The 57,671-nt window shown below is 44.5% G+C and carries 59 protein-coding genes (1 of these 59 running past the window's edge); 13 read left to right on the plus strand and 46 right to left on the minus strand.

Annotation, left to right across the window (positions count from 1 at the left end):
* Positions 1–642: citrate/2-methylcitrate synthase (locus K8U60_RS16955; protein WP_317851937.1), on the plus strand; the 642-nt coding region annotated here is incomplete at its 5' end.
* Between the two features lie 116 nt (positions 643–758).
* On the opposite strand, the gene moaA is transcribed toward K8U60_RS16955, so the two are convergent.
* From moaA to K8U60_RS17000, 9 genes are all read right to left on the minus strand, one after another.
* Positions 759–1,775, minus strand: a complete 1,017-nt coding sequence (gene moaA / locus K8U60_RS16960) for a GTP 3',8-cyclase MoaA (protein ID WP_223642950.1) — start codon at positions 1,773–1,775, stop codon at positions 759–761.
* A gap of 16 nt (positions 1,776–1,791) precedes the next feature.
* On the minus strand, positions 1,792–2,355 hold the full coding sequence (locus K8U60_RS16965; RefSeq protein ID WP_223642952.1) for a molybdenum cofactor guanylyltransferase: 564 nt from the start codon (positions 2,353–2,355) through the stop codon (positions 1,792–1,794).
* Complete coding sequence (gene moaD, locus K8U60_RS16970; protein ID WP_223642954.1) at positions 2,352–2,585, minus strand: molybdopterin converting factor subunit 1; 234 nt, start codon at positions 2,583–2,585, stop codon at positions 2,352–2,354. Before moaD ends, K8U60_RS16965 begins: the two co-directional genes overlap by 4 nt.
* Positions 2,582–3,022 (minus strand): molybdenum cofactor biosynthesis protein MoaE, encoded by a 441-nt coding sequence (locus tag K8U60_RS16975; RefSeq protein WP_223642956.1) that lies wholly within the window; start codon positions 3,020–3,022, stop codon positions 2,582–2,584. Before K8U60_RS16975 ends, moaD begins: the two co-directional genes overlap by 4 nt.
* Complete coding sequence (mobB, locus tag K8U60_RS16980; protein ID WP_223642958.1) at positions 3,009–3,530, minus strand: molybdopterin-guanine dinucleotide biosynthesis protein B; 522 nt, start codon at positions 3,528–3,530, stop codon at positions 3,009–3,011. Before mobB ends, K8U60_RS16975 begins: the two co-directional genes overlap by 14 nt.
* Positions 3,518–4,762, minus strand: coding sequence for a molybdopterin molybdotransferase MoeA (locus tag K8U60_RS16985; protein ID WP_223642960.1), 1,245 nt, complete (start codon positions 4,760–4,762; stop codon positions 3,518–3,520). The genes mobB and K8U60_RS16985 overlap by 13 nt, the downstream gene beginning before the upstream one ends.
* A gap of 272 nt (positions 4,763–5,034) precedes the next feature.
* Positions 5,035–6,318: an L-lactate MFS transporter gene (locus K8U60_RS16990; RefSeq protein ID WP_223642962.1), complete on the minus strand. Its 1,284-nt coding sequence runs from the start codon at positions 6,316–6,318 to the stop codon at positions 5,035–5,037.
* Positions 6,319–6,564: 246 nt separating this feature from the next.
* Entirely contained in the window at positions 6,565–7,389 is an 825-nt protein-coding gene (fdhD, locus tag K8U60_RS16995) for a formate dehydrogenase accessory sulfurtransferase FdhD (RefSeq protein ID WP_223642964.1), read from the minus strand.
* Positions 7,376–7,759, minus strand: coding sequence for a Na-translocating system protein MpsC family protein (locus K8U60_RS17000; RefSeq protein WP_223642966.1), 384 nt, complete (start codon positions 7,757–7,759; stop codon positions 7,376–7,378). The genes fdhD and K8U60_RS17000 overlap by 14 nt, the downstream gene beginning before the upstream one ends.
* Before the next feature lie 258 nt (positions 7,760–8,017).
* Here K8U60_RS17000 and fdhF point away from each other — a divergent pair, with 258 nt between their 5' ends.
* The 4 genes from fdhF (at position 8,018) to K8U60_RS17020 (ending at position 13,414) form a co-directional block, all read left to right on the plus strand.
* Positions 8,018–10,945, plus strand: a complete 2,928-nt coding sequence (gene fdhF, locus K8U60_RS17005; protein ID WP_223642968.1) for a formate dehydrogenase subunit alpha — start codon at positions 8,018–8,020, stop codon at positions 10,943–10,945.
* Between the two features lie 14 nt (positions 10,946–10,959).
* Complete coding sequence (locus tag K8U60_RS17010) at positions 10,960–11,439, plus strand: helical membrane plugin domain-containing protein (protein ID WP_223642970.1); 480 nt, start codon at positions 10,960–10,962, stop codon at positions 11,437–11,439.
* Between the two features lie 475 nt (positions 11,440–11,914).
* A complete protein-coding gene (aceA, locus tag K8U60_RS17015) occupies positions 11,915–13,207 on the plus strand; it encodes an isocitrate lyase (protein WP_223642972.1) in 1,293 nt (430 codons plus the stop codon).
* A 78-nt stretch (positions 13,208–13,285) separates the two neighbouring features.
* The gene (locus K8U60_RS17020; protein WP_223642974.1) at positions 13,286–13,414 is read left to right on the plus strand and encodes a YhfH family protein; all 129 of its coding nucleotides are present in this window, start codon (positions 13,286–13,288) and stop codon (positions 13,412–13,414) included.
* A gap of 48 nt (positions 13,415–13,462) precedes the next feature.
* On the opposite strand, the gene K8U60_RS17025 is transcribed toward K8U60_RS17020, so the two are convergent.
* Positions 13,463–14,170 (minus strand): class I SAM-dependent methyltransferase, encoded by a 708-nt coding sequence (locus tag K8U60_RS17025; protein ID WP_223642976.1) that lies wholly within the window; start codon positions 14,168–14,170, stop codon positions 13,463–13,465.
* Positions 14,167–14,742 (minus strand): GNAT family N-acetyltransferase, encoded by a 576-nt coding sequence (locus K8U60_RS17030; protein WP_223642978.1) that lies wholly within the window; start codon positions 14,740–14,742, stop codon positions 14,167–14,169. The genes K8U60_RS17025 and K8U60_RS17030 overlap by 4 nt, the downstream gene beginning before the upstream one ends.
* 313 nt (positions 14,743–15,055) lie before the next feature.
* On the opposite strand from K8U60_RS17030, the gene K8U60_RS17035 reads away from it, so the two are divergent.
* On the plus strand, positions 15,056–16,030 hold the full coding sequence (locus tag K8U60_RS17035; RefSeq protein ID WP_223642980.1) for a proline dehydrogenase family protein: 975 nt from the start codon (positions 15,056–15,058) through the stop codon (positions 16,028–16,030).
* Between the two features lie 132 nt (positions 16,031–16,162).
* Here the strand turns inward: K8U60_RS17035 and K8U60_RS17040 are convergent, their stop codons facing one another.
* The 14 genes from K8U60_RS17040 to K8U60_RS17105 form a co-directional block, all read right to left on the minus strand.
* Positions 16,163–16,714: a DUF488 domain-containing protein gene (locus K8U60_RS17040; protein ID WP_223642982.1), complete on the minus strand. Its 552-nt coding sequence runs from the start codon at positions 16,712–16,714 to the stop codon at positions 16,163–16,165.
* An 85-nt stretch (positions 16,715–16,799) separates the two neighbouring features.
* Entirely contained in the window at positions 16,800–17,603 is an 804-nt protein-coding gene (locus tag K8U60_RS17045) for a metallophosphoesterase (protein ID WP_223642984.1), read from the minus strand.
* Positions 17,604–17,625: 22 nt separating this feature from the next.
* Positions 17,626–18,168: an NADPH-dependent FMN reductase gene (locus K8U60_RS17050; RefSeq protein WP_223642986.1), complete on the minus strand. Its 543-nt coding sequence runs from the start codon at positions 18,166–18,168 to the stop codon at positions 17,626–17,628.
* A 112-nt stretch (positions 18,169–18,280) separates the two neighbouring features.
* The gene (locus K8U60_RS17055) at positions 18,281–19,135 is read right to left on the minus strand and encodes an ABC transporter permease (RefSeq protein ID WP_223642988.1); all 855 of its coding nucleotides are present in this window, start codon (positions 19,133–19,135) and stop codon (positions 18,281–18,283) included.
* A complete protein-coding gene (locus tag K8U60_RS17060; protein ID WP_263298723.1) occupies positions 19,132–20,130 on the minus strand; it encodes an ATP-binding cassette domain-containing protein in 999 nt (332 codons plus the stop codon). Before K8U60_RS17060 ends, K8U60_RS17055 begins: the two co-directional genes overlap by 4 nt.
* 318 nt (positions 20,131–20,448) lie before the next feature.
* On the minus strand, positions 20,449–21,519 hold the full coding sequence (locus K8U60_RS17065; RefSeq protein WP_223642992.1) for an ABC transporter ATP-binding protein: 1,071 nt from the start codon (positions 21,517–21,519) through the stop codon (positions 20,449–20,451).
* Positions 21,516–23,258: an ABC transporter permease gene (locus K8U60_RS17070; protein WP_223642994.1), complete on the minus strand. Its 1,743-nt coding sequence runs from the start codon at positions 23,256–23,258 to the stop codon at positions 21,516–21,518. Before K8U60_RS17070 ends, K8U60_RS17065 begins: the two co-directional genes overlap by 4 nt.
* Before the next feature lie 34 nt (positions 23,259–23,292).
* Complete coding sequence (locus K8U60_RS17075) at positions 23,293–24,321, minus strand: ABC transporter substrate-binding protein (RefSeq protein WP_223642996.1); 1,029 nt, start codon at positions 24,319–24,321, stop codon at positions 23,293–23,295.
* 296 nt (positions 24,322–24,617) lie between these two features.
* A complete protein-coding gene (locus K8U60_RS17080) occupies positions 24,618–25,886 on the minus strand; it encodes a TRAP transporter large permease (RefSeq protein WP_223642998.1) in 1,269 nt (422 codons plus the stop codon).
* Entirely contained in the window at positions 25,883–26,383 is a 501-nt protein-coding gene (locus K8U60_RS17085; protein ID WP_223643000.1) for a TRAP transporter small permease, read from the minus strand. Before K8U60_RS17085 ends, K8U60_RS17080 begins: the two co-directional genes overlap by 4 nt.
* A gap of 37 nt (positions 26,384–26,420) precedes the next feature.
* Positions 26,421–27,434: a TRAP transporter substrate-binding protein gene (locus tag K8U60_RS17090; protein ID WP_223643002.1), complete on the minus strand. Its 1,014-nt coding sequence runs from the start codon at positions 27,432–27,434 to the stop codon at positions 26,421–26,423.
* Positions 27,435–27,508: 74 nt separating this feature from the next.
* Positions 27,509–28,270 (minus strand): SDR family NAD(P)-dependent oxidoreductase, encoded by a 762-nt coding sequence (locus K8U60_RS17095; protein ID WP_223643004.1) that lies wholly within the window; start codon positions 28,268–28,270, stop codon positions 27,509–27,511.
* A 90-nt stretch (positions 28,271–28,360) separates the two neighbouring features.
* Complete coding sequence (locus tag K8U60_RS17100; RefSeq protein WP_223643006.1) at positions 28,361–29,350, minus strand: transketolase family protein; 990 nt, start codon at positions 29,348–29,350, stop codon at positions 28,361–28,363.
* Position 29,351: 1 nt separating this feature from the next.
* Entirely contained in the window at positions 29,352–30,200 is an 849-nt protein-coding gene (locus K8U60_RS17105; RefSeq protein ID WP_223643008.1) for a transketolase, read from the minus strand.
* Positions 30,201–30,423: 223 nt separating this feature from the next.
* Between K8U60_RS17105 and K8U60_RS17110 the strand changes: the two genes are divergently transcribed.
* Positions 30,424–31,422, plus strand: coding sequence for a LacI family DNA-binding transcriptional regulator (locus tag K8U60_RS17110; RefSeq protein ID WP_223643010.1), 999 nt, complete (start codon positions 30,424–30,426; stop codon positions 31,420–31,422).
* Positions 31,423–31,730: 308 nt separating this feature from the next.
* Here K8U60_RS17110 and K8U60_RS17115 read toward each other — a convergent pair whose 3' ends face one another.
* Together K8U60_RS17115 and K8U60_RS17120 are read right to left on the minus strand one after the other, a co-directional pair.
* Positions 31,731–32,054, minus strand: coding sequence for an IDEAL domain-containing protein (locus tag K8U60_RS17115; protein ID WP_223643012.1), 324 nt, complete (start codon positions 32,052–32,054; stop codon positions 31,731–31,733).
* A 461-nt stretch (positions 32,055–32,515) separates the two neighbouring features.
* Positions 32,516–33,499: a ketoacyl-ACP synthase III gene (locus K8U60_RS17120; RefSeq protein ID WP_263298724.1), complete on the minus strand. Its 984-nt coding sequence runs from the start codon at positions 33,497–33,499 to the stop codon at positions 32,516–32,518.
* Positions 33,500–33,976: 477 nt separating this feature from the next.
* On the opposite strand from K8U60_RS17120, the gene K8U60_RS17125 reads away from it, so the two are divergent.
* A complete protein-coding gene (locus tag K8U60_RS17125) occupies positions 33,977–34,711 on the plus strand; it encodes a Bax inhibitor-1/YccA family protein (RefSeq protein WP_223643104.1) in 735 nt (244 codons plus the stop codon).
* Positions 34,712–34,807: 96 nt separating this feature from the next.
* Here the strand turns inward: K8U60_RS17125 and K8U60_RS17130 are convergent, their stop codons facing one another.
* From K8U60_RS17130 to K8U60_RS17145, 4 genes are all read right to left on the minus strand, one after another.
* Positions 34,808–34,960: a hypothetical protein gene (locus K8U60_RS17130; protein WP_223643014.1), complete on the minus strand. Its 153-nt coding sequence runs from the start codon at positions 34,958–34,960 to the stop codon at positions 34,808–34,810.
* A gap of 105 nt (positions 34,961–35,065) precedes the next feature.
* Positions 35,066–35,428: a hypothetical protein gene (locus K8U60_RS17135; protein ID WP_223643016.1), complete on the minus strand. Its 363-nt coding sequence runs from the start codon at positions 35,426–35,428 to the stop codon at positions 35,066–35,068.
* Between the two features lie 50 nt (positions 35,429–35,478).
* Entirely contained in the window at positions 35,479–35,886 is a 408-nt protein-coding gene (locus tag K8U60_RS17140) for a hypothetical protein (RefSeq protein ID WP_223643018.1), read from the minus strand.
* Positions 35,887–36,629: 743 nt separating this feature from the next.
* Positions 36,630–37,397 (minus strand): DUF4240 domain-containing protein, encoded by a 768-nt coding sequence (locus tag K8U60_RS17145; RefSeq protein WP_223643020.1) that lies wholly within the window; start codon positions 37,395–37,397, stop codon positions 36,630–36,632.
* Between the two features lie 306 nt (positions 37,398–37,703).
* Here K8U60_RS17145 and K8U60_RS17150 point away from each other — a divergent pair, with 306 nt between their 5' ends.
* The 3 genes from K8U60_RS17150 (at position 37,704) to K8U60_RS17160 (ending at position 40,855) form a co-directional block, all read left to right on the plus strand.
* On the plus strand, positions 37,704–39,299 hold the full coding sequence (locus K8U60_RS17150) for an ABC transporter substrate-binding protein (RefSeq protein ID WP_223643022.1): 1,596 nt from the start codon (positions 37,704–37,706) through the stop codon (positions 39,297–39,299).
* Positions 39,300–39,507: 208 nt separating this feature from the next.
* Complete coding sequence (locus K8U60_RS17155; protein WP_223643024.1) at positions 39,508–39,831, plus strand: PadR family transcriptional regulator; 324 nt, start codon at positions 39,508–39,510, stop codon at positions 39,829–39,831.
* Positions 39,824–40,855, plus strand: coding sequence for a DUF4097 family beta strand repeat-containing protein (locus K8U60_RS17160; RefSeq protein ID WP_223643025.1), 1,032 nt, complete (start codon positions 39,824–39,826; stop codon positions 40,853–40,855). Before K8U60_RS17155 ends, K8U60_RS17160 begins: the two co-directional genes overlap by 8 nt.
* Before the next feature lie 189 nt (positions 40,856–41,044).
* Here the strand turns inward: K8U60_RS17160 and K8U60_RS17165 are convergent, their stop codons facing one another.
* From K8U60_RS17165 to K8U60_RS17175, 3 genes are all read right to left on the minus strand, one after another.
* Entirely contained in the window at positions 41,045–41,521 is a 477-nt protein-coding gene (locus K8U60_RS17165; protein ID WP_223643027.1) for a cupin domain-containing protein, read from the minus strand.
* A gap of 83 nt (positions 41,522–41,604) precedes the next feature.
* Positions 41,605–42,081: a cupin domain-containing protein gene (locus tag K8U60_RS17170; protein ID WP_223643029.1), complete on the minus strand. Its 477-nt coding sequence runs from the start codon at positions 42,079–42,081 to the stop codon at positions 41,605–41,607.
* 504 nt (positions 42,082–42,585) lie between these two features.
* The gene (locus K8U60_RS17175; protein WP_223643031.1) at positions 42,586–43,470 is read right to left on the minus strand and encodes a proline iminopeptidase-family hydrolase; all 885 of its coding nucleotides are present in this window, start codon (positions 43,468–43,470) and stop codon (positions 42,586–42,588) included.
* 167 nt (positions 43,471–43,637) lie between these two features.
* On the opposite strand from K8U60_RS17175, the gene K8U60_RS17180 reads away from it, so the two are divergent.
* Entirely contained in the window at positions 43,638–44,330 is a 693-nt protein-coding gene (locus K8U60_RS17180; RefSeq protein WP_223643033.1) for an AIM24 family protein, read from the plus strand.
* A 107-nt stretch (positions 44,331–44,437) separates the two neighbouring features.
* Positions 44,438–44,854, plus strand: coding sequence for an ester cyclase (locus tag K8U60_RS17185; RefSeq protein ID WP_223643035.1), 417 nt, complete (start codon positions 44,438–44,440; stop codon positions 44,852–44,854).
* A 100-nt stretch (positions 44,855–44,954) separates the two neighbouring features.
* Here K8U60_RS17185 and K8U60_RS17190 read toward each other — a convergent pair whose 3' ends face one another.
* From K8U60_RS17190 to K8U60_RS17245, 12 genes are all read right to left on the minus strand, one after another.
* Positions 44,955–45,578 (minus strand): zinc dependent phospholipase C family protein, encoded by a 624-nt coding sequence (locus K8U60_RS17190; RefSeq protein ID WP_223643037.1) that lies wholly within the window; start codon positions 45,576–45,578, stop codon positions 44,955–44,957.
* 81 nt (positions 45,579–45,659) lie between these two features.
* Positions 45,660–46,217, minus strand: a complete 558-nt coding sequence (locus tag K8U60_RS17195; RefSeq protein ID WP_223643039.1) for a DEAD/DEAH box helicase family protein — start codon at positions 46,215–46,217, stop codon at positions 45,660–45,662.
* A gap of 51 nt (positions 46,218–46,268) precedes the next feature.
* Positions 46,269–47,114, minus strand: coding sequence for an aminoglycoside 6-adenylyltransferase (locus tag K8U60_RS17200; protein WP_223643041.1), 846 nt, complete (start codon positions 47,112–47,114; stop codon positions 46,269–46,271).
* A 384-nt stretch (positions 47,115–47,498) separates the two neighbouring features.
* Entirely contained in the window at positions 47,499–48,641 is a 1,143-nt protein-coding gene (locus tag K8U60_RS17205) for an endo-1,4-beta-xylanase (protein ID WP_223643043.1), read from the minus strand.
* A gap of 453 nt (positions 48,642–49,094) precedes the next feature.
* Positions 49,095–50,171 (minus strand): NAD(P)-dependent alcohol dehydrogenase, encoded by a 1,077-nt coding sequence (locus tag K8U60_RS17210; RefSeq protein WP_223643045.1) that lies wholly within the window; start codon positions 50,169–50,171, stop codon positions 49,095–49,097.
* A gap of 700 nt (positions 50,172–50,871) precedes the next feature.
* Positions 50,872–51,393: a GNAT family N-acetyltransferase gene (locus tag K8U60_RS17215; RefSeq protein WP_223643048.1), complete on the minus strand. Its 522-nt coding sequence runs from the start codon at positions 51,391–51,393 to the stop codon at positions 50,872–50,874.
* A gap of 163 nt (positions 51,394–51,556) precedes the next feature.
* Entirely contained in the window at positions 51,557–52,543 is a 987-nt protein-coding gene (locus K8U60_RS17220) for an aldo/keto reductase (RefSeq protein ID WP_223643050.1), read from the minus strand.
* Positions 52,544–52,729: 186 nt separating this feature from the next.
* A complete protein-coding gene (locus K8U60_RS17225; RefSeq protein WP_223643052.1) occupies positions 52,730–53,587 on the minus strand; it encodes an SRPBCC family protein in 858 nt (285 codons plus the stop codon).
* Between the two features lie 514 nt (positions 53,588–54,101).
* On the minus strand, positions 54,102–55,208 hold the full coding sequence (locus K8U60_RS17230) for a galactitol-1-phosphate 5-dehydrogenase (RefSeq protein ID WP_223643054.1): 1,107 nt from the start codon (positions 55,206–55,208) through the stop codon (positions 54,102–54,104).
* Positions 55,209–55,250: 42 nt separating this feature from the next.
* Positions 55,251–56,414 carry a family 43 glycosylhydrolase gene (locus K8U60_RS17235; protein WP_411730379.1) on the minus strand — a complete coding sequence of 388 codons (1,164 nt, stop codon included), beginning with the start codon at positions 56,412–56,414 and terminating at the stop codon, positions 55,251–55,253.
* A 49-nt stretch (positions 56,415–56,463) separates the two neighbouring features.
* On the minus strand, positions 56,464–57,081 hold the full coding sequence (locus K8U60_RS17240) for a YesL family protein (RefSeq protein ID WP_223643058.1): 618 nt from the start codon (positions 57,079–57,081) through the stop codon (positions 56,464–56,466).
* Positions 57,082–57,111: 30 nt separating this feature from the next.
* Positions 57,112–57,671 carry the 3' portion of a carbohydrate ABC transporter permease gene (locus K8U60_RS17245; RefSeq protein ID WP_223643060.1) on the minus strand. The gene runs 280 nt beyond the window's last position, so only the last 560 of its 840 coding nucleotides appear in the window; its start codon lies beyond the right edge, outside the window — the gene reads right to left on this strand; its stop codon occupies positions 57,112–57,114.

Below are 57,671 nucleotides of genomic sequence, written 5' to 3' on the forward strand. Positions count from 1 at the left end.
ATGCTGTCCGGCGAATTGCCGGAAGCGATCGAAGAGGAAGCATTCAACAAAGCCCTTGTGCTCCATGCCGACCATGAATTGAACGCCTCGACGTTCACGGCGCGTGTGGCAGTGGCAACGCTATCTGACGTCTATTCCGGCGTGACAGCGGCCATCGGCGCCTTGAAAGGCCCGCTTCACGGCGGCGCCAATGAACAAGTGATGAAGATGCTGACGGAAATCGGCTCGGTCGACAACGTAGAGAAGGTCATCACGGAAAAATTGGCGAACAAAGAGAAGATCATGGGCTTCGGCCACCGCGTCTACCGCAAGGGCGACCCGCGTGCGAAGCATCTGCGTGAAATGTCCCAGAAACTGACGAAGATCCGCGGCGAAGAAAAATGGTACGACATGTCGGTGAAAATCGACGACATCGTCACAGGCCAGAAAAACCTTCCGCCGAACGTGGATTTCTACTCGGCTTCGGTCTACCACAGCCTGAACATCGAACATGACCTGTTCACGCCGATCTTTGCGGTTTCCCGCACATCCGGCTGGCTGGCTCACATCCTTGAGCAGTATGCGAATAACCGCCTGATCCGCCCGCGCGCGGAATACATCGGGCCTGGCATGCAGACATATGTGCCGGTTGAAGAAAGATAAGACGTAATAGATCCGTTCCATTCTCTATCTGGACGATATAGACTTTTCAACTTAACTACAACCCAAAAAGGCGATTCCTGAGAATACAGGAATCGCCTTTTTCATGTTCGGATGGACTATCCGCCGATATAGGACATGCCGATTTTATTGCGGTTTTTCGCTGTCAACTCCGTGCGTTCATCTGAGTAGCGGTCATCCCTTCGCTCCCAAACAGCAGATATTCTCTCCAATAACTCCTCATCGCTCAAGCCACTCCGTATCAATTCACGAATATCGAAATGGCCGGTAGCGAACAAACATGTGTAGAATTTGCCGTCTGATGAAAGACGGGCACGTGTACAGGAGGAACAGAAGGATTCCGAAACGGAGGTGATGAATCCGATTTGAGCATCCCCTTCTTCAAAACGGTAGCGCTTGGCCACTTCGCCGTAATAATCCTTATCGACAGAATCCAGCTTGTAGACTGTCTGCAGCTTCTCAAGAATCTGTTTTTTCGTCACGACTTTCTTGAAGCTCCAGCCATTGTCATTACCGACATCCATGAATTCGATGAAGCGCAATGTAATACCCCGCTCTTTGAAATACGCTGTCATAGGAAGGATTTCCTGTTCATTGACATCCTTTTGGACGACCATATTCACTTTGATTTCAAAGCCGACCTGTTGGGCAAAGTCAATTTGCTTCAGGATATGTGATGGATCGACCCCTCTGCCGTTCAGTTTGCCGAAAAGCTCAGGATCAAGCGCATCCAGGCTGATGTTCAAGCGCCGCAGACCTGCATCGTAAAGTGCCTGCGCCTGATTTCCCAGCAGCAGGCCATTCGTCGTCAAGCCGATATCCTCCACACCTTCAACCGAAAGGATTTTCTCGACAAGTTCAGGCAATCCTCGGCGCATGAGTGGTTCACCGCCTGTAAGCCGGATCTTTTTGACACCCATCGCCACAAAAATCTTAGTCAAGCGATGGATTTCTTCAAATGACAGTAATTCCTGTTTTGGCAAAAATGCATAATCATCACCGAAAACTTCTTTTGGCATGCAATAGGAACAACGGAAATTGCAGCGATCGGTAACCGAAATCCGCAGATCCCGTATTGGACGTTGAAACTGGTCCTCTATTGGTTTAATGGCCATTACGCCACCCCCTCTTTTAGTCATCGGGCTGATTCAGGTTGCGAAAAACGAGCGGATCTTCATGAATCTGTGATGAATCGATCCACTCGGTAGTTACTTGTTCCATAAACTTCATGACGCGCAATTGGCCAGCTTCCAACTCCTGCTGCAACTGTTCTTTGACTCGAATATCCCAAATGCTGAACAATGGGATTTTTTCAGCTGAATTTCTTACTGCTGTAATGTCGGCCGAACTGTCGGCCAAGGCCATCAGTTTCGCCGTTTCATCTGGCCCTACAAAAGGCATATCACAAGGCAGCACCACGTACTTCCGGGCGCGTCTTGCAGACATTCCTGACAGGATTCCAGCTAAAGGCCCCTCTCCTGCAATCCAGTCGAGATCTGTGATGACGTCCACTTCAGGTGAAAAACGAGCGACCAGCTCCGGTCTGGAAATAATGACCACATGATCACAGGCACCAGCCAAAGCCTTGTATGCACGTTCATAAAACATCTCTCCATCAACGGATGCAAAGGCTTTAGGTGAACCATAACGGCGTGATAGTCCGCCAGCCAGAAGGATGCCTACTGTCGAATTCATCCCCCGCTTACCGGCGGGATAAAAGCCACGATATCTCCAGCTTCCAAAACATCCGTCGGCAATGCGTATTCTTCATTAACCGCAACGCGTGCAGCTCCTGAAAGGAAATCCGGGTATTTTTCGGTTGCCCATTCCCAAAGTTCCGCTACTGTCCGTCCGGCCATATCCACTTGTTCTTCGGTAACTCCGGTCTGTTCCCGGAGTCCAGCAAAATAACGCAAGCTGATCATGTCAATTCCCCTTCCGGTTTTTTCTTCTGGTCGCCGATCCATTCTTCGCCGTCTTCCCATATTTCCTTTTTCCAGATCGGCACAATTTCTTTTATGCGTTCAATGGCGTATTCATTCGCCTCGTAAGCTGTTTTCCGGTGCGGCGACGAAACGGCGATAACAACTGCGATATCGCTGATCTGCAACTCTCCAATGCGGTGGGCAATCGCCACTTTCGTCCCTTCCCAGCGCTCTTCGATTTCTTCGCCGATCTGAGCCAGTTTCTTCTCTGCCATCGGCACATAGGCTTCATACGATAAATGCAGCGTTCGTACTCCTTTTGTCCATTCACGGACATGTCCGGTAAATAAAGTTACTGCACCCGCTTCAGGCCGCAGCACTATATCTGCATACAGTTGAGGATTGATCGCTTCTGTCACTATTTCAAATGTTTTCATTTCTGTCACCATCCATCCAATTAATAAACCAAGATTGCATTCGCTTACTGTCATTCTGCAGAACCATTGGAATCTTGTCCAGTCCCAATATTTCCTGCGTGACCACTAATGCGATCTGTTTTAACTGTTGAAGCTCCACCCAATCTTCGGCTGAGCGCAGCAAAACGATTTTTTCATAATCAGCTTCTTTGAAGCCTTCCACTAAAATCAAGTCCGGATTCCCCATCGATGCAAGAGCAATCAGTTCATCCAGTGTCGCTTTTTGTTTTCGCTGATGCAGTTGAACGACTCCACCGCCAAAAGCAATGGAACAATCAGCCCCCGCTTCAAATGATCGCATGCTGTCAGTTTGTGCGGACGGCAGCTCAAGTGAACCTCCGTGGCCATGATGCTTAATGGTGGAAACAGTCTTTCCTCTATTTTTTGCCTGTTTGAGCAAATCTAAAGTAAGTGTAGTTTTACCGCTGTTCTTGAAGCCGACCACCTGCAGCACTTTTACAGTTTCCATTTGCCAGACCCTTCTTCCATGCCCAGAAGCAGCACATCAACTGCATCGCCCGCCTGGAAACCGCGTGTACCGCCTGGAAGGACGATCAACGCATTGCCTCGTGCGATAGATGATACAGCATTCGACTTATTGAATCCAGCCGGCGTTGCTGTTTCCCCATCATATGTGGCACGGATAAAGCGGGTGAACGGATTGGCTTTGGTGAAATCCTCTCCCAACACCGCTGTCGTGTGCGGCAAATAAAGTTTGCGGGCTACCATCATCTTCAAGAGCGCCGGGCGAACAAACAATTCAAAGCCCGTAAAACAAGCGGACGGATTGCCGGACAAACCGAACAGATAACGTCCGTTCGCCACCGCAACGGTCGTCACACTTCCAGGGCGCATCGCCACTTTATTGAACAACACCTCAGCTCCGAGCCGTTCGTAGATTGCGGGCAGAAAGTCAAAATCGCCGACGGAAACCCCACCTGTAGTGATCAGGCAATCGGTCTCTTCAGCTGCTTTTTTGACCACTTCATAACTTTCATCCAATCGGTCGATCGACATGCCGTACATTTTGCAGCGGAAGCCCATCCGCCTCAACTGCGCCACAATCATCGGTCCATTGCTGTTGCGTATTTTTCCAGGCACCAGTGCATCTCCAACCTCCAGTAATTCGGTTCCGGTGGACAGGATGCCCACAATCGGTTGTTTAGCCACTGATACCTGTGGATAGCCGAAAGTTGCAAGTAGCGCGATGGTTCCAGGATTGATCAAGCTGCCGCTGTCGATGACCATTTCGCCTTGCCGGAGATCCTCTCCCTGCAAAGAGACATTTTCCAAAGCTTCAAACGGCTTACGGATAGTGATGCTGTCCGTTGACTCCACCGTCTGTTCGAACATTACGACTGCATCAGCGCCTTCCGGCAGCTGCGCTCCGGTCATGATCCGGATTGCCTCACCCGCGCCCAACTTTTTGGCTGATACTTCACCCGCTCCGATATGATCGATCACGGTGAAGCCGATCCGGTTATCTCCTGACGCTCCACTGGAATCCATAGAACGGATTGCGTAGCCGTCATAAGGAGACCGGTTGAACGGCGGTACATCACTTGAAGCAACTATCGGTTCAGCCAAAATGCGGCCATAGCTTTCTTCCAATTCCACCGTTTCAGTGCCCAGCGGAAAAGCATGATCCAATACTTTCTTGACCGCTTCGGCGACAGGAATCGGATTGCGTTTCTCAACCATTGTAGTCCATCTCCTTCAAGTTCGTTTTTCTCTCCAAAAAAACGTGAGTTTTTCCTATGTATATTTTCATGCGCCATCTGTCTGTCTTTCTCTTCTTAAGTATAGTCCTTATCGTATTAAACTTATACAAACCTAAGTAGGCTGTCAAACCGCCGTTTAGGAATAAAACAAAAAAAGCCTTGAGAAATGACGCATTCAAGGCTTTTTCAGGAATTGTGTCCATCTTTTACTTATTGAAGGAATTGTTTTCTCATTCAATTGGCCGTTCCACTTTAATCGCTGGCGACTTCAGGTGCAACAGGTACTTTGATTTCTGCATTCTTGGCCCGGATCCGGCGGACATCGAGACGAATGACTAAAGAGATTACCAAGGCTATAACAAATAGGCCGGCGAAGAACAGCAGGCTGCTTTCGTAGCTTCCGGTTTTATCCTTCATGAATGCAGCGAATAACGGTCCAGCCAGTCCCGCTGCTGCCCAGGCAGTCAGGATATAGCCGTGAATTGCTCCGAGCTGCTTGGTACCGAAAATATCTGCGATATATGCTGGAATCGAAGCGAACCCACCGCCGTAGCAAGTGTAGATGATTGCCAGCATAATTTGGAAGAAAATCGCGTTGGTCGTGAATGGCAATAACGCGAATAACGCGATCTGGATCACAAAGAAGGCAGTATAGGTATTCGGGCGTCCGATATAATCGGAAACTGCAGCCCATCCAAGACGGCCGAGGCCGTTAAAGATTCCGAGAACACCGACTAGCGCTGCCGCTTGAACAGTGGTCATGCCGATGCTGTCGATAGCCATCGGTTTTGCGGCAGATAAGATTGCGATGCCGCAAGTTACATTGATGAACAGCATGAACCATAGATAATAAAAGCGCTTTGTTTTAACCGCTTCATTGGCTGTCAGCTGTGACAAATCGATTTTCCGTTCTGCTTTGCCACTGTTGACCTTTTCTTCAAAGCCTGCAGGCGCCCAGCCTTCTTCCGGTTTTTCAAGGTACAGAGATGACAGGACCATGATGGTTAAATAGGCAGCACCTAGAATATAAAATGTCTGTTCCACTCCGACAGAAGTGATGAGCATTTCCATGATCGGGCTGCTGATGGCTGCAGCGAAGCCAAAGCCCATGATTGCAAGACCAGTGGCTAAGCCACGGCGGTCCGGGAACCATTTTACCAGAGTTGAAACCGGTGCGATATAGCCGATTCCAAGCCCGATTCCGCCGAGTGCTCCGTAAAAAACATAGAGCATCGGCAAAGAGGAAGCGCTTACAGCAAATCCCGAGCCGATAATTCCGATCCCAAAGAAAAATGCTGCTACAAGTCCCGCTTTTCGCGGTCCATACTTTTCAACAAAGCTGCCGAAAAAGGCGGCTGACAATCCCAGGAACAGGATGGCGATACTGAATGTCAATTGCACTTGGCTGGTGGACCATCCAAACTGGTCGATCAATGGATTCGTAAAATTGCTCCATGCATATACAGAACCGATTGAAATATGTATCCCAACTGCAGATAATGCAATCAACCATCTGTTTTTCGGCTTCTTTTTCATCTTCCCCTAACCTCCTGTTGTCAATAATAAAAGCATATATAAAATGGTTCCAGGCTTCGAAACCATTAGTTTTATCTTTTTTTAGGCTAATATTCACCATGTGAAGAAGGCGGAAAATTCAGGATTTAAAGGGCGGAAGGATCACTTAAATCCGGGCATCTTCAGTTGGAAATATTAGGGCATATGGCCATATCAGCTTACTGAATAGTAAGACGATTAGAAGCATAGCACCCATCCCTTTTTTTGTCACCTGATTTTATTTTTCATCAAACCGGAAGTTTCTTCCGTGACAATCCGTTCTGGATGCGTGTATAGATTAAACGATCCACCGCGGATAAAGCCGACTGCCGTGATTCCCAACTCATCAGCCAGTGTCAATGCCAGTTCTGTCGGAGCTGATTTCGACAAAACGATTTCACAGCCGATCTTTGCGACCTTGAGTAGAATTTCAGAAGAAATCCGACCACTGAAAACGATGACTTTGTTGCGGACATCGATCTTGTTCATCAAGCAATGCCCATAGATTTTGTCCAATGCGTTATGTCTGCCGATATCCATCCGCGAAACGATGATGCCGTTTGCGTCACAGAGCGCCGCATTGTGGACGCCGCCCGTCTGCTTGAACATCTCCGCTGAAGCTGACATGTCATCCATCAGCTGAAAACAGTTTTTCGGGGTCAGTGTCACCCGGACATCGGACATTTTCTTGGCGATCATGGCGTCATGCGCAAAGACAAATCCCTGGCGGCTCATGCCACAACAGGAACTGATGAACCGTTTATTCTGAAGCTGCTCGAAAAACGGATAGACTTTTTCAGCGGTAACATGAACCGTTCCATTCTTTTCATCCACCCGGATTTCCTGGATGTCCCGGTAATTGGGGATGATACGCTCAGAAACCAAAAAACCGATTGCCATCTCTTCCATGTTTTCAGGAGAACAGACGATGGTGATGAATTCCTTACCGTTGATTTTGATGGTGGCAGGCTGTTCGACTACCACTTGGTCTTCTTTTTCAGTAAATGCCCCCTTCTCGTAACGGAGGATTTTACGTGTTTTATCTTGCTGCATCCGATTTGCCTCCCCCTTCGCCGCTCTTATCAATTGGCCGGTCGAAAAGAAAGACAGATACTGCAATATCATCTTCAACTTTGATATCCGAAAACAGATGGACGAATTTCGCGCCGACCAGTTTCTCCATACCTTCCGGAGCAGCTGTGGCATAGACGCTCTGGATCATCCGCGTCCGTGCAGCGTGCACCATCTCCCTGCCTTCCGGTGTTCTGGCGATAAACTGTTCTGAAGGACTCAGGTTTCCATACAAAGTTGCGATGGCCATGTCATTTACAAAGATCGTCTGGATGCGCTCCGGCCCTTTACCGAAAAGGTTTTTCCGCAGCTTTCGAATGATGTCATTGAACTCATGGATCTGTCTGGACATATGGATCTTCTCCTCTTTCGGACTCGTTTTTTTTGACTATTTGAACTTCTGGTTGTGCATCTCCATTTTACTGTTTATAATAATAGCATATGTTGGTCTTGCCGTACTTTGATGCGGCAGCGCTTTCACTTTACCCTATACGGTTGGATTGGTCATTTAACAAGTCCTGTTAAGACACTATTCCACTATGAAACAGATGCACTTGTCAAGTGTGTTCTTCATAGTGGATTTTTTTATTCCCAAAAAGGAGGTTTTGACATGTCCATCAAAATTAACGGCTCACCTGTCGAATTCGAACAGGGGAAAACCATTTTACAGGTGCTGAACGAAGAAAAAATTCTTCACCCGCAAATCTGTTATATGCCTGAAGTCGATCCGATCAAGACCTGCGATACATGCATCGTCGAAGTTGACGGAAAGCTTGTGCGCGCCTGCTCGACTCCGGCAACCGCTGGAATGGAAGTTCAACTGGCTTCCCCTCGCGCCAAAGAAGCGCAGACCGAAGCCATGGACCGGATTCTCGAAAACCATTTGCTGTACTGTACAGTCTGCGATAATAACAACGGCAATTGCAAAGTCCATAATACCGTCGACATGATGGAGATCGAGCATCAAAAATATCCGTTTGAACCGAAATGTACAGTCGATGAAGTCGATTTGACCAACCCCTTCTACCGCTACGATCCGAACCAGTGCATCGCCTGCGGCCAATGCGTAGAAGTCTGCCAGAACCTGCAGGTCAATGAAACGCTGACAATGGACTGGTCACGCGACCGGCCGATCGTCCTATGGGATGGCGGCGCCAAAATCAATGATTCTTCCTGCGTCAGCTGCGGCCAATGCGTTACCGCCTGCCCATGCAATGCATTGATGGAAACGTCGATGCTTGGCGAAGCGGGCTTCATGACTGCCATTCCTGAAAAGATCCTTCAGCCGATGATTGACTTGGTGAAAGATGTTGAACCAGGATACAGCGGCATCATGGCTGTATCCGACGCTGAAGCTAAGATGCGTGAAACACGGACGAAAAAGACCAAAACCGTCTGCACATTTTGCGGCGTCGGCTGTTCATTTGAAATTTGGACAAAAGACCGCGAAATCCTGAAGATCCAGCCGGTTTCAGAAGCTCCGGCAAATGCGATTTCCACTTGTGTGAAAGGCAAATTCGGCTGGGATTTCGTCAACAGCGAAGAGCGCATCACCACTCCCCTGATCCGAAAAAATGGCGAGTTCGTTGAAGCCAGCTGGGAAGAGGCGCTTGATCTGGTCGCTTCAAAATTCAAAACGATCAAAGAAAAAAACGGCAAAGATTCCATCGGTGTCATTTCTTCTTCAAAAATCACCAATGAAGACAATTACATCATCCAAAAGCTGAGCCGTCAGGTATTTGAAACGAATAACGTGGACAATTGCTCACGCTACTGCCAGTCCCCAGCGACGGACGGATTGTTCCGCACAGTCGGAATGGGTGGCGATGCCGGTACGATCAAAGACATTGCGAGCGCCGGTCTTGTCATCATCGTAGGAGCCAATCCTGCAGAAGGTCATCCCGTGTTAGCGACTCGCGTCAAACGTGCCCATAAATTGCACGGCCAGAAATTGATTGTGGCCGATATGCGTAAAAATGAAATGGCTGAGCGTTCGGATATATTCATTACACCGAAGCAAGGAACAGACCAGGTATGGCTTATGGCCGTCACGAAATACATGATCGACCAGGGCTGGCACGATCAGCAGTTCATCGATGACAATGTCAATTATTTCAATGACTTTAAAGAAGTGCTTGACCAATATACATTGGAATATGCTGAACAACGCAGCGGCGTGTCGAAAGAAATCTTGATCCGCACAGCTGAAATGATCCGTGATGCTGATGGCACCTGTATCCTTTGGGGTATGGGCGTTACACAAAACACCGGCGGTTCAGATACATCAGCCGCAATTTCCAATCTTTTGCTGGCAACAGGCAATTACCGCCGTCCCGGTGCAGGCGCTTACCCGCTTCGCGGCCACAATAATGTGCAAGGCGCCTGCGACATGGGTTCATTGCCAGGGTGGCTGCCAGGTTATCAGCATGTGACCGATGACAATGCCCGCCAGAAATTTGAACGGGCTTATGGCGTGAAAATCGATGACAAGCCGGGTATGGACAATATCCAAATGCTGCAGGCTGTTGACGAAGGCATTATGAAAGCGATGTATGTCGTCGGTGAAGATATGGCTTTGGTGGATTCCAACGCCAACCATGTAGATGAAGTGTTAGCAAAACTCGACTTCTTCGTAGTCCAGGACATCTTCTTCTCCCGGACGGCACAATATGCGGACGTCATTCTTCCGGCAGCGCCATCGCTTGAGAAAGATGGCACTTTCACCAACACTGAACGCCGCGTCCAGCGTCTGTACAAAGCACTTCCGGAACTTGGCCAGTCAAAAGCGGATTGGTGGATTGTCCAGGAAATCGCCAATCGTCTGGGTGCAGGCTGGAACTACAGCCATCCAAGTGAAATTTTTGCGGAAATGGCCAGTCTGTCTCCCTTGTTCGCGAAAGCGGATTACGCTTCTATGGAAGGCTGGAACAGCTTCCTTTGGGGCAGCCTCGAAGGAGAAAGCACGCCGCTCCTGTATGTCGATGGCTTTAATTTCCCGGATAAAAAAGCACGCTTCGCCTTATCCGATTGGGTGGAACCCGTTGTCTTCCCAGAAGAATATGATCTTCATATCAATAACGGACGCCTGTTGGAACATTTCCATGAAGGCAATATGACCGATAAATCCAGAGGCATCATTTCGAAACTGCCAGAGACCTTCGTTGAAGTATCTCCGCAACTGGCAAAAGAACGCGGGCTTGAAGACGGATCAACTGTCCGACTTGTCTCCCCTTACGGCGCATTGAAACTGCCGGTCATTGTAACCAAACGAGTGAAAGGAAACGAACTGTTCCTTCCGATGAACTCGACGAAAAAAGAAACGGCCATCAATTTCCTGACAGGCCCTGCCGTCGATCAACGGACCAATACGCCGGCCTACAAGCAGACCAAAGTCCGTATGGAAGTGCTGAAGGATCATGTTAAACGCCCGTTGCCAAAATCGAATCCGCGGGATAAGAAACGGACGCCAGTATCCGGCATTGAAGTGGAACGCAAATGGGCACGTGAAGGCTATGTGCATTTGACAGATCAACGATAGAAAGGTGATGTCCTATGGCAAGTCCAATAACGCAGATCAAGAAGAAGGAATGGACCGCTGAAGAAATCCGTCAGCAAAAGCTTTATGAACTGGAAACATTGATTGCCGAACAGGATCAGGCACTCAATAAACTGTTAGCCATCACGGGGAATTTGGACGATGCAGGCGTTCTCGATGCGATTCTAGCGATGGTCAAAGCAAAAGAAGGCATTGCTGAAGTGGTGATGGAACAAGCGACGCGTGAACCGGTGACCAATCTCATCAATAACATGATGAGTGCTGCCGGTGCATTGACGGCAATTGACCCCGCGTCAACGGGCAAACTGGCTTCAAGTGTCGTGAACGGCTTGAAAGAAGCGGAAACGCAGAATCAGAACGGCAAAAAACTCGGCGTGTTTCAGCTGTTGAAGGCCTTTAGAGATCCTGATATCAACCGCACCATCAAGTTCGGCCTTAACTTCCTGAAAGGCATGGGAAAAGGATTGGATCGTTAAGAATTTCGAAATGCATATTTATCTATAGAAACAGCCGCAGCTTTGAAGAAAGCCGCGGCTGTTTTTTACTTTCTACTGGTGAATCAAACAGCAACCTCAAAACGCCTCTATTATATAGAAGGAACTGTATAGAGTTTGTGGGTGATTCCCCTCTTCCCTCCAGCCTAAGCATAGGATTCATCTGCCGCTATTTTTGTGTTCCTTCTATATATAACTCTGTAGGTTTATTGCTCGTGTATAACAACTCTTTCCCCTACATAACTTTCTATGGGTGTTTTAGGAAATTAGATTGCAACAACCTGTCAGAATACTCGAACTCCTTTGTCGCTGAATATGTGCTTTTATCATCAAATACTCGCTTTTATCCATTTTTCAAGACAACTCTCCCTTTCTGTTATATATTAATTAACAAGAAAACAAACTGTATTAATACAGATTGTTAATTAATTTCTCAAATCAGAAAGGGATGGATGACATGACAACAAACAAACAACAACAAATCGAGGAACTGAATAAAAGCTGGGAACAGGACGAACGCTGGAACGGCATTGAACGTTCGTATACAGCTGAGGAAGTTGTAAAACTTCGCGGTTCGATCCAGATAGAACATACATTGGCGAGAAAAGGCGCTGAACGATTGTTTAAATCGATTCATGAAGAAGATTTTGTAAATGCTTTGGGTGCTCTAACTGGTAACCAGGCAGTTCAACAGGTTAAGGCAGGCTTAAAAGCAATCTACCTGAGCGGCTGGCAAGTAGCTGCAGATGCTAACTCTGCAGGCCAAATGTACCCAGACCAAAGTTTGTACCCTGTCAATTCAGTACCAGATGTAGTAAAGAAAATTAACCAAGCGCTTCAACGTGCAGATCAAATCGACGGCGTTGAAGGTACAGAAGGTTTTGACTGGTTCGCACCAATCGTAGCAGATGCTGAAGCTGGCTTTGGCGGACCGTTGAATGTCTACGAATTGATGAAAGCGATGATCGAAGCAGGCGCTGCTGGCGTACACTTTGAAGACCAATTGGCTTCCGAGAAAAAATGCGGACATTTGGGCGGCAAGGTATTGCTTCCAACTCAAAATGCGATTAGAAATTTGGTTTCTGCTCGATTGGCGTCTGATGTACTTGGCGTACCGACCATCATCATCGCGCGTACGGATGCAGATGCAGCTGACTTGATCACAAGCGACATCGATCCACGCGACCATGCCTTCATCACAGGCGAACGCACACCAGAAGGCTTCTATCGTACGAACGCTGGTATCGACCAAGCTATTGCACGCGGCCTGGCATACGCACCTTATGCGGATCTTGTCTGGTGTGAAACTTCTCACCCGAACCTGGAAGAAGCTCAACAATTCGCGGATGCAATCCATGCAGAATTCCCAGGCAAATTGCTTGCTTACAACTGCTCGCCTTCATTCAACTGGAAAGCAAAGCTTGATGAAGAAACAATTGCGAAATACCAGGTTGAACTTGGCAAGATGGGCTACAAGTTCCAGTTCGTTACACTGGCTGGCTTCCACTCATTGAACCACAGCATGTTCGAACTTGCTCACGATTACAAAGACAACGGCATGGCGGCATACTCGAAACTGCAGCAAGCTGAATTCGCCAACGAATCGAAAGGCTACACAGCAACACGTCACCAGCGTGAAGTTGGGACAAGCTACTTCGATGAGATCTCACAGATCGTATCTGGTGGAACAAGCTCAACTACAGCTATGAAGGGCTCGACTGAAACAGCTCAATTCACAACAACTAAGTAAGCGAACAATACCTGTCGATTAGCATCCATTCCTACGCCACGGCATTCAAACCAAACTAACCTATTGGAGGAGATCATTATGAAAACGACTAAAACATATGAGACACGCTCAATGAAAGAATGCCGCGAGTGCGGATGCGAAATCAAGGAGCAGCACCAGTCAATCATTTACGAATGCGAACGCTGCATGTGCAAGCAAGACGAATAGAACTTACAAAACCCACTCGGCAGATCGAGTGGGTTTTGTTTTGCCTTTTTACTTTTTAAGTGCCTTCAAGATCAGGAAATTCGGGCTTTTCATCAGCCTGCCGTATTGTTCGGGTGCCAGTTCCTTGAATAGCTGTGTGGGTTTCGGCTCTGTTACATGTTCAATTGAAAATTCAACAAGCAAATTGTTGAGGACCTCACTCAACGGCCTTCTGTAAAATGGCACATGATAGGTCTTTCCAGCTTTATTCCATTGATCGACAATCAGCTCGGTGGAAAAATACTGTGATTCCTCCAAAAGCTGAAGATCTGTCAACGGATGATGGATCGACAACAAAAAGCTCCCGCCCCGCTTCAATACCCGACTGAGTTCAGCAAAAACAGCCGGCCAGTCCTTCAAGTAATGCAGTGTCAGCGAACTGACGATAAAATCAAAGCTGTGGTCCTCAAATGGCAAGGGTTCTTCCAAGTCCAGACAGTGCACATCAGCATTTTCACCCATCAGCTTTTTAGTGGAAGCGATCATTTCAGGACTCATGTCAACGCTCGTCACTTGCGCCCCTCTGTCGGCTAATTGCCGGGAATACCAACCTGCCGAACAACCCGCGTCGAGTACACGTTGCCCGCCCAGATCAACCGGAATATGCTGCATCATTGCAGGTCTTTCATATTGCGTATTGTACAGGTTGTTCGCGTCTTCCATCGTTTCATAGACGCCTGCCAATTCGTTGAATGTCTCCAGCACTTGCTTTTTCATCGTTCATCCCCCTGAGTCATCAATTTTTCCGCTTCTTGTCTGTTGATTTTGTACAGCACATGCTTTTTCAACGGACTCTCTTGCCCCAGCTTCGGATGCTCGAACTCGCCTATTTTTGTCATTCCAATCCGCTTCATGACGGTTTCAGAGGGTTGGTTGATCACCGAAGTGAACGAATAGACTTGAGTCATGCCCAGCGGACCGAACGCATAGGTTAAACAGGCTCTCGCCCCTTCGACAGCGTAGCCCTGTTTCCAAAAGCGTTTCTCCAGCCGCCATCCGATCTCCGCTGCTCCCTGTCCTTCAATCGGCATTGTTATTTCAAGCAGCCCGATAAAGCCGATAAACACTCCATCTTCTTTCCGATCCACTGCCCACATTGTATAGCCTTTTTCCTCCATATGCGTTTCGAATCGCTCAATCAACCGGGCAGCTTCTTCTTTTGCCAACGGCTTCGGAAAATACTGCATCACTTCCGGATCCGCAGTCATAACTGCGAACGGATTCCGGTCCCTTTCTTTCCAGCACCTAAAACCCAGCCGCTGTGATTCAAAAAGATATTTTGTGCCCATTCGCTTCCCCCTTTCTTCCAGTGGTATCTCCTTTTCCTTTAATTATATTTTACCAGAAACAGTCATTTCCGAAAGCTGTACACGCCATTGTCACTTTCAAGGCTCTAATTCAGCAAAAACTCGTATTAAGTTCAAAATTTAAAAAATAAAGATTGCAAAATGCATTATTTTTTTGCATTATTATAGATAGAGATAATTATTAATGCAAAAATATTTTGCGGTAACTTTTTTCTCCTTAATTTATACCTTCATTTCCATCCTTTCAACAATTTGTTCCGTTAAAAAATACAGAGAAGATTGGGGCAATAAAAAAATGATCGTTAAAAATTTCTTCATCCACCTATCAGAAAACCAACTCTTAAATAAAGCAGCACAAAACTACGGCTTCAAGCTGGGCGCCCACAGTGTCGTAGCCGGAACCAATATCGAAGAAGCTATTGACAGCATCAAGGAATTGAATGCACAAGGCATCAGCTGCACCATCGATAATCTAGGGGAATTTGTCCACGACAAAGCAGAAGCACTGGAAGCTAAAAATCAGATCCTGGGTGTCGTGGATGCCATCCATAACCATCAAGTGGATGCGCACATTTCCTTAAAGCCGTCACAACTCGGATTGGATATCGATTATGATTTTTGCTTGGAAAACATTAAAGAAATTGTCGCTAAATCAGCCGACTATGGTATTTTCATCAATTTTGATATGGAAAACTATGCGCGCCTTCAACCTTCATTTGACTTATTGGATGAATTGTCGAAAGACTTCAATAATATTGGGACGGTCATTCAATCCTATTTCATCAGAGCTGAAGAAGATATCAAGAAATACAGCAATTACCGGTTGCGCATTGTCAAAGGCGCATACAAAGAGCCGGAAGAAGTGGCATATCAAAGCAAAGAAGAAATCGATGCCAACTTCATTGAATTGATCGAATACCACTTAGTGAATGGCAAATTCACCTCTATTGCGACACATGACCATAACGTCATCGAACATGTGAAGCAATTTGTGGTTGACCACAACATTCCAAACGAAAAATTTGAATTCCAGATGCTTTACGGCTTCCGTAAGGAAATGCAGTTGGAGCTTGCCAAACAGGGCTATAATTTCTGTACATATATTCCTTTCGGGACAGACTGGTATGGCTATTTCATGCGCAGACTGGCAGAACGTCCACAGAACTTGAACCTGGTCGTAAAGCAGGTATTCACCAAAAAGACCAATGCAGCGATCGGCATGGTAGCCGGAGCATTCCTGCTCGGCCGTCTGGTTGGGAAGAAATCGTAAGCCGCATTCTGAGGTCAAATCCGCTTTGACGGAGATTACCACGGACCGATGAACCTATGAAATGAAAAAAACCTGCAGGCCTTCAAAAGGCTTGCAGGTTTTTTCAATAGGTGGATTCATTTCGGATTCTCTTTATCCATCTGCAGGATAAGTGACTGTACCATCCTTATCCACAACTGCCTCTGCTCCCCACATGCCCACTTTGTGCTCAACAATATCAACGGTTCCATTTTTTCCATCGATGATGTGCAAAACACGGTGACCATTCGCGGTCAGGTAATTGCTGATCAGCAACCGGTGGCAACGTGCAGGGTGACGTTCCGAACAGCAGTAAGCCGTCCGTTTGACAGCCGCTTTCTCCAGCAGTTCTTCAATGCCTTCTTGAAATTCTTCCGTCAACGTATAATCCGCATAGTTGTGAAAAGACTGGTTGCGCCAGCCTGCATTGCGGTCTTCCTGTCCGTCTTTCGATTTCCGGCGTCTGCCGCCAAGTTTCGGAAGGTGTTCATAAGTGATTCCTTCAGCTTCAAGCCAGACAGGAAATTCATCTTTGGAAAACTGCGGCCATTTGCGGCTTCCTGGAAACGCCCGGACATCTCCCAGGAGTTCGATGCCCGTTTCTTTCAGCATAGCATCGAACACTTCCCGTGAGTGGCTTGAATGGCCGATGGTATAGATATCCATTTAGAAAAACCGCCTCCCCAATTCGTTCTTTCTTTCCTATTCCTTTGAATAGAAGCAATTAAACATGGAGAAGAGAGGCGATGCATCAGATTTCGATGACTTTTATCGTAGAACCGATTTCTTCCTGTGCGGAATCATGGACCCATTCATGCGGAAAATAGCCAAGTGGATTACAGATGCAGTCGATGCCTTTGTACTCCTCGTGATACCTGGTGTGGATATGGCCGAAAATCAATTTTTTCACGCCATATTTTTCAGCCAGCTCCCCGACGCCCTTATTTCCCATCATGGCATTGAAGAAATCCCAGGCAGGGTCGTTTTTTACTTGGACAAAATGGGCAAACGGCACAAAATGACTGACCAGGATGATGTTCTTTTTCTGATTGGCCATCAGCCAGTTCTCCAGCTTTTTTAAATACTTCCCGGTGATTGCCGCATCATTCTCCGGCCAATGGGCATGGATTTTGTCCGGCCAAGTAGAATTGTTGAATTGCCCGGTGGAAAACTGTTCATCTGTAAACTCTTCCATACCGAATGTATAGTCGTACCACCCGCCATCACCGATTACAACCCATTCTTCGTTCAAGTCGACCGGCCCATTGCCAAGATTGCCACCAAACTGCAGCAGCTGATGATAGGCATCAGCAGCATCCTCGTGATATACATCGTGGTTGCCGTGGACGTAAAGGACCCGGGTCTTGGAAAGGCTGCTTTGCAGGCGATTTAAAAGAGCCAGACTCTTTTCGGGGCCTGAAGTCATATCACCACTGATGATAAATACATCAGGTTCATGCCGATCCAGCCATTCCTGCAACAACCCGAAAACATCAGAGCCGGACCTTTTACGGTTCAAACCTTCGTGTATATCAGATAAGATGGCGATCTTCATTTGTCATTCCCCCTTCAACCGATTAACGAAAGCGTTTCATCCACTGCTCGAAATTATCAACTACTGTATCCAAGAAAGCTACAGTCGCTTCATCTGTGATATTCCCTGCTTCATCCATTTTCGTATGAACTGCACCGATATAGACTTCATTGCCGATCAGTACAGGCGATTGCAGCCCTGGCGCAAAAAGGATATCACGCAAATGCATCTGGGCTTTGACCGTCCCTAAATTGCCCATGGAAGCCCCCATGATCCATGATGGTTTGCCGATCATCACTTTATCGACACGCGACAGCCAATCGATGGCATTGCCCAGCACACCCGGAATGGTCGAGTTGTATTCAGGCGTCACCCACAACACAGCATCCGCTTTTTTTACAGTGGTCTTGAAATCCGTGATTTCCTGCGGCTCATTGTTCTCGATATCCTGGCTGTATAACGGCAAGACGCTTAAATCCAGGATCTTCATCTCAAAACGGCTGCCATAGCGCTTCTGGACAAACTCCGCTAATTTTCTGTTGAACGAATCTTTCCGTACGCTTCCTACGATTACTGCAACTTTCATATACTTTTCCTCCTCATTGGCTTTTATAAATATCCGCATCAGCCTCCAGTATAGACTATTCAGTCAATACTGGCAGAGAAAAAGCATTCCATAATCACGTGTCACTCCCGCGTCATTTCTTATTCCGATAAAGATACATCGTGAGCGGTGCAAAAATAGCCGTCATGATAGCCGAAACCAGCAGAACACCGGCCACTTGCTGCCAGGTTCCCGTTCCATGCATAAATCCACGGACCGCTGTTGCCAGAATTGAAATGGGGTTGCTGTTTACAAATCCCTGAAGCCACGTGGGAAGCGTATCCGGTTCCACAAAGACATTGCTGATGAAAGTCAGCGGCATCAAGACAAGGAAACTGATCATCATCAATGATTTTTCCGAACGTACGATTAAACCGAAAGTCGTCCAAATCCATGAAAGGCTGAATGAAAAAATCAGCACCAGCACAATGGCAAAGCCGACACCCCATAGACCGCCCTCCGGCCTAAAGCCAAGCATCAATCCAAGTGCAATCATAATAATAGAAGCCATCGAGTAGCGGATAACATCCACCAGCAAAGCACCGATTAAGGCAGACGGCAGCCAAATCGGCAACGTCCGGAACCTGTCAAAGATGCCTTTTCGTATGTCGTTGTTCAGATCGATTCCTGTGTACATCGTAATTTGGGCAACAGTCATGACCAGTATGCCCGGCAGAAGAAACTGCAGATAGTCAGTGGTCGAGCCTGCGATGGCACCCCCGAAAAGATAAGTGAACATCAGCAGGAATATGATCGGAAATACGGTGACATCAAACATCTGTTCAGGAACATGTTTGATGCGCAATAAAGCACGTGATGCAAATGCCATCGTTGAGGACCAGGCATTCGGCGGCTCGGGCCTTGCACCTGAAGCAATCGCCTGCAGCAGCCGCTCATCGGTTCCTGTATCGGCCTTCATCGACTCGCGTGTTTGCAGATGGACAGTCATAAGATCTCCTCCCCGGAATCTTGTTGTTGCTCAGCAGACTGGCCTGTCAACGTCAGGAACACTTCGTCAAGGCTTGGACGTCCCAGTGAAAAATCACTGACTTCAATATGCTGTCGAGCAAATTCGGCCAGTGATTCTGCTACTAGTGCAGAATCATCAGCTTGAGCTGTCAATGAGGTGGAATCCGCACCTAGGCGAACGGATGCATCCAGCTTTTCTTCAAGTATCGTTCTGGCCCGGTGCTGGTCTTCGGCATGGACAAGTTGGACATTTAAAGTGCCACGGCCGACCGATGCCTTCAACTCACTGCTGGTACCTTCTGCGATGATTTTGCCGTGATGGATCACGCCGATCTGGTCCGCTAGCTGATCGGCTTCCTCCAAGTATTGCGTCGTCAGCAAAACCGTCGTCCCCGCACGGACCAGCGCACGGATGATATCCCAGACCTGGTTGCGGCTCCGGGGGTCGAGTCCGGTAGTCGGTTCATCCAAAAACAGTAAATCCGGTGTCACCACAATACTGGCCGCAATATCGATGCGCCGACGCATCCCACCTGAATAGTTTTTCACCTGACGTTTTGCCGCATGGTCCAGTCCAAAAGCTTCTAATAATTCAATTGCCCTGACCTTTGCCTGTCTGCGTGTATAGCCCATCAACCGGGCAATCAGCATCAGGTTCTCGATACCGGTCAAATCTTCATCGATCGAGGCGTACTGTCCTGTAAGGCTTATGCGCCTCCTGATAGCAGCACTGTCAGAAACCAAATCATGGCCAAAAACCCGGGCGCTGCCGGCATCAACCGGAAGCAGTGTTGCCAGCATCCGGATGGTGGTGGTTTTACCGGCTCCGTTCGGGCCAAGAAAGCCATAGACTGTCCCTTTTTGGATCGCCAGATCGACGCCATCGACCGCGCGCTCTTTGCCAAATACTTTCACCAACCCAGTCGCTTCAATGGCCCAGTCATTGCTTTGCAGGAACTTTTTGTCTTTCTTCAAAATCCTCACCTTCTTCTCTTGATTTAGGGTTACGTTATAGAATGGATTTTAAAGCGATTCCCCAGAAAAAATGATTATGTACGAACTGAATGACAGATATGCCTCTCCTCTCCACTCTACTTATTTCGTTTTCCTTTTGCCGCACCTGATTTCATATGACCTATTATACCAAACATTTGTTCTTATTAATAGTGGGAATAGTCAGTTATTTTTAAGTTAAGGGATTTTCGCAGCACTTCAACTTCTGTTACACAAAGTACCCATAACAAAAAGGCCAAATGCAAGTATTTTTGCATTTGGCCTTGAAGAAATTATTTATTAATTTGGAACGAGCGATTCATTCTGTATCGGGGCATTCTTCAACGAAATACCGACAACATCACCTGTATTAAACCGTGAGGCAAAAACCGATTCGTGGATGGTCCACGTCTCTTCCCCGACCTCTACCGTATAATGGATTTCATGGCCCTGATACTGGACAAAAGACACTACACCCTGCAGGCCATCATTTTCTGCAGACATCAGCAAAAACTGTTCCGGCCGAACAGGATAGATGCCGCTTTTCTTGAAGCTGTCTGCCACACCGAGGTCCGGCCAGACATTTTTCGGATCGATGGCCGGTACGAATCGGTCATTTTGCCATTGCCCTTTCACCAAATTGCATTTGCCGACAAACGTCGCAACGAATTCCGTCTCGGGGCGTGTATAAAGGACTTCCGGGGGCGCTATCTGCTCAATCCTGCCCTGGTTCATGACGACGATCTTATCCGCGATGGCCAGCGCTTCTCCCTGGTCATGCGTCACAAAAACGATGGAAGCTTCCGTTTCCCGGTGCAGTTTTTGGATTTCCTTGCGCATCTCCATGCGTAGCTCGACATCCAGCGCACTCAGCGGCTCGTCCATCAGCAGCAGATTCGGTAGCGGCGCAATGGCTCGCGCCAGTGCAACACGCTGCTTTTGGCCGCCTGAGAGCTCTGACGGGTAACGGTCGGCCAGCGCATCCAAGCCGACCAGCTTCAATACATCCCCGATCCGCTCCTGAAGTTCTTTTTTGCCTTCCTTGATTTTATTCGGATGGTAGCTGAGTGGAAATTTGACATGCTCCGCCACTGTCATATGCGGCCACAAGGCGAACGATTGGAACACCATGCCGATATTGCGCTTTTCAGGTGGCAGCACACGTTTTGTCGATGCCAGAACTTTATCGTCCATTTCGATGGTCCCGTCAGTCGGTCCCATAAAACCCGCCAGCAATTTCAATAAAGTTGTTTTGCCGCATCCGGAAGGACCCAGCACCGCAATAAACTCACCATCCTCGATTTCCAGGTCGATCGAATGGAGTGCAGTGAACGAACCGTATTTTTTTGATACATTATTCACTTTGATCATTTGGTTTTCAGCACCTTTCTGTCCCAAAGCTTGCCAAGCAGCATAAACAATCCACCACCGAGCAGAATGCCCAGCACCAATACAGTTGAAAACGCAGTTGAATAGGTGGAATAGCCCGCCTGCTCGTAGCCGAAGATCACAACACCGACCGTTTCAGAGCCGGATGACCACAACAAACTGGAGACCGTCAATTCAGTGAGCGCCATCAGAAACACCAGCAACGCCCCGCTGAGAATGCCTGGAAACAGCAATGGCAATAAAATCCGCCGCCACTTCACCCAGCCGACTGCGCCTGAAGTCCTCGCCGCCTCTTCCATGGAAGGGTCTATTTGAAGAAATGCAGTATAGCTCCCTCTGACCTGCAGCACCAGGAAACGTGTGGCATAAGCGATGAATAAGATCCATACGGTGCCATAAATTCCTGGATTCCATCCAGGAACCGGCTCCAGCCACATAAAGATCATACAAAGCGCAAACACCGTACCAGGCAGCGCAAACGGAATGGTCATGAAAAGCTCTGCGGCTTTCGTGCTCCAGTCCGGATGTTTAAAGCGCAGATAAGCCATGGCCGTCCCAAGCACTAAACACAACAGCATGGTGAAAAAAGCCAACTGCAGGCTATTCGATAATGCCGATAAAGGCTTGGAATCCGTCAAAAAGACGTATTCATAATTCCGCAACGATAAATTCTCCAGATTGAAAGGTACGCCGTAAGCCGAGATGAGCGATAAAGCCCCCATCGTGATCAGCGGCATCAAACTCGTTACCAACAGAAAAGTCCACAAGGAAATCTCCAACAACTTTTGCTTGCCGGCTGATAAATGGATGCGCGGCGTCGAATCACTTCTATTCGTCTCATTGACGCGGCTGCGGCGCAGCAGAAACCATTGGAATACCGTCCCGACCAACGCAATGACGCCTAGAATAACAGACAACACAGCCGCCCGCGAAAATGCGGAAGGGCCGAATCCGACAACCTGCTCGTAAATATAAGTGCTTAAGACCCGGATGTTCGCAGGTGTCCCGAGAAATGCAGGTATCCCGAAGTTATCCAGGTTCGACAGGAACGCAATCAACCCACCACTGGCAATGCCGGGCAGCGCCAAGGGCAAAACGACTTTCCATAACGCACGTTTTCTCGAAAGGCCGCTAGTTGCAGCTGCTTCTTCCAGTTCACGCGGAATTTTCCGGAATACGTTGACGGTAAACAAATACACTAGTGGATAATGCGATATTCCAAGCAGCAGGATAATGCCGCCGATACTGTATAAATTCGGCGCTTCCAGACTACCCGGCAGCCAGGACAGCATCGCGTTCACCGGACCGGAAGCGCTGAAAAACTGTGTCCAGGCCAACGTTGTAATATAGGAAGGAATGACGAATGGCAGGAAGATGAAGAGTTGCATCGCCCTTTTTCCGCTCAGCTGGACATAAGCGACAATCCAGGAAAAGAAGACGCCAAGCGCCAGCGCCAGGATTGTCGATCCCGCTACGATGACCAAGGTATTCTGCACCGTCTTCCAGGTCGCGGGCTCTCTCAGGATTTCCGTGTAATATTGCAGCGTCACCGCGCCGTCATCTACAAAACTCAGAAAGACGAGCCGCAGCACCGGCAGCAGGAAAAACACGAAAATCACCAGCAGACCGATCACTTTATAGATGCTATTTTTTTGAAAAAAGAGAGAAAAAGAGGAATCCCTCTTCTTTCTCTCTTCAACCATTGGCTGTTTTGCTGTCATATCGGTAACTCCTCGCATCGAAATTCAAGTTGATCTATTGTCCGAAAATCTGTCCGAATTGTGCTTTGTCTTCATCACGTGTTTCCAACAATTCAACTGCTTCTGCATCGAGAATGGTCATCTCATCCAATGTCTTCAGACCTTCTGGTGCTTCGACCCCTTCACGGATCGGTGTATAGCCCAGCTCAGAAGCTAATTGCTGACCTTCTTCTGAAAGAATGAAATCAACAAACGCTTTCGCTGCTTCTTCATTTTCAGTATTGGCCATAATGCCTACCGGCTCTGTAATGACCGGGACGCCTTCTTCCGGATAAACCAATTCGACCGGAGAACCGTCACTCTTAGCGCGTGCCGCCAAATAATCGACGATCATGCCGTAATTCTTTTCGCCTGTCGCCACACTTTCCAGCACAGCTCCATTCCCTTGCGTAATCGTAATATCATTGGCACGAAGCGATTCGTAGAATTCCCAGCCGAGGCCGTCCTGGCGAGTCATTACGCCCAGGTTATAGGCGGCTGCACCGGAGTACAATGGACTCGGCATGACTGCCTGTCCGCTAGTCGCTTCATCAGTGAGGATGCTCCAGCTGGTCGGAACATCTGTCACTTCATTGGTGTTGACGATTAGGCCTGTTGCCATAATTTTGGTGCCAGCATAAGTGCCGTCCGGATCAACAAATGCTTCGTCGATGGCTTCTGCTTCAGGCGATTCGTACGCCAGCAGTAGCTCTTCTGCCTTGAAATTCTCGAAAGTCACTGAATCGGCCACCAACAGAACGTCTGCTTGAATATTGCCGCCTTGGTTTTCCGCCTGGATTTTCGAGACGACTTCTTCAGTACCTGAACGGAAAATGCTGACATCCACTTCTGGATTCTGTTCTTTAAAAGCATCCACCAAAGCCTGTGCATCCGCGTCCGGCTGAGACGTATAGAAATCAAGGGTACCGGAGACGCCCTCTCCATTTTCTGCAGGTGCCGTTTCCGTCGCGATGTCATCGCCGCCGCATGCCGCTAAAAATGCCGCGAGGCACAATGATGCCGAACCAAAAAAGATTTTCTTCATATCAATTCCCCCTCATTTTTTGTTACGGCCTTTTTGTACTTATTATGTAAAGACTCTCGATAAGTATAGAGCTGAATTATGAAGCCATTGTTAAGCTGGTATTAAGAAATATTATTTCGTGCTGGTAGAGCGCTTTCACTTTATGCGGTACAGTATCCACGTACATTAATTCTTCTAGTTATTGCCTTATATAGCAACTATAATTTGTCCGGCTGGTGAGGTCAAATATAAGTTGGGGAAATATTTTGACTAGACGAGAAAACCGCTCTTTCAAATTTGAAAGAGCGGCAAAGGATCTATACCAAAAATAAGGACATGTCTGGAAATAGAATGATAATTGCCAAACTGATTAGCATAACCACAAAGAATGGGATAACAGCCCTCACCAAGACCGGCATACTCAACCCTGAAATTCCTGATCCCACGAACAAATTAACTCCTAAGGGGGGAGTGATGAATCCAATTGACAGAGTGATAATCATCACAATACCAAAATAGATGGGATCCAAACCAATTTCAATTGCAATCGGCAACAATATTGGTGTAAAAATAATCACTGCGGCCGAAGTATCGAGGAAACATCCAATCAGCAACAGTAACAGGGTAATCAATAAGACGATTACAAAAGTATTAGAGGAAAGGGCAAGGAATGCGTCGGCCAGAGCTTGCGGAATTCTCTCCATCGTCAATATTGTTCCAAAAGTATTGGCTGTGCCGATAATAATTAAAATAGCCACGGAACTGACTGCTGCATCGGCAATAATCTTTGGGAAATCCTTGACCTTAATTTCCTTATGCAGAACCAGCCCTACAAAAGCCGCATATACAACGCCGATTACAGCAGCTTCTGTCGGGGTGAAAATACCCGAGTAAATTCCTCCCAATATAATGATCGGCACCAACAACGACCATTTCGCACGATTAAGGGCAGCAACCATTTTCTTCACTGTAAAAACTTCATCTGAACCCCTGAAGTTTTTCTTTTTAGAATAAAAATAGGACCAGACCATTAAAGTAACGCCAATGAAAATGCCGGGTACTATACCAGCCATGAACAAATCGCCAATTGATTGATTCCCGGATATGCCATACAGTACCATTGGAATACTTGGCGGAATAATAATGCCAAGGGATCCTGCGGTGACAATTAATGCAGTGGCAAATTTCTTATCATAACCTTGAGCTACCATAGCGGGAATCATGATTCCCCCGACTGCTGCTACAGTTGCGGGCCCTGAACCTGAGATAGCCGCAAAAAACATGCATGTCAGAACCGCCGCCATTGCAAAGCCTCCTGTAAAACGCCCGACGAATACATTAGCTAAATCAAAGAGTCGTAATGAAATGCCCCCTTTCCCCATTATTTCTCCAGCCAGAATAAAAAAAGGAATAGCCATTAAAGCAAAGTTGTCTGTAGACGTCACTAGTCCTTGAACAAGAAATGTGATGGAAATATTGGTGGAGTAAACAGCGGTGATCAATCCCGCTAAACCAAGAGCTATCCCGATGGGCACGGTGAGGATCATAAATAAAAAGAAACTTCCAAATAACACAAATGCAGTCATATGATTTCCTCCCGCGACTTATTATCGTTCAACATTCTTAATGCTTTGATTTGATGAAGAGTTTTCTGTAGAAGACGCAGCATCGTCAGAATCATACCGGCCACAGGAGCCGCATAAACCCAACCCATTGGCAATTGCAAAGCCGCGGACTCTCTTGTAATTCTCAGCACGATATCAAAACCGAAATAAATGACAACAGCAGAGAAAACAAGGAATGAAACATTCGCGATAATTGCCAATATGATTTTCCCTTTTTCCTGAAACAGTTCGGAGAATGCATCTACTCCAAGATGCTTCCCTTTTTTCACTCCATAACTAACCCCAATATAAATCATCCAAATAAAGGCGTACCGCGCAATCTCTTCTGACCAGGTCAAAGAACTGCTTAGGACATAACGCATAAACACTTGTCCGAAAATAACCACTACAGTAAAAGTGCTGAGAGCAATCAGCAAGTACTCCTCAAGATGTTCATCCAACCATTTAATCATCTTCATCAAATCCACCCCTTGCAAAATGAGTTGGCTCCCGCCTTTATTTGTCCGGATCATTTTCCAGCGCTCTTAGTATTTGGTCAACCAGTCGATCGCCGAATTCTGCTTTGAACTCTTCCTGAACTTGAGATGCTGCTTTTTTGAAACTTTCCGTTTCCGTCTGAATGATTTCCATTCCACCCGCCTGCAATTCCTCCACCATGCTTTCCTCGTTGGTTTGGACCAGCTCACGGTGGAATTGTGCTGCCTGTTGAGAGCTTTCCTTTATCAATTGCTGGTTTTCTGCTGACAGGTCATGCCAGAACTCGTCACTGATTGCTACAGGTAAAGGCATGTATTGATGCCCCGTTAAATTCAGGTAATCCTGCACTTCCTGAAATTTACTGGCATATATATTCGCTATGGGATTTTCCTGAGCGTCCACAGTTCCCTGTTGAAGTCCCATATAAAGCTCACCAAATGCCATAGGTGTCGGATTTGCTCCAAATGCTTTAAACGTACTCAATGATAGAGGGAATTCAGGCGTCCTGATCTTCAGTCCGGCTAAGTCCTCTTGCGTTTTTATAGGCCGATTTGAAGTGACATGGCGAAACCCATTTTCAAAGTACGTAAGTATTCTTAAATTATTCTCCAAGAATAGCTCAGCCACTTCTTCTCCCACTTCTCCATCCAATACATTCCAAGCCTGCTCCCGTGTTTCAAATAAATAAGGCAACTCAAACACGCTTATTCTCTGATCATATTGGCTGAAAGCACTGGCAGCCACCATCTGCAGATCATTGAATGTCACACTTTCAATCATTTCAGCCTCGGATCCAAGCTGCTCACTTGGAAATACTTCGACTTTGATCTGTCCATTCGATTTTCTTTCCACCAGTTCCTTGAATTTCATTACAGCCAAATGCCTTTCGTTCGTCTCTGCAGAGCCATGTCCAAATCTGATTGTGATGATTTCATCAGATTCAACTATATGGTCCGAAGTAAAAACAGCGATACCGATACTGACCGCCAATGCCACTGTAACGATAATCATGAAATTGCGGAATTTCTTCATCCTCTCACCCCTCAGTGCAAAGCAATTATTATCGCTTTAGATGATAGCGGTTACATTTTTTTGTCGATCATCGATCAATCGATGTGGGAACCGCCATTGATATCCAATTCTTCTCCAGTTATATAACTGGCACCTTCAGAAACAAGGAACGTGATGGAGTTGGCAACGTCATCTACACGACCGATTCTTCCAGCTGGAATCTCTTTTCTAATTTCAGCTTTCTTTTCCTCAGTCAGCATATCTCCTGTAATATCCGTTCCTCCAATAAGCCCTGGTGCCACTGTATTGCAGGTAATTCCAAATTCCGCCATTTCTCTTGCAACAGCTTTTGTAAAACCGGTTACACCCGCTTTTGCTGCAGAGTAATGAGACCCACCAAAAATTCCGCCTCCGCGCTTTCCAGAAACTGAACTCAAGTTAACAATTCTGCCATAGCCTTCTTTTTTCATATGCGGAAGGACAGCCTGTGTCAGGAAAAAGACACCTTTCATATTTATGTCAAAAACCAAGTCCCATTCTTTCTCTTCAATATCAATCACTCTTGTCGGTCGTGAAATTCCTGCGTTATTAACGAGAATATCAATTTTTCCGAACTTCTCTATCAACTGAGTGATACTTTTATCAATCTGCGCTTTGTCAGTCACATCCAATTTCACTGAATGCGCTTTTCCGCCCGTTGATTTAAGATCCTGGACCGCTAGTTCCAGACCTTCTTCATTAATATCCGCTAAAATCACTGTAGCTCCGCGTTTACTCAATTGCTTGGCGGTTTCCTTGCCAATACCTTTTTCAGAACCTGCTCCTGTAATTAATGCAACTCTATTGTCGAAATTCATTTTTTTCCAACTCCCAATTCATTTTATTTTTAAAAGAAGCAACCACCTTTTGAAAAAGGTGGCCACTCACTAGGTAATCGGCAAGAAGCTTTATTTAATCAATTCCTTGGCAACTGATGCAATGCCTTCGCCGTCAAGTTTATAATGCTTGTAAAGATGATATGGTTTTCCGATAAGCGAATACTCATCATAAAAGCCATGGCGCTTGAATTTGCATTGTGCATCAGACTCCATAAGGACTTCCGCGACAGCACTGCCCAAACCACCTTGAATATTATGTTCCTCAACTGTCAGGATCGCTCCAGTTTCTTTTGCAGCAGTTATGACCGCTTCTGTATCCATCGGTTTAATGGTATGCATATCAATCACCCGAGCTGAAATCCCTTCAGCCGAAAGCTGATCAGCTGCTTTCAATGCTTCACCAACTTCAATTCCACAAGCAATAATCGTTATATCGGTTCCATCAGTTAGAATATTGGCCTTGCCTATTACGTTTTGTACCCGTTCTTCGTCTTTTTGATAGACGGGTTCTTCACGTCCACGGCTGACTCTGAAATAAATTGGTCCCTGATACGTTTTGACGGATTCTTCAACCATCTCTGCCATAGCTACACCATCAGCCGGAGAAATAACCGTCATATTCGCCATCGAACGCGTAATTGCAATGTCTTCTGTTGCGTGATGTGATGAGCCGTAGAAGCCCATAGCTATACCAGTGTGCGTGCCGATCAATCGGACATTCAAATTCGGATATGCCACTGCAGTTTTGATGTTTTCAGCAGCCAACACGCCGAGAAATGACGCATAGGTAGCAACAAATGGTATTTTGCCTGTTGTTGCAAGTCCGGCAGCAGCCGTCACCATATTCTTTTCTGCTAAACCGAAATTGAAGAAGCGTTCCGGAAACTCTTTGCCAAAGTCATATAATCTCGTTGGTTTCCCAAGATCAGCACAAAGCGCAACGATCTCCGGATGGTCATTACCTAATTTCGCCAGAGTTGCACCTGCTGTCAGCTGTTTTGACATCTCTAAGCTTTTGAATAATTCCCAAGTATCTTCGTGAAATGTATGTGTTGTCATATTAGTTGCCTCCTTCAATTTCTGCAATCGCTTTTTTGATATCATCTTCGCCCAGGTTAGCTACATGCCATTCGAATCCATGCTCCATGAAAGAAACCCCTTTACCAGCGACTGTGTCACAAAGAATCATAGTTGGTACATCAGATTCCACCGGAGGCAGGTTTTCAAATACTTCAATCAATGCTTCCACATCGTGGCCATCGACATCAACGACATTCCACCCAAAGCTTTCCCATTTATCTTTAATCGGATTAACATTCATCAATTCTTCCGTTACTCCGTCCACCGTTACTTTGTTGTTATCCACTATTGCTACAAGATTGCCGAGTTTAAAGCTGGCTGCACTCATGGCGGCTTCCCAAACCTGGCCTTCCTGCAGTTCCCCATCACCCATCAGGATGAAGCTTCTGTATTTTTCTTCATCTACACGTGCCCCTAAGGACATTCCCACACCTACCGACAAACCGTGCCCAATAGATCCAGAACTGAAGTCAATTCCTTTTATCTTATTCATATCAGGATGATCGCCGAAAGCGCTTCCTAACTGTGTATACGTATCCAGTTCCTTTTTCGGGAAAAATCCAACATCGGCCAAAATCGGATAAACACCCACCGCTGAATGGCCTTTCCCCATAACAAAACGGTCTCTGCTTTTCCATTGGGGATTTTTCGGATCGTAGTTCAATACATGGTAATAAAGTGTCGAAAAAATTTCAGAACTGGAGAAGGACGATCCATAATGCCCGCTTTTTGCATATGAGATCAAACGAATTGTTTCCAGCCTTGACATTTTTGCTTTTTCTTTTATTAACTCTACTTTGTCTGTGGTCGTTGAAAATAAATTTGTCATCGTAATTCCTCCTATTGGTTAATCGTTTTACCAAGCACCTCAAATAATAATGTGTAAGCGCTTTTTTGTCAACTCAATATTCTGATTTTTCTTGCGAAATCAATTAAAAAATTTATTTTATCCAGCAAAACCTCTGTTCTCTGGGGTTTGCTATAAAGATTTAAGTGAGATAAAATTAACTTACAGGATTTACGGTAAATGGTTTTACTAAGGAGGCGATAGCTTGAAGATTACGATGAAGGATATTGCAAAAGAAGCGAATGTATCCGTAGCCACTGTTTCTCATGTGGTAAATGGAACCAAACATATTACAGAAGAAAAACACAAAAGAATTATGGATATTATCCGTAAATATAATTACATCCCGAACTCTACTGCTAAAAATCTCAGAAAAAAAACAACTATGACTGCTGGCCTTGTCGTTTCCAGTTTTCCGGATTCATTTGTGACGGAAATGGTATACGGTATTGAAGAACGGGCAAGAGAAATGGGTTACAACCTCTTACTGGTCAATACCAATGAGAATCGGGATTACGAAGAAGAAACAGTGAATCTATTGTATTCAAAAATGGTGGACGGCATCATCCTGTCTCCAACTTCGAACGATATTGACTATTTAAATGCCTATACTGAAAACGGATTTCCGATTGTTCTTGTGAACAGATCCAGTCCAGTCGTAAAAAATGCACCGAGCGTCACCGGTGACAATTTCCAAACAGGCTACGATGCTACTACGCACCTCATAAAGCATGGACATAAAAATATCGGCTTTATCTATGCAGTTCCGGACGTATCGACTACTAACCATCGGATTGACGGGTATAAAACAGCATTGGCACAAGCAAATTTGCCATTCAACGAAGATTTACTTGAACTTGGGTTTGCTACTGTTAATGGGGGAGCCAATGCCGTTAGATCTTTACTGGCAAGAGAAAAAGACATCACGGCATTGTTCATTCAAAATGACTTGATGCTGGTCGGCGTCATTTCGAAGCTGCGCGAGCTGTCCATCAAAATTCCGGAAGATATCGCTTTAATTGGATTCGGTGATTTTGCTTCGTCCACTATAATCGATCCACCTATCACCAACATAGTCCTGCCTCCGGAAACCATCGGCAGAACTTCCTTTGACGTCCTGATGAGTAAAATCAACAATCCTGATTACTCGAAACATATTGAACTGCCTCCCACTCTTATTGTGAGAAAGTCATGTGGCTGTTGAAGCAATAAAATTTTTTCAATATAAAAGGAGTCTGACATTTTGCTGTCAGACTCCTTTTATATCTTCATAAGCAACGCAATTATGGCCAATTATCGATGGACGTAAAATTTTCAGTGGTCTTGTCGATGCTTTTCTTTCAATAACTGCATATCGAAAAATGCCAAATAAACTCCGTACCCTAAAAGCGCCGCTGGGAAATGGATTTGCCACCTGTAAAAAACACAAAAAATAGCACCTCTTCCGCATGTCCAGGTGTTGAAAACCTAGCGGATGGGTGCTATTTCTGTATTCGTCAGTAGAGTCTAATCTTAGTTGACTGTTTCTTTCTTGGTGTTCAATTGAGCGGATAGCTCCTGGAACCATTCTTTATCGTCGGTAGCGAGTGCCAAATCGATCAGGAAGCCCAGTTGTGCAGCGTCTTTCGTATCCGACTCCGGAATGCTTTCCACTTGGTGCACTGACATAGGAATGGTCATACCGATCATTTCTACATTATCGCTTTCCACAACCGTGACGTTCACGGCTTCTTTAAGGACATTCATGGAATCGATGAAACCGATAATCAGCTCGTCGTGGCGGGATTTGCCTTTCACCCAATCACTTGTTTTCAAAATCGTTTTATTCGTACCCATATCTATGCACCTTCTTTATATTATTTATCAATCATTGATAGCGTTCCAAATCCATTATTGCGGCTTACTCTCCCTGTTTCCCTAAACAATTAACGGCAAACACAATCTGCAGAATTTTTAAAGCTTTTTCATAGCAGCACTTGCTTCAGAAGGTTTTACACTTGAAGAGAAATGCCGCTGACAAAACCTTGAAAACTTGCTGCTAAGTCCAATTCTACGGTTCTGTATCCGCTATTACAATTTATTTGCCTCAAATTCGAGATAACTGAGATTCAGGTATATTGTGAAAATTATTAGAAGTCTCCCAGGCACATTTCCTTAATGATCAAACAAACCTTTCTTTATCAAAGCAGCAAAAAAACACCTCCACATTGCCACTATTAAATCATCTGGCATTAGAGGTGTTTCTGCTTATCTCATCCAATTAATTCAAGCCAATTTATCATCAAAGGATACTAAGGTCAAATCGACCAATTAACCAGCATTCCCGCATGCGTCAAACCGCCGCCAAATCCATAGAGCAGCAATTTATCACCGGATTTGATTTTGCCTTCCCGCACCCCTTTGTCCAATGACAAAGGAATCGAAGCAGCAGACGTATTGCCGTAATATTCAAGGCTGTAAATTGTCCGCTCCAGCGGAAGGGCATTTCTGCTGCAGATCGACTCGATAATCCGCAAATTGGCGCTGTGTGGTACAAACCAATCCACCTGATCCGTTTCGAATCCGGCTTTTTCCATCAACGCCTTCATCCCTTTTGGAACGGTATTAACCGCCCATTTGTAGACCTCACGTCCATTTTGATTAACAAAACCGTTTACGGCCAATTCGTTTCCGAACATGCTGGTGGAAAGGTCCGTGCAGTACAGATTATGGGCCAATTCTCCATTCGTTCCCATATGGTACTCGATAAAGCTCGGCTTTTCTTCATCGTATTCCACAAGAACCGCTCCGCCACCGTCGCCAAATAAGATACAGGTCGACCGGTCACCGTAATCCAGGATCTTGGAGAAGGTTTCTGCTCCGATCACCAAAATCTTTTTGTTCAAACCGGCCGTGATCAAACCATTTGCCATATGAAGTCCGTAGGTAAATCCGGAGCAAGCCGCATTCAAATCGATGGCCCCGGTGTTTTTTATGCCGAGCTTTGCCTGGACAAGCGCAGAGACACTCGGCGTCTTAAAATCGGGTGTCATCGTACAGACGATGATCATATCCACATCGTCAAGCGACTTCCCATAGCGTTCCATTAAGTTTTCGGCAGCTTTAATGCTGATATCACTGGTGAATTCAGTATCCGCAGCGATCCGACGTTCTCTTATCCCGGTTCGTTGGACAATCCACTCATCGTTGGTTTCAACTAATTCCTCTAAACGGCGATTGGTCAGCCTCTTTTCAGGTACATATGATCCGATGGCTGTAATTCTGGCTTTTGAAATGTTCATGTGTATCGCCCCTTCATGATGTTCTCGCCCTATTCTACCATCAACTATTAGTATTAGGTACTAATTTAGATGGTTTAAGAAGTTTTTTTAAAAAGATTAAGCTTTTTGTCATCAGCAGAGGATAAAAATTAAATTCTCATTTACTAAAGCAAAAGTTTAGTAATTCTTAAGCCAAATTAATAATTAGCATGTAGAAAAAAAAAGCCAAAAAGTATGGTCACCAGGCACAATTTGATATTCTGCAAGCCATTCAACCGACTGTTGCCGGTCAGTCAACCTTTGCGGAAATCGGATTGGAAGCTTTCTGTTTGTACTGTGTTCAAGTAAAAACTTTATTGCAAGATCCGGTCCTCTGTTGTCACGACTTTCCTCCCTTGTTCTGTTCAACACCGGCAATCGAGGCTGATTCTTCGTATATTTCTTCTGGCTGAAAGGATATAATGGAACCTGCTACGAGAAAATTGCGAGGTGAAAAAGTTGAGAAGTGGAAATCCAAGTTTGAAAGCTGACTCATTCAAAAATTACAAAGACACTGATACCGGACGGAGAATGACCATTCAAGGCACGGTCAACAAGACATTCATTTTGCTTTTGTTGCTGCTCGTGACATTCGTCTATTCCTGGAATCAGTTCGTCGAAAGTCCGGGCAGCGTATTGCCGTTGATCCTAGTTGGAGCAATCGGAGGCCTTCTCATTGGCTTGATCACAATTTTCGTACCGAAAATTTCACCTTTTACAGCGCCGATCTATGCGCTGCTGCAGGGATTATTTCTCGGTGCGGTGTCCGCCCAGTATGAAGCCCAATACGGCGGCATTGTCTTCCAAGCTGTGCTGATCACGATTGGTGTATTGCTGAGTTTATTGCTCATTTATAAATCCGGCCTCATCAAAGTGACGCAAAACTTCAGGCTCGGCGTTGCCGCTGCCACAGGTGCCATCTTCGTGGTATACCTGATTTCTTTTGTGGGCAGATTTTTCGGTTTTGAAATCCCGCACCTCCATGAGTCGACACCGCTTGGCATTGGTATCAGTGTGGTCATTGTCATTGTTGCCGCGCTGAATCTGGTATTGGATTTCGACTTTATCGAGAATGCAGCCGAAAGGCAGGTACCGAAATACTTCGAATGGTATGGAGCATTCGGCTTGCTGGTGACATTGGTCTGGCTTTATCTCGAAATTCTCCGCCTATTGTCCAAAATACGCAGCAGATGACCAGGAACGTCCTTCGGGGCGTTTTTTTAGTTACATGACAAAAAACCGCATCCTGAAAACCGGAGCGGTTTCAGGATGCGGCTGTTTCACCTATTGTTATTTTAAAGCATTGCGTGTCTTGTCCGTTTTAATGGCGGCCTGTTTTTCCATTTTATATTCCTTGTAGCCATTGATAAACTCCTCATAAACTTCCAAATACGTTTTTGTAGTACGGTCCATTCTTTTTTCTTCCTTCATCATTACAGTCATCTCATTCATCCTCCTTGGTAGTGTTCTTCCTCATCATGGTTTGTATGCGTGCAGTCCTAAGACGTTGAGCAAAGCTTCTTTTCCTTTTTTGTTCTTCATGATTCTTCAGGGTATGAATTTCTCACTGGTGGATTCCCGGTGATAAGGCGTGATGTAAAAAAGGTCCTTCGGACTCCATTTGGATATGTGGTACAGGTTTTGGAAAACTTCTGGCGTAATTTCATAGCGCTGCAGGCCATTCGGCAACGCTTGGGCTTTATCAGGTGCCTGCTCCAGCTTCATCTCGTCGATATCAACCCATACCGTCTCAATTTCCGTCTGTTCGCCATTTTCTTTTTTGACGGAAACTTCTTTTGTCAGACGAGCAAACAGGGTGATAAAAGCCGTTTCTTCTTCAATATGCACGTCTTTGGATCTGAGAAAAAAATACTCAATCGCCTGTTCTGTCAATTGTACTTTCTGCCCCACACTCACTTCTCTCCTTTAAGCCAAGAAATAGCCCGAATTCCCCTAATTCCTTACTCTTTCTCAAGTGCGCCAAGTGCTCCGGAAAGCCGCTCAGCAAAATCTTCGAGAGGTTCCTGTGAGGCTAATCGAAGGCAATGTATCCCACGTTCCATGGACAGTTTCTGTGAATAGCTTGTCGGAAATGAAATCGGATGCCCGATAAATGCCTTCATGAAAATAGGCAGTTCCCCGTGAAGCAAATAGACTTCCGCCTGATTAAATGCTTCCCGATCATCGCTTGATAGTCGGCTAAAAACATTCAGGTCCAGTGACCAACTGACATATACGTCAGGTCTTTTCTCCACTTGGATCGTCCGTTTCTTTGCCAACTGCCAAGCACCGTCCAAGAATTCCATTTCCGAACCTAAAATTTTTTTTGCTTTCTTATTTTTTAATGCCAGTGAATCTGTTCCAATCATTTTAAACACCCCTTAAACTCTTTTCAACTAATCTTCTGGCTAATTAGACAGTGACCTCAATTACAATGATCTTTTGCTTTTAACTGCTGACGGTCTCGGAAATAAGCAACGTTGGTTTGTTGCATAAATTTTCACTCCAATAAAAAGAGAGATAAAAGTATTCTGAATATTAAATATATAATATTCAACTATATTGCTTACTAGTTCAGTTTTATTCTTCTTTAAAACTAAAAAATACAACCAAATCGCTTATTTCCAATACAATTAGACTAGTTTATACTCCAAAAGATGTAAAGCCTTTTACAATATTCTTTTAATTCAGAAAATAATAATGCTATTCTTATATATTTTATTTTTTATTTAAATGTATTAAAATTAATTTAAGTGCATGAACACTCTTATCTTTGTACTTAATGAAGGCGGTTTTCACTTTTGAAAAATGCATCACTCTAAACGAAAATTCACATGAGAAAACAGAAATAACTTACTTTGCTTCGCTCTTGTTACAGAGAGAAAGATCTTCAATAAAATATCGACCTGAGTTTTTCAATGCAAAAAAGAGAGGATCTCCTAGCTTTGGCATCCTCTCTTTTTAAAAATCCATGATTCAGTTTGCACTTCTTCAATAATTATTACCATGAGATAAGTTTTCCATATCCGCAATGTTTTACTAAAATAAGGAAGATGCCAAATTATTTTTATTGATTTCACCTGTTTTTTTCATTTTGAGCGTCCAGCAGATTTTATCCTAAAGGCGCCTCCCCATATAATTTCCACAACAGCGGAAATTTCTGTCGCAGAGTTTCCTTACCTTCTTCCCAGTCCGGCTGATCATCATCGTCCCCTGACATCTCCCAATACAAATCCAGGTATGTGTCTTGATCCGAACCGGTCTTTTCTTCAAACGCCAAACTGGCAGCATACAGCAAATCTTCAAATTCCGGTACGTCCTCCTCCAGTTCGTCCAAATACGGAATCAAGCTTTCTGGATTGCGAATGGCTTCTACATACGCTTCTTTTCCCAGATACAGGAGCCACGCCCGGAAATAGTCGAAAGAATCATTTGAACAACTGCCCATGATGATAAAGGCTGCCGCCCATAAATCCGACGTATAGGATTTAGCATACTGTTGGTTGAAATGGGTACTAAACCGGATAATGTCCTCCACCGATTTTCTAGCCAACTTGCCAACCAGCCATTCCATCTGCTGCTCCAAACCGTCTCTTTTGTAATGCGCCATGTCCAGCAGTCCCCAAAACTGCCCTTCTGTCATCCCGCTTCCTTGCAGTTCTTCTTCCTGCTTCTCAACTTCCTGATAGCCTTTCTTCAACTTTGATTCAATCAGCCTGTTCGCTTCCTTCAGACAATGCTCTTCAGAAGAGAATTCTTTTGTGTTTACGGAGCCGCCAGTTCCGATCTTCCCGTACGAAACGATAAAAATAGTGCCTTGCGCTTTTATTTTCCAGAATTTATTGGAGTAGGCGGTAATGCAAACCAGTGATTTTTCCATTTTGAGTTCCCTCTTTTACCTGAATTTTCGTCGATGCTTTTACTCCACTTAAATGACTAATAATTTAGTATTATTACAAAAATCATTCTATTTACTTTATACTAGTACACATGGCAATTATAGATGCTCTATTCAACACTTAAGAAAGGAGGCTGGTTTTTCTTCCGATAAAAGCATTTATTTCTTCCATGATTTATTATTTTAACCCTTCACATGTACATATGTATCGAAATTCCCTTGATTTTTAGCTGTTCAGACGGTTTTACATTCAACTAAGCAGTCCAATCCACAACAAGGAGTGATTCAATGAATTTAAGATCTCTAACATTATTATTAATCGTTTCCACCATGCTTCCACTCTTCTTGGCAGCCTGTTCAAGTGAAGATTCCAGCGACGCAGAATCTTCCAGCGCTCAAGATACCCTCATTTTCGCCCGGGGCGGTGACGCAGTATCTTTAGACCCGTCAGAAGTGACGGATAACGAATCTGAAAACGTCGCTCAAAGCATCTTGGAGACATTGACGACTTTCGCGGAAGGAGAAACGGTGGTGGAACCGATGCTGGCGACCGAATGGACCGAATCGGAAGACGGCCTCACTTATACGTTTACCCTTCAAGATGGGGTTAAGTTCCATGACGGCACGGACTTCAACGCGGACGCTGTTGCCTTCAATTTTACTAGATGGATGAATGGCGGCGGAGATAAGTTCCCGATGTACGGAACCGTATTCGGCGGCTATCAAGGGGATGAAGCCCATAATATCGCAGCCGTTACTGCAGTGGATGAATCCACAGTGGAAATCAACTTGAACAATCCTCAGCCGACGCTGTTGAAGGACCTTGCGCTTACTCCCCTCTCTATTTCGAGTCCGGCAGCGATTGAAGAGGCGGGTGAAGAGTATAGAAGCAATCCGGTCGGCACAGGCCCCTTCATCTTCCAGGAATGGCAGCCGAACGAACGGATTGTTTTGGAGAAAAATGACGATTACCGGATAGATGGGCTTCCTAAACTCGAACATGTGATTTTCCGGACGATTCCGGATAATTCCTCACGCCTCAATGCACTGTTGAGCGGTGAAGTAGATCTCATTACTGGCCTGGATTCCGAGTCCTATGCACAAGTTGAAGAAGATCCGGAGCTAGAGCTGTTTTCGCGTCCTCCCCTTAACCTTGGCTATCTGGGCATGACGTTGACGCACGAGCCATTCGACGATCCGCTAGTCCGCCAGGCACTCAGTCATGCGGTGAATAAAGAGGCGATGGTCGAAGCGTTCTTCGGTGAAGGGGCGATTGCTGCAAAAAATGTAATCCCTCCAGCTGTTGAAGGTTATAACGACGACATCGAACCGTATGCATATGATCCGGAAAGAGCTAAAGAGCTGCTTGCAGAAGCAGGACTCCCGGACGGCTTTGAAATGGAACTTTATGCCATGCCTGTATCCCGCCCGTATATGCCGGACGGCGCTAAAGTGGCGGAATATCTTCAGTCCAATTTTGCGGAAATCGGCGTCGAAGCGGAAATCGTCACCTTTGAATGGGCGACCTATATCGAAAAAGCGATCAACGGTGAAGCCGACGCGTTCCTGCTCGGATGGACCGGCATGAACGGTGACGCCGATAACTTCATCTATACATTGTTGCATGGAGACAATGTGGGATCGACCAACTCGACGCAATACGATAATCCCGAGCTGAATGCGATTCTGGATGAAGCAAGAACCATCACCGATCAGGAAGCGCGAAATGAACTATACAGGGAAGCGCAGGTTATCCTGCACGAAGATCCACCGATCATTCCGCTCGTCCACACGTCACCGTCTCTGGCAGGCAAAGAGAACATCACAGGCTTTGATCCGCATCCGACCGGACGTGTAATTACAACGGAAATTGAATTCGAATAAGATAAATAATTAACAAACTGAATGATTTAAGATGGCCCCATTTCAAGCGATGAAGTGGGGCCATCTTTTTTTCTGAGCTACTTCCTTACCAATTTAAAAATATTCAATTATTTCAGCACAGTACCTTGCATTGAACACTAGCTAATGATATATTGTCCATTAACTACTACTGTTCATTAAACAATAGCTAGGAAAGGAGAGGTAAGTCGTGAATATCCAATTTAAAAAAGGCGCACTGAATTTATGCGTACTGGTGCTGCTGGATAAACAGGACCGCTACGGCTATGAGCTGGTGCAGAAAATTTCAAACCAGATCTCCATTTCGGAAGGTGCTGTCTATCCCCTTCTCCGCCGGCTGACCAAGGAAGGCTATTTTAATACCTATTTACAGGAATCGAGCGAAGGGCCTCCAAGGAAGTATTATTCGCTCACCGAACTCGGCAGAACATACCTGCAGGAACAACTCGACGAATGGAAAAGCTTCACGGATGGAGTCAATAGACTAATTGAAGAGGGTGTGCAAAATGACTGAAAACCAATTTCTCCACGAACTCGAAACGGCTTTGAAACAGCTTCCGCAAGAAGAGCGCAACGATATTCTCCAAGACATCAGAGAGTATTTTGCGAACGGCAAGGCAGATGGCAAGACGGACACTGAAATCGCAGCGGAACTCGGCTCACCCGAAGCTATCGCGAACGAACTGATCGAGTCTTTTGATTTCAGCAAAACGGACTTCCCTGCAAGCACCAACGATCTGACAGAAGATGAATTCGATAAAGTCGACATTCAACTCGACAATGGCACCCTGTTCATCTCACCTTCGGAAGACGGCAAAATGCATACAGAGATCACCGATAAAAGCTACCGGCAACAGCTGTCCGTCGATATCCTCAACCGCACACTGGTCATTACGTTAAAAGAAGAACCAAGAAAATGGGGCATCTTCAGTTTTACGGCGAACATGAAATCCCCGACACTCAAGGTACAGCTGCCGGATAAATTCTACAAAAGTATCGATATTGCATCAGATCATGGCAGCATCAACGGGAATCACTTCCAAAGCACGCAGATCCACGCGGAAACCGATAATGGCCGCATTACACTTGAACACATGAGCGCGGGTGAATGCGTTGTCCAATCAGACAACGGGGATATTAACTTGCAGTGCATCCAAGCCAAAAAACTGAGAGCCAAAACCGATAATGGCCAGCTCAAGCTGAAAGAGATCCAGGTAAACGAAGTGCATGCCACATCCGATAACGGCGCCATCGTCATGAAAGAAATCGAAGGGGATGTGCGCGCAAAAACCGACAACGGACGCATCCACCTTTTGACTGCCGATGTCGAGCGGAATATTGCGCTTGAAACCGACAATGGCTCCATTCTTCTTGAAACGCAGGTTGAGCCAAAAAATGCGACAATCCGGGCTGAAGTGGATTGGGGATCGGTATCCGTATTCGGCGTGAAGAACAGAAAAAGCATTTTTGGAAATGGAGATCATGTGATTGACCTGCAATCGGATAACGGCAGCATTACCGTACAATTGGCGAATTGAAAAGTCAGTTCGGCAAGGAACTGACTGTGGTACAACAATTAGTTGCAACGAGTTATAAGCTCAAACAAAAAGGACCGATTCGGTCCTTTTTGTTTGAGCTTAATTCTTTTGCTCTCTTTTTAGATCTGGTGTAAAAGGATTTCAGAACCCCTTTTCCTTAACGTGCAGTATTAGCCGTATCGCTTTATTTCAACCTAGAATTTCGATGCCGTATTTCTTTGCGGTTGCCACAAATTTGTCCATATCAAATTCAACAGGATCCGTCGGCAATTCATACTCAATTGCTGGTTCGCCCATCTCAATGAAAAATTGTTCCACTCCTGCAGGCGTGAACATAAACAGCACTTTAGCGGGCAAGGACCCTTCGACTTTAAATTTGTGCTTAATGTGGCGGGGCACATAAATAAACGTACCTGGATTTCCGATGATTGTTTTTTCCCCGACGGTGAATGTCAGTTCGCCTTCCAATACATAATACATGTCTTCTTCATTGCTTTTGACATGCAACGGCGTTTCGTACTCTGGCGGCAAGAGTCCTTCAATCAAACTGAAAACACCATTCGTTTCTTCGCCGCTTGCTTTTACTTCCATTAACGTGCCGTTAAACCAATAGGCATCCCCTTCTCCATGTGCAAACGAAAACGCGTTACTCATTTGCTGTACCACTTTCATCACCCTCCCCATTTTTGGAGTTTAATAAAGCATACGGCAATTTCAATACGGATCGGTAAAGAGACTCTGTATACAGGTTATCCCAACAGTTCGATGCCATATTTCTGGGAAGCTGCCATCATTTTCTCGATATCCGGCTTCAGCGTATCCGGCGGCAATTTGTGTTCATTCGCTGCCACACCTGATTCAATGTAAAATTGTTCTCCTCCAGCAGGCGTTAACAGATTCAATGTTCTAGCCGGCTCTGCGCTTACCACTTTAAACTTATGCGGCATGTTGCGCGGCGCGTGAATGATGGTTCCAACTTTTCCTGTCACCGTTTTATCGCCGATGGTGTAGATCACTTCACCTTCTAAAATATACATGGTTTCTTCTTCATTTCGATGAAGATGCAGCGGCGTTTCATAACCTGCTGGATGCACTCCTTCAATTAAGCAAAAAACATCATTTGTTTCTTCACCGGATGCTTTGATTTCCACAAGATTGCCATCAAACCAATAAGCTTTTCCTTCTTTATGGGCAAACGAAAAAACATGATTTAATTGCGGTTCCATTTTTCAACCCCCTAAAGTTATTTCCAGTAAACTAAGTGTCAGACTAATTTCGTCCAATAAGTTTTTTGGACATAAACCCAATAGGCAGTAGGCAGCGCATGATAAAAGAAGCAGCAGCTTGTTTTGGTGGGTTTAATGCAATTAACTCAGTTTTCCCTCCTCTCTCTATACAATGTTTTGAAAAAAACAAAAGCCGTTCCTTCTATATATATGTATACATCCATTTTTCACTTTGCATTATACGCTCTCATAAGACGAATTTCTATTTTTTTGTTATATATTTGACAAATAAATCAACCTTATTTCATCACTGAAAACATGAGGATTGCGTTATACCGTTTATCACCTGACTCTCGGCAAATTCACCAACGAAGTTTGAGGGTGAGTTACAAGAAGATACTCAGCAGTTAGTCAGTTAAAACTTTCCATGGCTAAATTTCATCGGAGATGTTGGAGAAATGAAAACTCAGTGGGTTTTTCAATCCCACTGAGCAAAGTTTGTTTTTATGCACCGGGCCGCAATTCCTGGCGGTTCACCCACTCGCGGACCGTCTCCACATATGCTTCCGGTTCTTCTATTCCCGGCATATGGGAACTGTTTTCAAACACATGGAATTCACCGTCTTGAACCAGTCCCGCATAATACTCCGTCGCTTCAGGACTGGCTGCATCAAATCGGCCGCATGAAAACAGTGTTGGAATTTCAATTTCAGACAAGCGCCCAGTCGCATCAAAGTTCTTTAACGTTCCGGTGACGGTAAAGTCAGAAGCCCCCCACATAAAGTTGTAAATTTGATGATTCAGCTGTTCCATATCTTCCTCCATCTCTTTTGGCCACGGATCAACGCGGCACATATGGCGTTTATAATAAGCCATTATCGCCTGTCCATACTCTTCCGTTTCCGTCGTTTGGTTCCGCTCGCTCTTTTCAATCGTCTCTTGGATTTCTTGCGGGAATTGCTTTAAGTAATTCCGCTGGTCCTGCTCCCATCTCTGCGCATCTAACACCGGTCCGGAAAAAATAACGCTGCGGACGCCTTTAGGTTTTTTGAACAAATAAGAAGCGACCAGCATGGTCCCCCACGAATGGCCCAGCAAATGAAACTCTTTCAGTTCAAGCGCCTGAATAACTTGTTCCAACTCCTCCACAAAACGCTCCACTGTCCATAAAGCGGTATCTGTGGGGCGATCCGATTTGCCGCATCCAAGCTGGTCGTAATGGATCACCGGCCGGTCTGTTCCCAATTGGCGGAGCGGATCACTATCACTGCTTTTCGATCCCGGTCCCCCGTGCAGCACCACTAACGGGATGCCGGGGCCATTTCCGCTGATCCGGTACCAGACATTTCCCCCAGTAACAGGGATAAATCCTTCTTTGGCATTGTCCATAATTACCTTCCTCCTCTATTTGAAAGCTATATAACTACTATTTCCTTTCCCGACAAATAAACTCCTCTTTTAGAGAAATAACAGAAAGCTACGCAAATCCTTTTTTCACCGGAACTATTTTTCCACTGAAACGTACATACTGTTATCCGATTAAAGGAGGAATTCTTATGTCCAAATACTCCATTCACCAATTTGTACAGAAAACACAGCAAGACGAAAGCGCACGTGAATTTTTTGAACTTGAGACGGATCGACTTTTGGAAGTGAACTTGAACGGCTTGGTCTGGGCTAAAGCCGGGTCCATGATTTCTTATGAAGGAAACATCAAATTTGAGCGGGAAGGCATGCTTGAGCATGGGCTGGGGAAATTCGTCAAAAAAGCCTTCAGTGGCGAAGGCGCACAGCTGATGAAGGCAAATGGAAACGGGAAACTTTATATTGCGGATCGGGGCAAGAAAATCACCATTCTGGATCTGGAAGGCGAAAGCATCTACATTAACGGAAACGACCTGCTCGCATTCCAGGACGGCCTGAATTGGGACATCAAACTCATGCGCCGCGTAGCCGGAATGATGGCAGGTGGCCTGTTCAATGTCCGCCTGGAAGGACATGGACTTGTCGCGTTCACATCTCATTACGAACCGCTCACTTTGCTCGTCACGCCTGACAGACCGGTATTCACTGACCCCAACGCAACAGTCGCATGGTCGGGCAGCCTCGAACCGGATTTCGTCACCGATATCCAGCTGAAAAGCCTGTTTGGCAGAGGCAGCGGTGAATCGGTGCAGATGAAGTTTTCCGGCAACGGCTTTGTCGTCGTACAGCCTTTTGAGGAAGTTTATCATGCGCAGCAGAGCTGATTTCAATTTAAATGCTCCGCCAGTTGCCATGATCCGGCATCTGGCGGGCTTTTTTGTCCATCATTGAATCTAAATTTTAATACAACCAAAAAAAGGATGGGATTAGTATGAGTAATAAAGATTTATACCGAAAGTGGATGGAAGCTTGGAATACAGATATCTCCTTAATCGATGAAATCGCACATCACGAATGCATAGTGCATCAGGCAAGAACTGATGGGAAGGATTCAAAAAGATACAGTGGTCCAGAAGCGTTGAGAGATGTAATTTTGTCGGGAACTTATTTTTTTGATGAATATCAAATGTCATTAATTGTTGAACCGATTGAAGAAGGAAACTATATTTCTGCTCGCTGGAATTTCACAGGAAAATATAATGGAAAAATGGATGGAGTAACTGTTGATAGAGGGAAAGAGATTTCATTTGATGGGACTGATATTTTTTATATAGAGAATAAAAAAATCAAGGGCTATTGGGTTTCTTCTGATGGAGTTGATTTTATGAAACAATTAAAACTCATTTAGGGAATAAACTCGTTTTGGACAATTCTAATTTGAGTTGGAGTACCTCTATCAGCCCTAACCAGATTCGCACGATAAATGATAAAACTTGTAGGTCATTGCATTACTTTGAATCCTCGAGCTTCTCTTTAGCTGATATGTAAACATCGATAGTTTCTTTTACTGCTGCATTTATGTAATCCAAGATTTGTTTCAATGTATAGACTTCCAACTCTTCTTTTAAGTCATCTTCAGTATAGACAAAGTCCAGTAGCGCTTCTTCTTTAAATTTCTGCAGATTCTCCGACTCGATTTCAATTATGTTGTTTTTAGGAATCGGAACATTTTTCAATTCATTCTCAAGGTTCCCGCACTCAAACCATTCAATCAATTGACCGTTTAACTTCCTAAAATCGTTATGCCATCTATCAAGCAGGCCAGGATCCGCATCTACGCGGTTCTTGAAATTGTTTTTAAAATATACCTCTTTCATCCAAACATCGTCGGAAATCAAATGCGTTAAATATCCTAGTGCATAGTCACTTTGAATTACTGAACGGTATTTTTCGGTGAAACAATTATAGTTCACTCGTCTTGTTCCATTCTCTAAACTTCCCTCTAAAAAATGGGATTCCGTTTTCCTTTCTCTTGTTAAAGCCGCATCCGGTGCAATTCCTCCTAAAAGGAAAGTCTGCTTATTTTCAATCGACAGATTTTTGGAAACTTGATCCGCAATGATTAAATGCATGATTCGTGATCCCAACAGGATTTCCTCCTCTCTAACTTAAAGCTATTATAATAATCCTTCCTGCAACTTGATGTTCCAAAACTACAGATCAAATTTCTTTTTGATCATTTCGGCAACTACTTCAGCGCTCAGGTTGGTGTTATCGATTCTAAAGTAATGATCCTTTTGAATTTCCCCTTCTTCAGAATTTAATCTCAAAGTGTCCATAGACATCAATAAATTTTCTTCAGATTGCTTTAGATTTCTTTTAGTTGGTTTTTGTTCCAACCTATTAGGTGTTTTATTTCGTTTAAGCCTTACTTCCACATCTGCTGACAATTCTACAAAATAGCACTGGGCTCCTTGAGCATTAAATATACTGCACATATTTTCGACCTTTTCCCAATCCTCTTTTTGGTTGAAGGCCCATACAAAAGTAAATACCATTCCATATTCATTACTTTTGGAAAAAGACCGAAATATCTCTTCGCGAAAGATGTTCGACAACCTCCACATTTCCGAACTAAACCCAAAAAAGGGTTCCAATAAATCAATGGTCATATGGTTGTGGAATAGTTTCAAGCTCGTGATTTTCGATAATTCTTGCCCTACTGTCATTTTCCCGACTGCTTGGGGACCAAATAGTAAAACAACTTTCATTTCAAGTCCCTCCTGCATTTTATTTAACATGATCACTTAATAAGGAAATAGCTAAGTAACCATTTCCAATATGTTTTGGAAGTGTTTTTCGTCGGCATTCATGCCTGTCTTTTCACTTAGACGCCGATTCAATCTAAGGATTTCAGGAATCATGGATGTGACTGTTACCAGGAGTTCATCCGACTCTCTCCTGCATCTCCACTCCTCTAATACAGATAGCTGCCTACTATTCAGGATGCTTCTTTTTCCTTCAACTTTTGACCAACTGCCATAAGAAGCATCAAAATGTTCATCCATTTCCATATACCAGCCAGAAACAACTAGCCACCGCATCCTATCCAAATTAAATTCAGCGTGAAGCATTTCCTTCCTCATCACGGCACGATACATTTCATGAGCAAATGCGAGAATCTTCCCTTTCCAGAACTCCACTTCTTCTGTCGAAATTTTATAATGGATGTTGGATGACTCTTTTATGACTGGACTTATTAGGCGGTTGGGATCGTAAAGTACTTCTACTCCTTTTAGCCAGATGGACGGGATAATTTCATCCGGAGCATGATACCAGCTATCCACTTTGACAAAACAATCATAATGCGTAACCACCACAGGCTCTCCCGGATTAGTATTTTCATGAAACAGCACGTTTCCCCATTTCTCCGCTCTGACACATTTCTTCTCAATGAATGCAGTTCTCTTTTCAGGCTTTACAATTATGTGCAGGTCTATATCTGAGTAGTTGTCAAAGTTTTGTTTCGCTAACGATCCTGCCAGGTAAATAGCGAGAACATTCACATCTGCCATTAAGTCCTTCAAAGCGTTTTGCAATAGAACTTTTCGATGTTTTGGCAAAGAGGCATCTCTTTTTAAATGTATATCTTCAGATCCCAAGCACATCAACCCATCCCCTATATTTTTTCTTACCTTCCAATATCATACTTTCGCTATCCGTTAAGAAATTCCTCTTTTTATCTAGCAAGCCTCTTACTTGAAATTTTAGAGCACTCATCTTTTAAAGCATTCGTAAAAGGCACTTCTGCAAAAAGGGTGCGTTCGGGTCGTACTACTAAGCAAAGCTATACAATCGAAATCAACAATTCATTTCCATTCAATACTCCTTAAAATTTCATGCCAAGCTTCAACATTACTTTTTCCGATCCATAGTTTGCTTCGGAACATAAATTTGCCATAGAAAAACTGCATTTCCGTCGTCAGCAGTGCCAAACAACGAAAATGCAGTTCAAAATGGATTTCTTTTAAAAATCTCACATAGCTTTTTTATTAATCCATAATTGCCCAGTAGGCAGGTTTCACTTTATAATCGCGGCCAAAAACAAATGGTGCGTCCACACCGACGCCATCATTGTATTCTTCAGCACGATCATTCAACCAGGTATGGTCATCTGCAATGCCCCAGAATGTGACGCTGCTGATTTTGTCATCCAGTCTTTCATATAATTCAAACAAGTCATTATAGCGTTCTGCCTGCGCTTGGAAACGGTCTTCAGGGATTTCGCCATAAGTTGGATAAGCCGGTCTTGGCGGCCAGCCGTAAAGACTGATATCCAATTCCGTAATTTGATTGTCTAATCCAAGGCTCGCAAACATGTTGATGGAATCCTCGGTTTCCTGAAGGGAAGGCCAGCCTAATTGAATGTGCCCCTGATGTCCTACCCCATCAATCGGTACTCCATCAGCCAATAAGTCTTTAACAAGATTGTATAAATCTGTCCGTTTTGGTTCTACTTCGGTATTGTAATCGTTGATGTAAAGCTTAGCATCTTTGCCGGCATATCTTCTGGCAGTCTCAAAAGCGACTTTGATATAATCAGTTCCTGTCAATTGGTACCATTGAGATTCTCGAAGGCCGCCTCCGTCATCGATGGTTTCATTGACCACATCCCATGAATCGATGTCATTTTTATAGCGTTTGACTATTTCTTTCACGTGCTTTTCCACACGTTTAAGAACAATTTTTTTGTTTTTCTCACGTTTCTTGGCATCCGTTTCATCAACCATCGGCTTGCCGTTATTATCTAGGAAGAACCATTCGGGGACTTGGCTATGCCAAATTAGCGTATGAAAACGGACCTCCATATTATTTTCTTTCGCAAACTTGACGATTTTATCTGCTTCTTCAAAATTGAATTTCCCTTCTTCAGGCTGGATTGAAATTGGCTTCATCACATTTTCAGCCACAATGCTGTTGTAGTGATGCTTCAGCACTTCTCCGCTTTCACCTTCAAGCTGAAACGGCTCCACCGCAGCGCCAATTGCAAAGGAATCCTCGTATCGTTCATGGATCGGATCAACGTCCAAAGCCTTCAGGGAATCTTCAGCATTTGCGGAACTATTCAGTCCTGCAGGTAATAAGAGGGTCAAAGCTAAGCCGGTGATTATGGGTTTACGTAGAACTTTCAGCATTTCTATCTCTCCTTTTTACTTCGTTTTTTTAAAAAAGGTCTTCAGAAATCTCCAATCCTACCTCCTGTCTAAAGTTTTAAGATTGCAATTCATCAAAAGAAAGCGTTTTCATTTGCAAACTTAACGTGATTATACCAACGAAATGTTAGTTTGTGCATTACATAAACTAAGTTTTCAGAGTAATTAATCAAAAGGGTTATATAGTAACAGAAAACTGAAAATGGAATTTTAAAAATAAATTGACTATGTAGTTCGAAAATACTGTTTTAGGAATATAAACCCACTCAACCTTTTACCATGTAATTTATGTAGATTAAAATGATTTTACAGTAAAGCGCAGTTTCCAATTCGACTAATTTTTTTGAATGGTTCAGACATAATCACTGTAAACTATCCGGATTTCAATAAAAAAGGGAACTTGTTTTCAACAAGTTCCCTTTTCTTATATAGAATTCAGTAATTAATTTTCAGAACCGGTTTAATGACTGACCCATTCTCCGATTCTTCAAAAGCCTTATTGATTTCATCAAATTCAAAGAATTTTACCATTCGATCGTAAGGAAATTGTCCATTTTTATAGTAAGAAATCATTTCCGGAATGAATGTTTGTGGACTTGCATCACCTTGACTGGTCCCTGTAATACTTCCGCCTTTTAATGCCAATGCTTCCAAAGGTATAGAAAGGTTAAAATCAGTAACGACAGTAACTATTTTCCCAAAAGTATCCAATGAGTCGATTGCCTGTGCAATCACTATATCGACTCCGGTCGTATCAAGAACGTGCTGTACTCCTGCCCCAGTAATTTCTTTAATCTTTTCCGCAACATCGACACCCTTGCCACTTTTTATAGTAGCTGTTGCACCCAGCTCTTCAGCCAGTTCTAAGCGATTTTCATGAAGGTCAATTCCAATAATGTTTTTACAACCTGCAATTTTAGCAGCCATGATCGCACTTAATCCTACGGCTCCGACACCAAATACCGCAATAGAACTGCCTGCTTCTGGCTTCAGCACATTCAAAACACTACTAGCTCCGGTTTGCAGGCCACAACCTAGTGGAGCCGCCAAAGCTAAATCCATACCCTTATCAATTTTCACAACATTCCTTTGGTTGACGAGTGAGTATGTTGCAAATGAAGACTGACCAAAGAACCTGGAAACCAATGTATTCGTATCTGGATCTATGTGGCTATTGAGATTAAGTTCACCATAATACCTGCAATGTGCAGGGTGACCGCCTATGCAATTATCACATTTTCCGCAACTTGCAAATGAAACAACCACATGATCTCCTTTTTGAAGTTCAGTGACTTCAGATCCGATCTCTTCAACAATTCCGGCGCCTTCGTGGCCCAGAACTGCGGGTGGATCGACCATACCGGTGTCTCTCCCTGAAACATCCGTATGGCATATTCCGGAGGCTGCTACTTTTATTAAAACATCTCCCGAACCCAGTTCCGGCAATTCAATATCAGTGATTTCAAACGCTTGCCCTGTTTTTGGCGTGACTGCAGCTTTAATTTTCGTCATACTATCCTCTCCTTTTGTAAGGTTTGTCTAGGGGTAATACACATAAGCTTGAGCCCTGTTTTGTTTGTAGTATTCGAAGAAGCACAGGAATCAAGTAAAATAGCAATCAGCTCCAGCTCCTTCTCTTCCCGCCATCCTCATTATTCAAACGTTCTATAAGTTAAATACCGCATCGGTTTACCTTTTAATAGGCCTATGATTGTTCAATTTCATAATTATTAGATTGAGTCTCAGCAATAATAGATGATGATATACTAACTAAAAAACATATCATTTTGAAATCGTAAATACTGGAATTTTTATTGATAAAAAGCGATACGATGGCAAGCAACAGCTGTTTTCATGAATTAGTGAAGGCTAAAAAAGTTTAAATAAATTGGTGGAGATGAACTTGTTCATGAATCATAAAAAACAGATAAACACATCTTCTGATAAAGATATTTCTACTTTTTGGTTTCCAGGGCGCTGGGTCGGTGGCCTTTCCTTAATTATTGGGCCGCTCCTAACCCTTGGACATGCATTGAGAACTGTAGAGATCATTCTACAGTTCTTTTCTTATTGACCGGGGCATGAACTACTTCTGTGAAATCGTGATCTGCAAACTGTTTTTTCTTACGATTAGTCAATAGATCTCCAAGTAGAAAACAAGTAATTAATCCAGGGCATCTCGGAAAGTCCGAAAAGACGCTGACAGTTATTTTTACTCTTTCATAACTAATACAGAGACATCTTTCCAACCATAAGCTACATCATTAACTATTTTCCCTCCAAACTCGCTCGTCTTACGAAGATATTCCTTTCCTCCGAGCCGTTTATAGAAACCAAGTCCGGATTCATTTTGTTCCATTACCCACACCATTATGGAATCAATGTCTCTTTCAATAAAATGCTTCGCAATAGTTGAAACAAGTTGTCTTCCTATGCCTAATCCTCTGCATTCCGATAATAGATAAAGTGAATATAATTCTCCATTAAAATTTTCATCATTAAGACTTTTACCTGATGCAAAGCCGATAATTTTTTCTGCATCATTCACTGCAACAAAAATAAAAGGATCTTCTTCACTGTTTAAAAAATCAAGCCACTTTTGTTCTGCTTTTTCATAGGATAATTTGTCTAAGTAACTGTCTGGGACTAATCCTTGATAAGTCGTCTTCCAACTTTCAACGTAAACGCTTGCTATACCTTTACTATCTTCTTCATTTGCTTTTTTAATTTTCAAACTATTACCTCCAGTAATGCACAATGTAACTATTTTAACCTATTTTGACGCAATATATTTGCGGAAACAAGAGCAACAATCATTTTAAGAATTGAAGTCTATGCAAAAAAGGCTCGGGATAAATTACCGGAACCTTTCTTCTTCGTCCTATAGGAATGACACCTTATTTCCCTGGCAAAACCGCTTTAGCAGAAACCAACCCAGTCTCCACCAACTCTTCCCAAAAAGCAGCGGGAATAGATGTCTTCATCGCCTGCAGGTCTTCCTTGATGCGGTCCGGCCGTGTCGAACCCGTTACCACTGCTTTCACTGCAGGATGTGCTGTCGAAAACTGCAGCGCGGCATCTTTCAAGTTTACACCGTGATTGTTTGCCACATCATTGAATCGTTCGACTCTTTTTTTGATGTCAGGCGTGATTTCCTGGTAATCAAAATAATCTCCGCCGAGCAATGCACCCGAGTTGAATGCTGATCCGATTACGAGTCCGCCTTCTTTTTCCTGCGCGAGCCGCATCATCCGTTCCAAGGCACGCTCATGTTGAAGCAGCGTGTATTGTGTAGCGGACAAGCTCAAGTCCGGATGGGATTCTTCCAGTTCAAGCGCTACTTCAATCGGGGTAGTTGTATTGACACCAAGTCCCCACGCTTTGATCACGCCTTCGTCTCTGAGGCGATCCAACACCTTAAATGCTCCTTTTCGCGCTTCATCGAACTTCGTGATCCATTCATCCCCAAGAAAATCCGGCGAGAGGTCATGCACAAAAACCATGTCCAAGCGGTCTGTTTTTAAACGCTTCAGGCTGTCTTCAATCGATTTGAGTGTGCCTGCTTCCGTGTAATCCGTTTGGATCTTATTCTTGCGGCCATGCTCAAACAGCCCCTCTTTTTCTTCCTCTTCGTCCAGTATAATCCGGCCGACCTTCGAACTCAGCAGGAAGTCATCACGCTGATAGGAAGACAAAACTTCACCGAGCCTCATTTCAGCCAATCCTGCACCATAAAACGGCGCCGTATCAAAATAGCGGATGCCTTCTTCCCATGCCGACTGGATCGTCTGCATCGCTTCGTCTTCCGGAACTGCTCTGAACATATTGCCAAGCGGCGCTGTGCCGAGTCCCAGTTTGTTTTTTATAGTCAATTCGTTTTTCATTTATGGACACCTCTTCTGAAATAGATTTGGTACATATCATCTATAAGTATCTACCCGCTGGGTAATTGGCTAAACTGGCACAGTGCTTTTGCATGTCAAATCAAAAAATAGCCCCTGTGAGTCTTCACTTTACAGGGGCTATTCCAAAAGTTCCCTAGTTCTTTTTCATGATGCAACGACTCTACATTAGCGGGCCAAATTTTTCAGAATGCTTTGCCACCCTTGGCGCTGAAGATGCAAATCGTTTTGCTGTTCTGCCTCGAAGCGTTCTTCAATCAAACAGCCATAAGGTTTCTCAAAGATATCGATTCGCACGTTGCGCCCGTCACCCAACACAAAATATAATTTTTTGCCTGGTTCAATTTCCGTATAAGTACCCCAAAAATCAAAAGACTCACTGCCGTCCTTTGCAGACATTTCGTAGTGGAATTCGCCTCCGAAGGCTAAAGTATTTTCAGCGTTTGGACAATGCCAATCGTCGCTGGCGTAATTCCAAGACATAACTTTTTCAGGCGTGACAAGCTTTTCCCAAATTATCTCTGGCCGATTGCGCGACTTTTCGCGAAGGGTTATGACCTTCCCTAAATCTCCACTGGTTTCAAGCCGAGTCGCCATGCGGTCAAAAGATTTTCCCCAGTTCTCTTTAAACTCTTCGGCTTGTCCCTCCGGCAAATCTTGCTCAACTTCAAAAATACATGTGCCATCTGCCTGCGGAATAAATCGATAATTCTCGAAGGCTCCTGACCATTCTCGAGCCAAAGGGGAATCATAGTCATCGGCGCCATCCATCACCACGCCCACGTGCTTGATCGAAATAAACTCTGGCCACTGACTTTCTACAATTTCCGATAACATGCCATTTTCCATCCCATTTTCATCTTCCGCCACAAAACGAATAGCGCTGCCCTTAGTCCACTCCCCATAAAAGGTTGATCCTTCAGAGAACGTTTCTGTCCAAAAACGATAATGATCCGGATCAACCACAAGTTCCCAAAGCAGTTCTGGACCGACATCAAAAGCCCTTTCAAGGTGAATTCTAATCATGATTTTCTCCCTTCTTTCTCATGGTAATTGCACATTTGGCTTTTTCATGACAACACTTCCTGAATTGTTGGTTCATTGCAGTCCAGATCAATTTATCATATGGCCTGTGCCAAAGAGACGTTCACTTCTGTGCACCGTAAGCGGCATATAATTCCGAGAACTTGGACTTTAGTAAGTTAAGTTATGCTTTAAAAATGATTGTCCGATATGATTCCTTAAACTCAATTATACTACTGAGAAAAAATAATTTACAGACTGCTTACCCAGAATGTCTGCCTTGCACTGTTACATACCAAGGGAGGGAAATGGGAAAGGCATTCAGATAAGGAAAAACAGCAAGCAGACGAATGTAGGATTTATTGATGATGGAGACTGCTTCGGCAAAGAGGTGGCCGTTGTTAAAAAGTTAAGCACTTTATAAAAAGCAAAAAAGGACCAATTAAGGTCCTTTTTCTATCACGAAAAATTTTTCATATCTGCAGATTGTCTTTAGCGTGCTTTATAGACTTAAATTTTAGGACAAAGCCAAAACAATCTCTCTTTCTTTGTCGTCTATTTTTTGGTCTTCCCTATCCAAAGACACCAATACTTTATTGAAGCGAAGGCTTCTATCAGCCATTCCTTTGAAATATTCACCAACTTCATCAATGGTGATTTTATGGGAAATCATAGACTTGAATTCAAGTTCTCCTTTAGCCATAAAATCCAAGCTGGCCTTCCATGCAATTCCTGGATAAGGAGCTGAGTAAGAATTCCAGGATCCTTGAATCTTAAGTTCCCCCCGCATAATGTGATCCATCGTTTTTTCTTCCAGGTCTATACCGGTATGAGTGATTCCTAAAAAGATCACTCTCCCTTTTTTCTTAGCCGACAAGATGGATTGTTGTTGAGTGATGGAGCTGCCTGCAGTTTCAATTACGACATCTGCTCCTAATCCTGTATTTTTTATGATTTCTTCCACCGGATTACAAGATTTAGCATTGAATGTAAAGTTCGCACCGAGCTCTTTTGCCTTAACAAGCTTTTCTTCAAAAATATCCACCGCAATAATCTTAGCTGCGCCAAATATCCTTGCCCACTGGATTGTCAGCTGTCCAATAGGTCCACACCCCATCACGACCACTGTCTCACCGGGTTGTATGGCAGCTTTTTGCACCGCATGATAGGCAATTGTTGCCGGCTCTATCCCAGCAGCTGTTTCAAAATCTATACGATCATCGAGTTGCAGCACATGATTTTTAGGCGCTTTTACGTATTCTGCAAATGCACCATCACTTCCTGTACCAATAATAGTGTAATCATCACAAAGTCCGTAATTGCTTGATAAACAGTATTCACATTTATTACACGGAATGAGCGGTGCAACTACAACGCGATCTCCAACTGCAAGATGGCCAACATTTACGCCTTTCTTTTCCACTACTCCAGCAAACTCATGCCCCAGTATAAGCGGATATTTCCGGGCGCCATGTGACATGGCACGCGGAACATCTGAACCGCAAATTCCACAATACTTAACTTTTATCAATACCTCATCGTCATTAATTGAAGGGATATCTACAAGTTCGGTGTGAAATTCACCCAGTGAATGCAATACGGCCGCTTCCATTTTCCCATCCATTAAATCCCGTCCTTTTCACCAAGGGTCTGTAAAACTATATGATTACTTCACTTCAATAGAAGCAATTATTTTCCGATTAATCAGAAGCTCCGTTTGTCCAGGAAAGCCAAAAACAGGAGTTCCTTCTTCGCTCCAAAGTAATTGTTGTACACGGGCATGACGGTAATGGTCATACAGTGGATTGCCTTGGATTTCTTTATAAGGACGGGCGTGATAGACAAGCAAATCAGTTTCTCCGTCTTCTGCTACCGTAAAACTATTATGGCCAGGTCCATATTCTTCTGTTTTCTTATTTGATGTAAACACAGGTTCAGTCGATTTTGTCCATGATTCCGGATCCAGCAAATCACTATCGGCATCAGCCGTTAAAAGCCCCATAACATACCGGTCATCCGTTGCACTTCCCGAATAGGAAATGAATACTTTACCATTTCTGCTGATAAAAGCTGCACCTTCGTTTACAAAAAAGCCTTCCTGCTCCCACTCAAACTCTGGGGTTGATAAAAGCACCTGGTCGTTCTTTATCGACCATGGATTGCTCATTTCGGCAATGTAAAGATTTGAAATGGTGTCTTCCTCAACTTTTTGAGCCCAAACAAGATAACGTTTTCCATTATGCGCAAACGTCGTCGCATCCAATGAAAAGCTGTTAAAGTCCGTATTGACTTGCCCTTTTTCGCTCCACTCGCCTTCAAGCGGGTTCTCAGTCTCACACTCTAATACATAAGGCCTGATTGCCCATATGTCATCAATATCTCCAGCGGCATAATGGATGTACCATTTCCCATCAATATAATGAATTTCCGGTGCCCATATATGCAGAGACATGATGCCTTTTTCACGTTTAGTCCATATGACCGTTTCTTCTGCTTCCGTCAGGCCTTCGATTGATTGGGACCGCCTTAAAACAATGCGGTCATATTCAGGATAAGAACCTGTGAAATAATAATATCCGTCCGTATGTTTATAGATATAAGGATCAGCTCTTTGTTCGATGAGGGGATTAGGATATTCCAAAAGCTGTAGTTGTCCATGAACTTGGAACTTACCGGCTTCATTGTAATAATCCGTTAAAGACTCCTCCCATTTCACGGGAACTGATGCCTTATCACCGCTTTCAAATTCCACAAGGATATTTTCAGGTAAAACTGGTTCACTCCCGATGCGGGTTGTTATGACCGGTTCTTCAATCTTCAGCATCTGCAATCTCTCCTGTTTTTGTAATCTATTTCTTTTTCACTTTCTAGCAAAAGCTTTACGTTTTTACTTGTAACTTATTCAAAACTTGGGACGATAACCAGTACCACATACAAATAAATAAACTGATCGAGAAAAAAGGAATAATCCCTGGGTATGTGAGTGTCAGGTAGACTATTGAAAACATGACAGAATATATGGCGATCGTATAGTGAATTTTAACCAACCCGATGATTAACGCACTTTTCAGATGTTTAAACCATTGATTTTCAAATTGAATAAACAAAGGAAATGTCCAAGCGACTATAATAAGGTAAAAAAAAGTAATGAAATAGAAACCGAAAATCGTTCCAATCCATACACCATCATCAGTACCTTCGATAATCTTATAGTTAAGGAACAAGACCGCTCCAATTGAGGACAATGTCCATCCGATTTTGTTGGCATCTTTAAAGACTTCTTTATAATATTGCTTAAATAATTGCCTGGTAGGAATATCATGTTCTCCATCGAGCCATCTCTTCATTACTCTCAAAGCGGCAGCTGTTGCCGGGAATATTCCAAGTACAAAGAACCCACGGGCTGTATAGAAAAACCAGAACAAGTTTAAAACCACAAACCTGGTTACCCACTGAAGAATTGAATCTAGTGATGTGACTATCCCTTTGCCATTCATACTGCCACTCTCCAAGTTAAGAAATTCTTTCTATCCTTTAACGCCACCAACTGCCAATCCAGAAATAAAGAAGCGCTGGAAGTATATAAATAACACGACGATCGGAAGAATCGTCATAACAGACCCCGCAATCAATACATCGTAATTATTGCCGTATGGCGTAAGCAATGTCGCAAGTCCAACCGGCAACGTAAACATACTGTCCGACCTTAAAACCAAAAGCGGCCAAAGGAAGTTATTCCAGCTGTTCAACCCTTGTAAAATCGCCATAGCTGCGAAGGATGGCAGCATCAAAGGCATCATGATTTTAAAGAAGATACCGTACTCTGTAGTTCCATCCATTCGGGCGGCGTCCATCAATTCTTTGGGAAGCCCAAGTGCATATTGCCGGAAGAAAAACACGGCGATCGGTGCCACAATCAATGGAAGCATTACCGCAAAGTAGGTATCGATAAGCTGCAACGTGATCATCAATTTATATAACGGCAACATCAAAATTTCAAAAGGCACCATGATGATGAATAGCACGAGTGTGAATATGAAGTTCTTTCCTTTGAAATCATACATCGCCAATGCGTATCCCACCATTG

The sequence above is a fragment of the Planococcus circulans genome (assembly GCF_020023385.1).
In the GTDB taxonomy this organism is placed as follows: domain Bacteria; phylum Bacillota; class Bacilli; order Bacillales_A; family Planococcaceae; genus Planococcus.

Bases quoted from the DNA above. Each gene is read 5' to 3' on its own strand.
- moaA (WP_223642950.1), bottom strand. From the start codon at position 1,775: ATGGCCATTAAACCAATAGAGGACCAGTTTCAACGTCCAATACGGGAT.
- K8U60_RS16965 (WP_223642952.1), bottom strand. From the start codon at position 2,355: ATGAATTCGACAGTAGGCATCCTTCTGGCTGGCGGACTATCACGCCGT.
- moaD (WP_223642954.1), bottom strand. From the start codon at position 2,585: ATGATCAGCTTGCGTTATTTTGCTGGACTCCGGGAACAGACCGGAGTT.
- K8U60_RS16975 (WP_223642956.1), bottom strand. From the start codon at position 3,022: ATGAAAACATTTGAAATAGTGACAGAAGCGATCAATCCTCAACTGTAT.
- mobB (WP_223642958.1), bottom strand. From the start codon at position 3,530: ATGGAAACTGTAAAAGTGCTGCAGGTGGTCGGCTTCAAGAACAGCGGT.
- K8U60_RS16985 (WP_223642960.1), bottom strand. From the start codon at position 4,762: ATGGTTGAGAAACGCAATCCGATTCCTGTCGCCGAAGCGGTCAAGAAA.
- K8U60_RS16990 (WP_223642962.1), bottom strand. From the start codon at position 6,318: ATGAAAAAGAAGCCGAAAAACAGATGGTTGATTGCATTATCTGCAGTT.
- fdhD (WP_223642964.1), bottom strand. From the start codon at position 7,389: ATGCAGCAAGATAAAACACGTAAAATCCTCCGTTACGAGAAGGGGGCA.
- K8U60_RS17000 (WP_223642966.1), bottom strand. From the start codon at position 7,759: ATGTCCAGACAGATCCATGAGTTCAATGACATCATTCGAAAGCTGCGG.
- fdhF (WP_223642968.1), top strand. From the start codon at position 8,018: ATGTCCATCAAAATTAACGGCTCACCTGTCGAATTCGAACAGGGGAAA.
- K8U60_RS17010 (WP_223642970.1), top strand. From the start codon at position 10,960: ATGGCAAGTCCAATAACGCAGATCAAGAAGAAGGAATGGACCGCTGAA.
- aceA (WP_223642972.1), top strand. From the start codon at position 11,915: ATGACAACAAACAAACAACAACAAATCGAGGAACTGAATAAAAGCTGG.
- K8U60_RS17020 (WP_223642974.1), top strand. From the start codon at position 13,286: ATGAAAACGACTAAAACATATGAGACACGCTCAATGAAAGAATGCCGC.
- K8U60_RS17025 (WP_223642976.1), bottom strand. From the start codon at position 14,170: ATGAAAAAGCAAGTGCTGGAGACATTCAACGAATTGGCAGGCGTCTAT.
- K8U60_RS17030 (WP_223642978.1), bottom strand. From the start codon at position 14,742: ATGGGCACAAAATATCTTTTTGAATCACAGCGGCTGGGTTTTAGGTGC.
- K8U60_RS17035 (WP_223642980.1), top strand. From the start codon at position 15,056: ATGATCGTTAAAAATTTCTTCATCCACCTATCAGAAAACCAACTCTTA.
- K8U60_RS17040 (WP_223642982.1), bottom strand. From the start codon at position 16,714: ATGGATATCTATACCATCGGCCATTCAAGCCACTCACGGGAAGTGTTC.
- K8U60_RS17045 (WP_223642984.1), bottom strand. From the start codon at position 17,603: ATGAAGATCGCCATCTTATCTGATATACACGAAGGTTTGAACCGTAAA.
- K8U60_RS17050 (WP_223642986.1), bottom strand. From the start codon at position 18,168: ATGAAAGTTGCAGTAATCGTAGGAAGCGTACGGAAAGATTCGTTCAAC.
- K8U60_RS17055 (WP_223642988.1), bottom strand. From the start codon at position 19,135: ATGACTGTCCATCTGCAAACACGCGAGTCGATGAAGGCCGATACAGGA.
- K8U60_RS17065 (WP_223642992.1), bottom strand. From the start codon at position 21,519: ATGATCAAAGTGAATAATGTATCAAAAAAATACGGTTCGTTCACTGCA.
- K8U60_RS17070 (WP_223642994.1), bottom strand. From the start codon at position 23,258: ATGACAGCAAAACAGCCAATGGTTGAAGAGAGAAAGAAGAGGGATTCC.
- K8U60_RS17075 (WP_223642996.1), bottom strand. From the start codon at position 24,321: ATGAAGAAAATCTTTTTTGGTTCGGCATCATTGTGCCTCGCGGCATTT.
- K8U60_RS17080 (WP_223642998.1), bottom strand. From the start codon at position 25,886: ATGACTGCATTTGTGTTATTTGGAAGTTTCTTTTTATTTATGATCCTC.
- K8U60_RS17085 (WP_223643000.1), bottom strand. From the start codon at position 26,383: ATGAAGATGATTAAATGGTTGGATGAACATCTTGAGGAGTACTTGCTG.
- K8U60_RS17090 (WP_223643002.1), bottom strand. From the start codon at position 27,434: ATGAAGAAATTCCGCAATTTCATGATTATCGTTACAGTGGCATTGGCG.
- K8U60_RS17095 (WP_223643004.1), bottom strand. From the start codon at position 28,270: ATGAATTTCGACAATAGAGTTGCATTAATTACAGGAGCAGGTTCTGAA.
- K8U60_RS17100 (WP_223643006.1), bottom strand. From the start codon at position 29,350: ATGACAACACATACATTTCACGAAGATACTTGGGAATTATTCAAAAGC.
- K8U60_RS17105 (WP_223643008.1), bottom strand. From the start codon at position 30,200: ATGACAAATTTATTTTCAACGACCACAGACAAAGTAGAGTTAATAAAA.
- K8U60_RS17115 (WP_223643012.1), bottom strand. From the start codon at position 32,054: ATGGGTACGAATAAAACGATTTTGAAAACAAGTGATTGGGTGAAAGGC.
- K8U60_RS17120 (WP_263298724.1), bottom strand. From the start codon at position 33,499: ATGAACATTTCAAAAGCCAGAATTACAGCCATCGGATCATATGTACCT.
- K8U60_RS17130 (WP_223643014.1), bottom strand. From the start codon at position 34,960: ATGACTGTAATGATGAAGGAAGAAAAAAGAATGGACCGTACTACAAAA.
- K8U60_RS17140 (WP_223643018.1), bottom strand. From the start codon at position 35,886: ATGATTGGAACAGATTCACTGGCATTAAAAAATAAGAAAGCAAAAAAA.
- K8U60_RS17145 (WP_223643020.1), bottom strand. From the start codon at position 37,397: ATGGAAAAATCACTGGTTTGCATTACCGCCTACTCCAATAAATTCTGG.
- K8U60_RS17150 (WP_223643022.1), top strand. From the start codon at position 37,704: ATGAATTTAAGATCTCTAACATTATTATTAATCGTTTCCACCATGCTT.
- K8U60_RS17160 (WP_223643025.1), top strand. From the start codon at position 39,824: ATGACTGAAAACCAATTTCTCCACGAACTCGAAACGGCTTTGAAACAG.
- K8U60_RS17170 (WP_223643029.1), bottom strand. From the start codon at position 42,081: ATGGAACCGCAATTAAATCATGTTTTTTCGTTTGCCCATAAAGAAGGA.
- K8U60_RS17175 (WP_223643031.1), bottom strand. From the start codon at position 43,470: ATGGACAATGCCAAAGAAGGATTTATCCCTGTTACTGGGGGAAATGTC.
- K8U60_RS17180 (WP_223643033.1), top strand. From the start codon at position 43,638: ATGTCCAAATACTCCATTCACCAATTTGTACAGAAAACACAGCAAGAC.
- K8U60_RS17185 (WP_223643035.1), top strand. From the start codon at position 44,438: ATGAGTAATAAAGATTTATACCGAAAGTGGATGGAAGCTTGGAATACA.
- K8U60_RS17190 (WP_223643037.1), bottom strand. From the start codon at position 45,578: ATGCATTTAATCATTGCGGATCAAGTTTCCAAAAATCTGTCGATTGAA.
- K8U60_RS17195 (WP_223643039.1), bottom strand. From the start codon at position 46,217: ATGAAAGTTGTTTTACTATTTGGTCCCCAAGCAGTCGGGAAAATGACA.
- K8U60_RS17200 (WP_223643041.1), bottom strand. From the start codon at position 47,114: ATGTGCTTGGGATCTGAAGATATACATTTAAAAAGAGATGCCTCTTTG.
- K8U60_RS17205 (WP_223643043.1), bottom strand. From the start codon at position 48,641: ATGCTGAAAGTTCTACGTAAACCCATAATCACCGGCTTAGCTTTGACC.
- K8U60_RS17210 (WP_223643045.1), bottom strand. From the start codon at position 50,171: ATGACGAAAATTAAAGCTGCAGTCACGCCAAAAACAGGGCAAGCGTTT.
- K8U60_RS17220 (WP_223643050.1), bottom strand. From the start codon at position 52,543: ATGAAAAACGAATTGACTATAAAAAACAAACTGGGACTCGGCACAGCG.
- K8U60_RS17225 (WP_223643052.1), bottom strand. From the start codon at position 53,587: ATGATTAGAATTCACCTTGAAAGGGCTTTTGATGTCGGTCCAGAACTG.
- K8U60_RS17230 (WP_223643054.1), bottom strand. From the start codon at position 55,208: ATGGATGGGAAAATGGAAGCGGCCGTATTGCATTCACTGGGTGAATTT.
- K8U60_RS17240 (WP_223643058.1), bottom strand. From the start codon at position 57,081: ATGAATGGCAAAGGGATAGTCACATCACTAGATTCAATTCTTCAGTGG.